61 protein-coding genes and 1 pseudogene are annotated in these 53,449 nt (G+C 26.4%); 9 read left to right on the plus strand and 53 right to left on the minus strand.

Annotated elements, in window-relative coordinates; genetic code table 11:
* Nucleotides 1-81: 81 nt before the first annotated feature.
* The 24 genes from LPC13_RS10180 to LPC13_RS10290 form a co-directional block, all read right to left on the minus strand.
* Entirely contained in the window at nt 82-354 is a 273-nt protein-coding gene (locus tag LPC13_RS10180) for a nucleotide modification associated domain-containing protein (protein ID WP_005215029.1), read from the minus strand.
* A 16-nt stretch (nt 355-370) separates the two neighbouring features.
* Complete coding sequence (locus LPC13_RS10185) at nt 371-715, minus strand: hypothetical protein (protein ID WP_005215016.1); 345 nt, start codon at nt 713-715, stop codon at nt 371-373.
* Nucleotide 716: 1 nt separating this feature from the next.
* The gene (locus LPC13_RS10190) at nt 717-1,772 is read right to left on the minus strand and encodes a hypothetical protein (protein ID WP_234088779.1); all 1,056 of its coding nucleotides are present in this window, start codon (nt 1,770-1,772) and stop codon (nt 717-719) included.
* Nucleotides 1,772-1,960, minus strand: a complete 189-nt coding sequence (locus LPC13_RS10195; RefSeq protein WP_005215005.1) for a hypothetical protein — start codon at nt 1,958-1,960, stop codon at nt 1,772-1,774. The genes LPC13_RS10190 and LPC13_RS10195 overlap by 1 nt, the downstream gene beginning before the upstream one ends.
* A 1-nt stretch (nt 1,961) precedes the next feature.
* On the minus strand, nt 1,962-2,210 hold the full coding sequence (locus LPC13_RS10200; RefSeq protein ID WP_005215002.1) for a hypothetical protein: 249 nt from the start codon (nt 2,208-2,210) through the stop codon (nt 1,962-1,964).
* On the minus strand, nt 2,197-2,628 hold the full coding sequence (locus LPC13_RS10205) for a RusA family crossover junction endodeoxyribonuclease (protein ID WP_005215000.1): 432 nt from the start codon (nt 2,626-2,628) through the stop codon (nt 2,197-2,199). The genes LPC13_RS10200 and LPC13_RS10205 overlap by 14 nt, the downstream gene beginning before the upstream one ends.
* Before the next feature lie 9 nt (nt 2,629-2,637).
* Nucleotides 2,638-3,411, minus strand: coding sequence for an ORF6C domain-containing protein (locus LPC13_RS10210; protein WP_234088780.1), 774 nt, complete (start codon nt 3,409-3,411; stop codon nt 2,638-2,640).
* 87 nt (nt 3,412-3,498) lie between these two features.
* On the minus strand, nt 3,499-3,759 hold the full coding sequence (locus tag LPC13_RS10215; RefSeq protein WP_234088781.1) for an AbrB/MazE/SpoVT family DNA-binding domain-containing protein: 261 nt from the start codon (nt 3,757-3,759) through the stop codon (nt 3,499-3,501).
* Nucleotides 3,760-3,762: 3 nt separating this feature from the next.
* The gene (locus LPC13_RS17010; RefSeq protein ID WP_267955967.1) at nt 3,763-3,894 is read right to left on the minus strand and encodes a hypothetical protein; all 132 of its coding nucleotides are present in this window, start codon (nt 3,892-3,894) and stop codon (nt 3,763-3,765) included.
* Nucleotides 3,895-3,913: 19 nt separating this feature from the next.
* The gene (locus LPC13_RS10220; RefSeq protein WP_005214996.1) at nt 3,914-4,099 is read right to left on the minus strand and encodes a hypothetical protein; all 186 of its coding nucleotides are present in this window, start codon (nt 4,097-4,099) and stop codon (nt 3,914-3,916) included.
* Nucleotides 4,100-4,104: 5 nt separating this feature from the next.
* Nucleotides 4,105-4,413 carry a MazG nucleotide pyrophosphohydrolase domain-containing protein gene (locus tag LPC13_RS10225; RefSeq protein WP_234088782.1) on the minus strand — a complete coding sequence of 103 codons (309 nt, stop codon included), beginning with the start codon at nt 4,411-4,413 and terminating at the stop codon, nt 4,105-4,107.
* A gap of 2 nt (nt 4,414-4,415) precedes the next feature.
* Nucleotides 4,416-4,736 carry a Spo0E family sporulation regulatory protein-aspartic acid phosphatase gene (locus LPC13_RS10230; RefSeq protein WP_195244996.1) on the minus strand — a complete coding sequence of 107 codons (321 nt, stop codon included), beginning with the start codon at nt 4,734-4,736 and terminating at the stop codon, nt 4,416-4,418.
* Between the two features lie 36 nt (nt 4,737-4,772).
* Nucleotides 4,773-4,934 (minus strand): hypothetical protein, encoded by a 162-nt coding sequence (locus LPC13_RS10235; RefSeq protein ID WP_234088783.1) that lies wholly within the window; start codon nt 4,932-4,934, stop codon nt 4,773-4,775.
* A gap of 37 nt (nt 4,935-4,971) precedes the next feature.
* Nucleotides 4,972-5,808, minus strand: a complete 837-nt coding sequence (locus LPC13_RS10240; RefSeq protein WP_234088784.1) for an ATP-binding protein — start codon at nt 5,806-5,808, stop codon at nt 4,972-4,974.
* A complete protein-coding gene (locus LPC13_RS10245; RefSeq protein WP_234088785.1) occupies nt 5,741-6,580 on the minus strand; it encodes a DnaD domain-containing protein in 840 nt (279 codons plus the stop codon). Before LPC13_RS10245 ends, LPC13_RS10240 begins: the two co-directional genes overlap by 68 nt.
* Nucleotides 6,581-6,621: 41 nt before the next feature.
* Nucleotides 6,622-7,509: a recombinase RecT gene (locus tag LPC13_RS10250; RefSeq protein WP_234088786.1), complete on the minus strand. Its 888-nt coding sequence runs from the start codon at nt 7,507-7,509 to the stop codon at nt 6,622-6,624.
* Nucleotides 7,510-7,524: 15 nt separating this feature from the next.
* A complete protein-coding gene (locus LPC13_RS10255; RefSeq protein ID WP_234088787.1) occupies nt 7,525-8,574 on the minus strand; it encodes a YqaJ viral recombinase family nuclease in 1,050 nt (349 codons plus the stop codon).
* On the minus strand, nt 8,575-10,224 hold the full coding sequence (locus LPC13_RS10260; RefSeq protein ID WP_234088788.1) for an AAA family ATPase: 1,650 nt from the start codon (nt 10,222-10,224) through the stop codon (nt 8,575-8,577).
* A gap of 12 nt (nt 10,225-10,236) precedes the next feature.
* On the minus strand, nt 10,237-10,401 hold the full coding sequence (locus tag LPC13_RS10265) for a hypothetical protein (protein WP_005214975.1): 165 nt from the start codon (nt 10,399-10,401) through the stop codon (nt 10,237-10,239).
* A gap of 2 nt (nt 10,402-10,403) precedes the next feature.
* Nucleotides 10,404-10,550, minus strand: coding sequence for a hypothetical protein (locus LPC13_RS10270; protein ID WP_005214973.1), 147 nt, complete (start codon nt 10,548-10,550; stop codon nt 10,404-10,406).
* Between the two features lie 38 nt (nt 10,551-10,588).
* Nucleotides 10,589-10,882 (minus strand): hypothetical protein, encoded by a 294-nt coding sequence (locus LPC13_RS10275; protein ID WP_005214971.1) that lies wholly within the window; start codon nt 10,880-10,882, stop codon nt 10,589-10,591.
* Nucleotides 10,883-11,121: 239 nt separating this feature from the next.
* Nucleotides 11,122-11,265, minus strand: coding sequence for a hypothetical protein (locus LPC13_RS10280; RefSeq protein WP_234088789.1), 144 nt, complete (start codon nt 11,263-11,265; stop codon nt 11,122-11,124).
* Between the two features lie 10 nt (nt 11,266-11,275).
* A complete protein-coding gene (locus tag LPC13_RS10285) occupies nt 11,276-11,980 on the minus strand; it encodes a BRO-N domain-containing protein (protein ID WP_234088790.1) in 705 nt (234 codons plus the stop codon).
* A 51-nt stretch (nt 11,981-12,031) separates the two neighbouring features.
* Entirely contained in the window at nt 12,032-12,271 is a 240-nt protein-coding gene (locus LPC13_RS10290; RefSeq protein ID WP_234088791.1) for a helix-turn-helix transcriptional regulator, read from the minus strand.
* Nucleotides 12,272-12,435: 164 nt separating this feature from the next.
* Between LPC13_RS10290 and LPC13_RS10295 the strand changes: the two genes are divergently transcribed.
* The 4 genes from LPC13_RS10295 to LPC13_RS10310 all read left to right on the plus strand — a co-directional run bounded on the left by LPC13_RS10295 (nt 12,436) and on the right by LPC13_RS10310 (nt 16,014).
* The gene (locus LPC13_RS10295) at nt 12,436-12,870 is read left to right on the plus strand and encodes a helix-turn-helix domain-containing protein (RefSeq protein ID WP_234088792.1); all 435 of its coding nucleotides are present in this window, start codon (nt 12,436-12,438) and stop codon (nt 12,868-12,870) included.
* A 90-nt stretch (nt 12,871-12,960) separates the two neighbouring features.
* Nucleotides 12,961-14,088, plus strand: coding sequence for a hypothetical protein (locus LPC13_RS10300; RefSeq protein WP_234088793.1), 1,128 nt, complete (start codon nt 12,961-12,963; stop codon nt 14,086-14,088).
* A 136-nt stretch (nt 14,089-14,224) separates the two neighbouring features.
* Nucleotides 14,225-14,647 (plus strand): ImmA/IrrE family metallo-endopeptidase, encoded by a 423-nt coding sequence (locus LPC13_RS10305; RefSeq protein WP_234088794.1) that lies wholly within the window; start codon nt 14,225-14,227, stop codon nt 14,645-14,647.
* Nucleotides 14,648-14,907: 260 nt separating this feature from the next.
* On the plus strand, nt 14,908-16,014 hold the full coding sequence (locus LPC13_RS10310; RefSeq protein WP_234088795.1) for a site-specific integrase: 1,107 nt from the start codon (nt 14,908-14,910) through the stop codon (nt 16,012-16,014).
* Between the two features lie 262 nt (nt 16,015-16,276).
* Here LPC13_RS10310 and miaB read toward each other — a convergent pair whose 3' ends face one another.
* The 9 genes from miaB to LPC13_RS10355 form a co-directional block, all read right to left on the minus strand.
* Nucleotides 16,277-17,650, minus strand: a complete 1,374-nt coding sequence (gene miaB / locus LPC13_RS10315; protein ID WP_195244984.1) for a tRNA (N6-isopentenyl adenosine(37)-C2)-methylthiotransferase MiaB — start codon at nt 17,648-17,650, stop codon at nt 16,277-16,279.
* A gap of 102 nt (nt 17,651-17,752) precedes the next feature.
* Complete coding sequence (locus LPC13_RS10320) at nt 17,753-18,691, minus strand: GNAT family N-acetyltransferase (RefSeq protein ID WP_005214957.1); 939 nt, start codon at nt 18,689-18,691, stop codon at nt 17,753-17,755.
* Nucleotides 18,692-18,778: 87 nt separating this feature from the next.
* The gene (rpsA, locus tag LPC13_RS10325; RefSeq protein ID WP_005214955.1) at nt 18,779-19,837 is read right to left on the minus strand and encodes a 30S ribosomal protein S1; all 1,059 of its coding nucleotides are present in this window, start codon (nt 19,835-19,837) and stop codon (nt 18,779-18,781) included.
* A gap of 1 nt (nt 19,838) precedes the next feature.
* Entirely contained in the window at nt 19,839-20,684 is an 846-nt protein-coding gene (locus LPC13_RS10330; protein ID WP_005214953.1) for a 4-hydroxy-3-methylbut-2-enyl diphosphate reductase, read from the minus strand.
* A 31-nt stretch (nt 20,685-20,715) separates the two neighbouring features.
* The gene (cmk, locus tag LPC13_RS10335) at nt 20,716-21,372 is read right to left on the minus strand and encodes a (d)CMP kinase (protein ID WP_005214951.1); all 657 of its coding nucleotides are present in this window, start codon (nt 21,370-21,372) and stop codon (nt 20,716-20,718) included.
* A gap of 60 nt (nt 21,373-21,432) precedes the next feature.
* Nucleotides 21,433-22,647 (minus strand): BaiN/RdsA family NAD(P)/FAD-dependent oxidoreductase, encoded by a 1,215-nt coding sequence (locus LPC13_RS10340; RefSeq protein WP_005214948.1) that lies wholly within the window; start codon nt 22,645-22,647, stop codon nt 21,433-21,435.
* 83 nt (nt 22,648-22,730) lie between these two features.
* Nucleotides 22,731-23,627, minus strand: coding sequence for a MurR/RpiR family transcriptional regulator (locus LPC13_RS10345; RefSeq protein ID WP_005214946.1), 897 nt, complete (start codon nt 23,625-23,627; stop codon nt 22,731-22,733).
* Between the two features lie 121 nt (nt 23,628-23,748).
* The gene (locus LPC13_RS10350; RefSeq protein ID WP_005214944.1) at nt 23,749-24,288 is read right to left on the minus strand and encodes a tRNA (mnm(5)s(2)U34)-methyltransferase; all 540 of its coding nucleotides are present in this window, start codon (nt 24,286-24,288) and stop codon (nt 23,749-23,751) included.
* Between the two features lies 1 nt (nt 24,289).
* Nucleotides 24,290-25,030, minus strand: a complete 741-nt coding sequence (locus tag LPC13_RS10355) for a pseudouridine synthase (RefSeq protein ID WP_195244981.1) — start codon at nt 25,028-25,030, stop codon at nt 24,290-24,292.
* A 179-nt stretch (nt 25,031-25,209) separates the two neighbouring features.
* Between LPC13_RS10355 and ilvA the strand changes: the two genes are divergently transcribed.
* Nucleotides 25,210-26,409, plus strand: a complete 1,200-nt coding sequence (ilvA, locus tag LPC13_RS10360) for a threonine ammonia-lyase (protein WP_051040720.1) — start codon at nt 25,210-25,212, stop codon at nt 26,407-26,409.
* Nucleotides 26,410-26,525: 116 nt separating this feature from the next.
* Here ilvA and pyrE read toward each other — a convergent pair whose 3' ends face one another.
* The gene (gene pyrE / locus LPC13_RS10365; protein ID WP_005214938.1) at nt 26,526-27,197 is read right to left on the minus strand and encodes an orotate phosphoribosyltransferase; all 672 of its coding nucleotides are present in this window, start codon (nt 27,195-27,197) and stop codon (nt 26,526-26,528) included.
* Between the two features lie 160 nt (nt 27,198-27,357).
* Here pyrE and LPC13_RS10370 point away from each other — a divergent pair, with 160 nt between their 5' ends.
* Nucleotides 27,358-28,314: an alpha/beta hydrolase gene (locus LPC13_RS10370; RefSeq protein WP_005214937.1), complete on the plus strand. Its 957-nt coding sequence runs from the start codon at nt 27,358-27,360 to the stop codon at nt 28,312-28,314.
* A gap of 173 nt (nt 28,315-28,487) precedes the next feature.
* On the opposite strand, the gene LPC13_RS10375 is transcribed toward LPC13_RS10370, so the two are convergent.
* The 18 genes and pseudogenes from LPC13_RS10375 to zapA form a co-directional block, all read right to left on the minus strand.
* Nucleotides 28,488-29,438: a DUF6414 family protein gene (locus tag LPC13_RS10375; protein ID WP_040419910.1), complete on the minus strand. Its 951-nt coding sequence runs from the start codon at nt 29,436-29,438 to the stop codon at nt 28,488-28,490.
* A 125-nt stretch (nt 29,439-29,563) separates the two neighbouring features.
* Nucleotides 29,564-30,376 carry a TerC/Alx family metal homeostasis membrane protein gene (locus tag LPC13_RS10380; protein ID WP_051040719.1) on the minus strand — a complete coding sequence of 271 codons (813 nt, stop codon included), beginning with the start codon at nt 30,374-30,376 and terminating at the stop codon, nt 29,564-29,566.
* 142 nt (nt 30,377-30,518) lie between these two features.
* Nucleotides 30,519-31,481 carry a YbgA family protein gene (locus tag LPC13_RS10385; RefSeq protein ID WP_040419909.1) on the minus strand — a complete coding sequence of 321 codons (963 nt, stop codon included), beginning with the start codon at nt 31,479-31,481 and terminating at the stop codon, nt 30,519-30,521.
* A gap of 156 nt (nt 31,482-31,637) precedes the next feature.
* Nucleotides 31,638-34,832, minus strand: a complete 3,195-nt coding sequence (gene pulA / locus LPC13_RS10390; protein ID WP_005214925.1) for a type I pullulanase — start codon at nt 34,830-34,832, stop codon at nt 31,638-31,640.
* 210 nt (nt 34,833-35,042) lie between these two features.
* Nucleotides 35,043-35,456, minus strand: a complete 414-nt coding sequence (locus LPC13_RS10395; RefSeq protein ID WP_005214924.1) for a hypothetical protein — start codon at nt 35,454-35,456, stop codon at nt 35,043-35,045.
* A 19-nt stretch (nt 35,457-35,475) separates the two neighbouring features.
* Nucleotides 35,476-35,805: a hypothetical protein gene (locus LPC13_RS10400; RefSeq protein WP_005214923.1), complete on the minus strand. Its 330-nt coding sequence runs from the start codon at nt 35,803-35,805 to the stop codon at nt 35,476-35,478.
* A gap of 81 nt (nt 35,806-35,886) precedes the next feature.
* Entirely contained in the window at nt 35,887-36,405 is a 519-nt protein-coding gene (idi, locus tag LPC13_RS10405; RefSeq protein ID WP_005214922.1) for an isopentenyl-diphosphate Delta-isomerase, read from the minus strand.
* A gap of 97 nt (nt 36,406-36,502) precedes the next feature.
* The gene (locus tag LPC13_RS10410; protein ID WP_005214920.1) at nt 36,503-36,850 is read right to left on the minus strand and encodes a hypothetical protein; all 348 of its coding nucleotides are present in this window, start codon (nt 36,848-36,850) and stop codon (nt 36,503-36,505) included.
* Between the two features lie 59 nt (nt 36,851-36,909).
* Nucleotides 36,910-37,698 carry a tetratricopeptide repeat protein gene (locus LPC13_RS10415; protein WP_005214917.1) on the minus strand — a complete coding sequence of 263 codons (789 nt, stop codon included), beginning with the start codon at nt 37,696-37,698 and terminating at the stop codon, nt 36,910-36,912.
* A 22-nt stretch (nt 37,699-37,720) separates the two neighbouring features.
* Nucleotides 37,721-40,597: a DEAD/DEAH box helicase gene (locus LPC13_RS10420; RefSeq protein ID WP_234088796.1), complete on the minus strand. Its 2,877-nt coding sequence runs from the start codon at nt 40,595-40,597 to the stop codon at nt 37,721-37,723.
* Between the two features lie 221 nt (nt 40,598-40,818).
* The gene (locus LPC13_RS10425; protein WP_005214912.1) at nt 40,819-41,694 is read right to left on the minus strand and encodes a DMT family transporter; all 876 of its coding nucleotides are present in this window, start codon (nt 41,692-41,694) and stop codon (nt 40,819-40,821) included.
* Nucleotides 41,695-41,817: 123 nt separating this feature from the next.
* Nucleotides 41,818-42,054 carry a DUF1292 domain-containing protein gene (locus LPC13_RS10430; RefSeq protein WP_005214910.1) on the minus strand — a complete coding sequence of 79 codons (237 nt, stop codon included), beginning with the start codon at nt 42,052-42,054 and terminating at the stop codon, nt 41,818-41,820.
* A gap of 124 nt (nt 42,055-42,178) precedes the next feature.
* Nucleotides 42,179-43,180, minus strand: a complete 1,002-nt coding sequence (locus LPC13_RS10435; protein WP_005214908.1) for a hypothetical protein — start codon at nt 43,178-43,180, stop codon at nt 42,179-42,181.
* 15 nt (nt 43,181-43,195) lie between these two features.
* Nucleotides 43,196-43,636, minus strand: a pseudogene (locus LPC13_RS10440) (DUF523 domain-containing protein); the annotation flags it as partial.
* 64 nt (nt 43,637-43,700) lie between these two features.
* Nucleotides 43,701-46,058 (minus strand): endonuclease MutS2, encoded by a 2,358-nt coding sequence (locus LPC13_RS10445; protein ID WP_005214905.1) that lies wholly within the window; start codon nt 46,056-46,058, stop codon nt 43,701-43,703.
* A 9-nt stretch (nt 46,059-46,067) separates the two neighbouring features.
* The gene (locus LPC13_RS10450; RefSeq protein ID WP_195245428.1) at nt 46,068-46,418 is read right to left on the minus strand and encodes a DUF2207 domain-containing protein; all 351 of its coding nucleotides are present in this window, start codon (nt 46,416-46,418) and stop codon (nt 46,068-46,070) included.
* Between the two features lie 11 nt (nt 46,419-46,429).
* Nucleotides 46,430-48,790, minus strand: coding sequence for a DUF3656 domain-containing U32 family peptidase (locus LPC13_RS10455; protein ID WP_005214901.1), 2,361 nt, complete (start codon nt 48,788-48,790; stop codon nt 46,430-46,432).
* 185 nt (nt 48,791-48,975) lie between these two features.
* Nucleotides 48,976-49,986 carry a cell division protein ZapA gene (zapA, locus tag LPC13_RS10460; protein WP_005214899.1) on the minus strand — a complete coding sequence of 337 codons (1,011 nt, stop codon included), beginning with the start codon at nt 49,984-49,986 and terminating at the stop codon, nt 48,976-48,978.
* 219 nt (nt 49,987-50,205) lie between these two features.
* Between zapA and LPC13_RS10465 the strand changes: the two genes are divergently transcribed.
* Complete coding sequence (locus tag LPC13_RS10465) at nt 50,206-51,108, plus strand: radical SAM protein (RefSeq protein WP_005214898.1); 903 nt, start codon at nt 50,206-50,208, stop codon at nt 51,106-51,108.
* A 92-nt stretch (nt 51,109-51,200) separates the two neighbouring features.
* Here the strand turns inward: LPC13_RS10465 and LPC13_RS10470 are convergent, their stop codons facing one another.
* The gene (locus LPC13_RS10470; protein ID WP_040419906.1) at nt 51,201-51,734 is read right to left on the minus strand and encodes a hypothetical protein; all 534 of its coding nucleotides are present in this window, start codon (nt 51,732-51,734) and stop codon (nt 51,201-51,203) included.
* Nucleotides 51,735-51,929: 195 nt separating this feature from the next.
* Here LPC13_RS10470 and LPC13_RS10475 point away from each other — a divergent pair, with 195 nt between their 5' ends.
* Both LPC13_RS10475 and LPC13_RS10480 read left to right on the plus strand, forming a co-directional pair.
* Complete coding sequence (locus tag LPC13_RS10475; protein ID WP_083875430.1) at nt 51,930-52,235, plus strand: hypothetical protein; 306 nt, start codon at nt 51,930-51,932, stop codon at nt 52,233-52,235.
* Nucleotides 52,236-52,402: 167 nt separating this feature from the next.
* Nucleotides 52,403-53,290 carry a DUF2156 domain-containing protein gene (locus tag LPC13_RS10480; protein ID WP_195245432.1) on the plus strand — a complete coding sequence of 296 codons (888 nt, stop codon included), beginning with the start codon at nt 52,403-52,405 and terminating at the stop codon, nt 53,288-53,290.
* Nucleotides 53,291-53,449 lie beyond the last annotated feature (159 nt).

The raw sequence follows: 53,449 nt of genomic DNA on the forward strand, positions 1-53,449 counted from the left end.
CTTTCTACTGCATATGCTCTAAATTTAATTTCTCTCATTTTTCTCCTCCTTATTTAATGAACAATAATTTCAAATTGTTATTTAAAAAATTACAACTTTGCCTTTACTTCTTTTATTATTAATCATTAATAATGTATACCCTATAATGTCCTTAAGCGTGTCCTCAACGCTTTCATCAATTTCTGGAGCATCTTTCTTGCTTAAACTCTTTAATCTACTTAACTTGTCCTCTATTCTTAAGAAATAAGCCGTATCTCCATATTCCTCTAATGTTTTATCAAAACTGTTTCCATAATCTCTATTCTTCTTTTCTACTAATTCTGCTACTTCTATAGCTATTTCCTTAATGCTCATTATTTTCTTTTTCCTCCTAACTATTTAAATAATTTGCTCGGTCGAAAGCTAGCATTGACCTAAGTGCTTCAATTCCTGCTCTTTCATTTCTTAATCTGTCTCTGCAAATATCTACTTCTATTTCTGCTATGTCTCTCTTATAACGTAAATCTGATAACTGTCCACGTGCTATGTCGTACACTAGGTTAGCTGGATAACTATTCCCTTTACCTCTTAACTCAACTTCTTTTATTGCTAATGCTTTTCTATAATCTCTTTCAGCTACTGCTAATGCATATCCACGCTTCCTTAACTCTATAGTTAGAGAGTCTAAAGTTTTCTTAGACTTCTCCAACAATTCTAACTTCTCTGCTATATCCATATTAATTTTCCCTGAAAGTAAAGACTGCTTCTAATTCAGCTATTTCTCTTTCAAATCTTTCAATTTCTCGTTTTTTATATTCCTCTACTGCTGCTAAATCCTTAAAATTCAAACCTTCTCTTGTAACTCCATTTTCATCTGCAATATATTTTCCAAATTCTCCTTCTAATTCTCTACTAACTACTTTTACAATTTCTTTAACAACCTTTAAATTACCCATATCTTTCTTTTCCTCTTTAACCTCTTCTTTTATATCGTTGTATTCAACGTTTATAGCCTCATTATCGGCTTTTTCCTCACTCTTATTACTAACTATTTCACTTGTATCTTTCTTTGCTTTACGCCCCTGTTTTTTAACATTATCATTGCCAACATAAGGAACGTTTGAATAATCCTCATACTTAGGTTTCATAAATTCTTCTTTAGCAATTATATACATACCCCTTATATCATTTTCAGATATTTTGGGATATTCAATTTTGATTAAATTTATAATTCCTTCTGATTTTTGATTGTTTTCTAAATGCCCTATAATGCTTTTTATAACCTCTGTTTCAATCTCCTTAATATATAACTTGTATTTTTCATAAGTTCTCTTATAAACATTGTTAGCTTCTGGTGTTGTTAACCCTACTTTTTCTTTGTAATCAGACATCAAATTTTTAACTATCTGTCCTCTACTCTTTCCTTCAATAATTAAACTTTCCACCTTTGATATAACTTCTTTTTCTAATTCTTGTAACATTTTTAATCTTTTCTCCTTCCCAATTTTACTTGTAACAAATCTATATTCTGCATAATACTTTCCAAAAGCTGTATTGAAATCAAATGTTTCCTTCCAACTCATATCAGTTCTTTCAATTAGAACACCTGTTAATATCTTGTCCACTGCTTCAATACACTCTATTTCTGCATCTACTTTTACTTCTCTTAGCATTGTATCTATAACTGCTTTTTGCCAAGGAAGCAAATTATCTAGCCATTTAGATTGAGAATTGAATTGAGCTGCTTCTTTACTCTGTTCTCTTTCTAGTTGCCTTCTTTGTTTCCTATTCATTAATTCAAACTCCTGCATCCTCTATTTTTAACACTTCTTCTTTTAGCTGAACTCTTTATTACGCTCTCAATCTTTAATGCTTTAACATCATATGCAGCTTTCTTTCTAATAGCTTGTCTCCTTTTGATATCTCTTATAGTTTGTTCGGCCCTTTCCTTATTGCTCATATCTTCCCAAGCTTTTCCCAACTTATATCACCCCTTTTAATTTAATCCAATCACTTCCATATCTTATTTCAACTCTTTTATTAGATTCTTCTAAAATAGCTCCTCTATTAAAACTTTCTTTATAACATGTCTCATCATACTTAACACCAATTAAATGATCTGTTGCATATTCTATTATTCCTCTTCTATAACTCACTACTTGTCCTAATGAATTAAGTTTTCCTATTCTAACTCTTACGCCTACTATATCTTTTAACTTAATCTTCTCCATGTTCTACCTCATATAACTCAACCTTCACCAAAGGTCTCTCTGCATAATATTTTTCTATTTGTAACTTAACTATCTGACTATCATCTTTATAAGCTAATCCATTTAAACTATCTAAAACAATCTTAGCAATGTTATCTAGGTCAGGTTTTTTAGTTGGTCTTAACTTTCCATGATAAACCTTTTCTCTATTAGATTTACTCATGCTTTTAGGTATTCCGTAGTAGCATGTAATTCTTGCTTCAACTTCTTTTTCTGTATACTTGTCACCAACTAATGCTTGATATTGCATCTTAACTAAATTTTCATAATTAATAGTATCTCCTGGTGTATAAGTTCTACCTGTTTTTGTATTAAATCTCGGTCTACCTTTACCTTTTGGTTCACCTGGAACTATAAATGCTACTCTAAATCTCTCCATTATTTCCTCCTAATTATTAAATTGAATCTGACTATTAGCACCAGTAATCATGTATCCTAGTTCTTTACTAGGCTCCCACTTCTCAATGTACTTAATTGCATCTTCATAATCTTTCTTAGCTGTATCTTTATAACTTGATACATGGAATACTTGCTTGTACCTCTTCCAAAGGTTAGAGAACACTTTCTTACTAAGTTCTCTATATGCTGGAGTATCTTTTCCGCCTAAAACTTGTACCATTCTTTCCTTAGCAATTCTATTAATTACTTCCTGTTGACCGTAATCAATTGTCATACTATTACTTAGAACCTCAATCTTTTCATCTACCTCTTCGAATCTTTTATCATGTTCTTTTAATACATCATATTGAAGTTGTAGCAATTCCATCGGTGACATTGGTTTATTTTGATATGCTCCTGTTTTTCTTATAGATGGTAATACCTCTGATGTTACCCATCTTTTAAACTTTTTAGCATTTGGCATATCACTTCTAAGTATTAATGAATAAAATCCACTTTCGTTTATTAACCATCCACCTTTAGTTCCAAAATCATTTAAGCCTAATGTTTGCAAATCGTGATACGCTATTTGCTTTTTATCCTCTTCATCTACATGAGTTTTTAATGCATCACTTGGATTTGAATATCTTAAAACTTCTGCTACATCCTTACCAACTAACCAACCTTCTCCATTAATCTCTACTGCTCTTACTTCAAGTTCTAATTCTTTATTAACAAATAATTGAACATCTTTTCTTCTATGCTTTTCAATTTTACTTTCCATTTCTACCTCTCCTTTTATGAAATTGAGTTTCATATGAGAATGAACACTTAAAACCATGCTGCATTAACTGTCCATTCTCCCCCTATTCTATTTACTTATATTACTTGCACATTTGCTGCAAATTTTATTTCCCATATATTCCTTTAAGTCGTTAATTTCTCTACAAAAGATACATCCTTGTTTATACTTGCTAAGTATTATATTTTCACCTTCAATAAATATTTCTAACGTGTCCCCTTTACCGGTTTTAGGATCTAATTCTTTAAGATTTAAATTCCTTCTTAATTCTATTGGAATAACTATTCTTCCTAACTGATCTATTGGTCTTACAACTCCTGTTGATTTCATTTATTATCCCTCCATATATTCACTTACTATATAATTTTCAAATACTGAAATTCTTCCTTTTCTTAATTTAAGTTCTTTTACTAACTTAATTTTCTCTTTGAAGTTTTTAAAAGGTATTACTTCTACTACTCTCATTTCAAATTCCTCCAAAGATTTATTCTTCACTTTGAATAACATCTAAAACTTTAACTGTATCATAGCTATCTGCATACCATTTACCGAAGTTCTCAAAAGTGTAAAATATTAATCCTTGCTTTTTACCATTGTCCTTATCAATAAAATCTACCTGAATTTCAACTAATCCTTCTGCTAAATTTCTAACCTCTTCTAATCTTGACATACTAATCACTCCTTAATGAAAATATTAATAATCTTTTTTTCTTTCCATCCTCTGTTTACTAGTTTTTTATTATGTCTCATATTAAGTTGCTCTATATTAAACTTCTCTTTAGTTAATAAAACCAATGCTCTAATAGATACTTGAAGCAAATCAAAAATCTCTTCCGCTATATGCGCTCTATCTGCCTCTCTAATCGCTTCCTGTACCTCCAGGTATTCTTCTTCAAGTTTGTTAGAAATCTTCTCCCATGAGTCGTTATCGTTACTCTCCGATGTCTTTATATTCCTATCAAGTATCATTAACCTTAACTTCATAACTAAATTCCCTTGACTTGCCCTATATAAACTGACAATTTAACACTTTCTTTCGCAGGCATTCCTGTTTCATTTAACATTGCTGCTAATTCTGCTAAATCATTAACTCTTCTATTTCTTCTTAAGTTCCTTATTATCTCTTCCAACTTTGCTATTCTATACTCTTTAGCTTTAACTACTTGCTTAAGATATATATTTTCAACTACTGGATCCTTAAGTATTTCTTTTAAAACCTCTTTATCTAGTTCTTCACTTGCTTCAATTGTTTCTTTTGCATTTAATCCTAAATTATCAATGCAATAATACATCTTATCTTTATCCACTTTTCCATCCCCCTTTTTTTGAATTGCGAATTAATGCTAATCCACATAACCTAAAGCGTCTAACTTCTCTTTTATTTCTTTTTTATATTTTTCTCTAATCTCAATTATCTGTTCATCTGTGTAATCTTCTCTGTTACCACAAACATACTTTTTAAACCTAAGATTATATACAAATACATTTATTGAAAAACAATTCATACAATACACCCCTCCTTTAATTCACAATAATTTCAAACTATCCTATCAACTTCTTAAGTAATTCAGTTTTTTCTTTACTCTTTTGAACTCTAATGCTCTTACCATCATTCATTACAGGAGTGCACATCTCCATTAATCTGTCATAAGTCCTCTTTTGATACATATCCTTTAAATCCTTAAGGTTAATATTCGTTGTAATAATTGTTGGTAATCCATTCCTATATCTGCTATCCATAATGTTATATATCTTAGCTGAACTCCACTCATTTTTTTGTTCTGTTCCCAAATCATCTATTATTAATAAATCCGCATTAGATAAGCTCTTTAGTACAGTTTCTTCTCCCTCTTTACCATAAGAAGAATATGTCTCCTTTATTCTTTCAAGCATTTTATTAATACTTACACAAATCGTTGGTATCCCTCTTAGCATTAAATAATTAGCTATACATGATACTGCATGAGTTTTTCCATTACCTGGCTCTCCATAAAGCATTAATCCTAAATTATCTTCTTTAGCACTCTTAAAATTCTTAGCATATCCAATGCAAATATTAAAAACTTTTTCCGAACCTCTGCTATGATCCCAAGTTTCAAATGTACATCTTTTAAATTTTTCATCCATTAATGAGTTTTTAAATATAGTATCGAGTCTTATTTGCTTTTCCTTATTTTCATCTTCAATAGCCTTTTTCTCTAATTCAGCTTTTCTACAACTGCATACTATAGGAACTCGTCTTATCTTATTAAGTATTTCAATATCCTTCTGTAGTGCCTCTCCACAGTTAGGACAAGTTTCTAAAGGTTGTCTACAATCCAATTCCTTGCTCTCTAAGTTCTGCTCCAAGGTCTTGCTTATTGTTACTGGTATTCCCATTTATATCCTTCCTTCCATTTGAGGTCCAGTTTTGTAATATTCCTAGAACATATTTGTAATTATTAATCTTCCCTCTATTCATCGCTTCAGTTGCTGCATCCATTAACCATTGTTTATTATAAATTTCTATATCACTTGCTATTTGCTCCATTAACATTGCAGTTACCATAAATCCACATTTTTCAAAATGTTTGAATACATCTAAATTTCCTTTAAGACTACTACTATTATCTATAGTAGTTGTTGTTTTGGATTTAGGATTATGGTTTATGGTTTTTGGATTATGGTTTATGGTTTTGTCCGCCTCTCGTTCACTAGTCGTTGACGTATCGTCCGACGTATCGTTATTTAATTTGGACAAGTAATCTTCTATAAAGCTCTTAATAGCTGGATGTTTAATATGGACAACTATTTCTTCAATTAAACTAATATCATTAATTTTGGACAAGTCTTTCTTTATACAGTCAAGCATTGGCTTGCCTCCTCGATTTAAATTGTACTTGCCATAATGGACAATACATAATTCCTTTGTGTTCTCATTATATTTAATTAATTTATGATAATTTATAAATCTATCCATTAAACTATTTATAGATTCAATGCTATATCCTAAATCAAAAGCCATTTGTTTTTTTACTATCCTATAAACTCCTATCATATTGGTACATGGATTAGTTAATAAGTATAAATAAAAATATTTATCTTCTGGTGTCATTTCCTCCATTACCTTAGGATCTTGCCAAAACTCTGTGTATACTAATCTGAATGGCATTTATCTTCCTCCTATCTAGCAAGGAGCCTAAGCTCCAAGCTTTAATTAAATGGTGTGTCTGCAAACATATCTTCTTGATTAACTTTAGATTCATCTACTATATAATTTGCATCTACTACTGGTTCATCATTATGAATAGGTGCTGCATCAACATCTACATAATTAAAGTTGCTTACCTTTTCTTCTTTTGCCTCTGCTTTATAATCAAGATCTAATGCTTTAGCCATCTCTACACTCTTTGGTGCAAACTTAAGAACATCAATTAATACTGTTTTCTTAGCCATGCTATCAAAATTCTTTGCCCAAACTGAATTCTTATTTACTTTTCCTTGATACATATAGTTTTTACTAAACTCTTTAGCATGTTGTTCAACTCTTTCTTTGGACCATACAACAAAATCAAATCCACCATTTTTAAGTTTATATACTGCATAATAATGAGTTATTTCTTCACTAGGTACATCAGCAGGCTTATGAATTAAATTCTTATGAAGTCCATATTCATAACTAAACTCATCACCTTTTCTTACTTCATGAGCATATATAGCTTCATATTCTCCAGTATTAAAGGCCATTTTTAAGATACCTTTATATCCAACTTGAAAATTAACTTCTGTAATTCCTTGCTTATTATTTTTATATGGTATAACATATGCTTCACCAAGTACTGTATTTGGTTCTAATCCACATTGAGCACTTTGCATTAATGCACTTAAGAAACTTGTAGGTGACGCTTCCCAAAATTGTGGATTTCCATTAAATAAACTTAATGCTATTCTTGAAAATCTTTCAGGTGTCATTGTATTTCCAACCGCCTTTTTAATTTCAGGTAGCATTTGTTTTAACATTCCAGCCATTTGTTTTTGAGGTGTTATTTCCTTAGTTTCATTTTTTTTGTTTGCAACTAATCCTCCATTTACATTTGCCATTTACATCAATCCTTTCTATTTACATTTAGTAATTCTCATGTTTACATATTCTGTTGTTCCGTTAAGTATTGCCTTATAAGTCTCTGGATACTTTTCCTTAAACAACTTATTATCTAGCTTATCTTTAGTAACAACATATCTAGTAACCTTATATGAACCATCAGTAGCTTTTTTGTTATTACCCATTTCAAGGAATATTTCTTGCTTTAATCTTTCCTTTTCTTTCTCTAGTTCTTTAATCTTTTCAGACACTTCGTTGTATTCAGTTAACTTGTTATCAGTTATGTCAACTTCTGCTCCATCTTCAAGTATTTGATTTTCAAGTATTTGATCAGTTTCTTTTTTCACTCCTACTGGACAAGGTGGAACTTTAGGTATTATATGATTCTCCCAAAAATCTTTTCCTATCTCTCTTAAAGCTTCTATATCATCATCACATCTAGGAATAACCTTCCATTTAACCTCTTTACCTAAAAGGTAAATAATTAAAAAATATTTTAATCCTGTGATTCCCATATACCATTGACACTGACAATAATATGATGATGGAACTTCTTCACCTGCCCACATCTTTTTCATAAACTCTGATCCAGTTTTTATTTCTAATCCAAACATTTCACCCTTAGGAATAAATTTAATTTCTGCAGTATCTCTATTCTCCCAGTAAATATAATCCTCTTCTAATATTCCAATTCCATCAATATTAGCTGAAAAATATTCAAATTCCTTATCTACCATTGTGAATGGATATTCATATGTCTTAAGGACTATATCAGTAGCTTTCTTAAAATCATCTTGAATCCAATCTCTAATAAGTGGCTCCATACGAGTTCCAAACTCTGTATGAATATTCCCTTTAAACTTTTTAACTAATCCTAACTTTTCATTGAATATAGTTAATGCTGTACCATAAGCACTAAATCCCGCTATAGCTCCAATCTCACTTCCACCAATAGAATTACATCTAAGAGATAACCATTTAGTTCTTTCTTCACTATCCTCTCTAGTATCAAAAACTACTTTTGCATTTTTAAATAATTCTTTATCTTCTATGAAATCAACCATTTAAACCACTTCTCCTATCTTTTCGATTTCAACTTCATTGCTTTCAGTATCTGTTACTTGAGTTACAAAGTATTGATATTCATCTGTTGTCATTTCTTCAAGTAATTCATTTTGAGACTTTTCATTAATCTTTTCCCAACCATCTAGACAAATTAATTTAAGTAATCCTGCTTGAGCTTTAGCTACTTTCATTGCTAATCTAAGCTTTTCACCTGAACTTAGTCCATCTATTAAAACACCATTAATTCTTACTCTTCCATCTACATCAACTGAAATTCCATCTATAGGCATTTTAGCAGTCTTAAGTAATTCTCCTGGTAAATTTCTAGCCTTTTCTATTTTTGATGTTAATTCGCTAGAATAAGCTTGTTTAGAAGCTAATATTCCATCTCTAATTTCAATGATTCTATCCCAATCTCTTAGATAACCAACCATTTCTGCTACATAATCTGCTTCAGCTTGTAATGGCTCAATATCTACTTGAGTATTTTCTTTTAAGTAAGATGATGCCTTACCTATTCTGATTTCCTCTTTTTCAATCTCATTAGCTACCTTTTCATCTACTGCTACCTTTTCAGCTTCTTCCTTTTCATCTAAACTTCTAAGTTCTTGTTCTTTGGTTGCTATTTTATTATTGTTTATAGCTATAATATCTTTTTGTTCTTCTACTGCTGCTAATAATTCTCTTTTCTTTTCATCTTTTAAAACAGAATACTTTTGTAATAATGCTTGATATTCTGATTCAAGTTGATTATCTAGCTTATTTAATTCATTTTCTAAAGTATTATTAGAATTATCTATAAAGTTATTTGCTCTCTCAATTTTGCTATTAGATAAAGCTATAATGTCATTTATATCTTCTCTATGCTCTTTATAAGTTAAAGTAATATTAGCTTTTTGTTTTTCTCCTCTAGCCTTAATAGCTTCAACCTTATCATTAAAACTTTCTTGAAGTCCCTTAGCCATATCAATTAATCTATTTATTTCTTGAGCTTCACTTACTTTTGCATAATATTCTTGAACTTTTACTTCTCTCCAAGCTTCTCCATCATATTCTGCTGGTAATTCTTCATATAGCGCATTGATACGTGCATTTAGCTCCTTAACTTCTCTATTGACTTCTTCACGTATTTTATAGTATTTTTGTTCTATACTCTTAAGAATAAGTAGTATATGTTGTGAGTAGTCGATATCGTCCACTAGGTCGCCAAACCAATTTACGATATCCTGCTCGCTCCAATTTATCTCTAACATACTAAGCAAAGATTTTGTTTGCTCTTTAACTGAAAGATTTACCCAGTCTAAAGGTCTGAATATATTTCCATTAACTAATGTTCTTAAAAACTTTTCTGTACTTGGTACACCTTCATCTGATTTTCTAACCTTAAGATAATCACCCTTTTCAGTTCTTAATCTTCTATCAATTTCTAATCCATCATTAAGTTCAACAAATAATGTTGCTTCCTCTTCTCCGTGCTTAATAACTTCAGTTCTTCTGCTTTTATTTGTAAAAGTTTTTTCTATAGCTTCAATTACTGAGGTTTTCCCACTTCCCATGGGTCCTTTGAAAATATTAACTTTTCCTGGTGATAACTCTAATTCATCTACACCTAAAAATGAATTTACTTTTAAAAATGAAATTTTAGACATTCAGATTCTCCTTTACTCCATAAATTTTTTAAATATTTTTGTAAATATAGCCTTATCATCTGTTAATGCAGTAATAATAGCCATAATTGCAATAACTGTAACTAAACACGCTCCATTGATATATGCGAACTTTAATGTTCCAATCCATATAACATACAACTTATACATTAAACTCATAATTATCCCCCTATACTTTGCATTAATGATCCAAGTGAGTTTTGAGTTTCTACTACACTCCAGTATTGACTCGAACTCTCTGCATTCTCTTTAAACTTTGATAATAAATCATAAAGTTCATTAGATTTTTCTAATATCTCTTCTTCCATAATTAATCACCTCCTTTACAGTAGTTAATTATGTTAAGTTACATTCCTACGATTTTTGCACTTTCTGAAAGTATCTTAGATAATACTGCCTTTAATTTTTCATTCTCTGCTTTAAGCTTTTCTAGTTCTCCCTCTAATCTTCTTCTTTCTATAGGCGAAAACTGATGTAAATCCTTTATACCCTCTAAAGATTGAATATGCTCTATAGAATATCTAGGTAATGGTAATCCATCTACTCTTTGAATTATTCTTTCATTTTCCCAGTTAGCTATAGTTCTTACATCTACATTCCATCTTTCTGCTAATTCTGCTCTAGTTAATACTGCTTTCATAACCTAATCTCCTTTCATTTAATTAAAGCTACTTAATTAAGATTTATATCTCTTATAGCTTTTAATTTCATATTCTTTATTAGTTAATATCGATGTGATTTTAAGTTTACACCTAGGGCACACAATATCGTATTTTAAATAACCCTTTAAGTTTAGTTTAAAAAGTAATTTATTACATTTGGGACATCTTATAATCACTGATAATTCCTCCAAACTTTTGATATTCACTCCCCCTTTTGTTATAACTTTTTACTTAAAGCCTCTGACTCTATTTCCCTTTTTACTTCATCTAAAATTTTAATAGCAGCAAAAATAGTTACATCTCCTTCTTTTAGAACAGTTATTATTTCTCCCTTTAAACTTTCCCATTTTTTACAATTCATTAAATCTCTCCTAATAAAACATTGATAATTGTTGAGTAGGTCTATCTAATTTAATAACTCTTATACTTTCATCAATTATGTGCAACGAATCCCTTAAATCCTCAACAGAGATATCCTCCCATTTAGTTGCTCCTAATTTTAAAAGAACTCTTTGCTTCACTAGTTCATACTCATCATTAACCTTAGTAATTCCTAAGCGTTTCTTTATATAGCTACTTATATTATTCTTTTCAAGTGATGATGGTCTATAATAATCAGAACACTTATCTTCAATTTCCTTTATCTTTATAGATACTATTTCATTTATTTCACTTCTCATAAGTTGGAACATTTTTTCTTGAGCTTTAAGCTCCCTCATATAACTTCCCGTTTTTCTTATAGATGGTAATACCTCTGATGTTACCCACCTTTTAAACTCTTTTGCTTTTGGCATATCGCTTCTTAATATTAATGAATAAAATCCACTTTCGTTAATTACTACTTTATTGGGATTTCCTTTTCCGTCGGAAATCACGACGGTATTCTTATCTTCCTTATCAACATGACGACTTATTGCATCTCTTGTATTTGAATAACCTAAAACCTCTGCTATATCCTTACCAACTAACCACCCTTCTCCATTAATCTCTACTACTCTTACTTCAAGTTCTAATTCTTTATTAACAAATAATTGAACACCGTCTTTTCTTCTATGCTTTTCAATTTTGTTTTCCATTTCTTCTCCTCCTTCTCTATTAATATATTTTTAAATTTAGGACAAACTATACTAAATAGCCTCAATATTTGTTGAGTTAAACTCAACACTAGAGTTAAAAAAAATTTCGTCTATCTCTATTGGTGTTAAATTAAGAGTTTTCTTTAATATTAAGATTTCACTCGCTTTAAATTCAATTACTCCATTTTCTTTTTTTGAATATGTAGTAACATCAATTTGTAAAAGTTTAGCAAGAACCTTTTGGGTTATTCCTACCCTAACTCTGTATGATTTTAAAAGTTGTGTTTTCAAATTCTCACCTCCTGTCATATTGAGTTAAACTCACCTTATATTTATATAATAATGAGTTATTCTCAACTTGTCAATACTTTTTCGAAAAAAAATTGAGCATATCTCAATTTTTATGTTTTTTCACTCAACATTTTATATAATAAATATAGTTGGAGGTAAAAGTAATGAGTACATTTGGATCTAGATTTAAAAGATTGAGACAACAACATAATTTAACACAAGATGCTGCTGCTAAAATATTTCATGTTGATAAATCCTCAATATCAAAATGGGAAAATAATAAAAACGGAGCTGATAATGAGGTTATTCAACAAATTGCAGACTACTTTAATGTATCTATTGATTATCTTCTTTGTAGAGATGAAAATCCTAATACTACATCATCTCCAGAAATGTTAACTAAAAAAGAAAAACTCGATATAGAAAAAGAGGCTTTACAAATGATGGAAAATATAGATAAAGCTAAAGTAGTTGAATTCTGTGGTAATCCTGCTGATGATGAAGATAAAGAATTTTTAAGATTAGCATATGAAAAATTTTTAAGTGATGTAAGGGTATATAACAAAATGAAGTATACCCCTCGAAAGTATAAAAAATAAAATATTTTATAGACTTTATTTTTTTATATTTAAATTGACAACAAGGTATATAAGCAAAACTAATACTATAAAAATAAAGGGTGAGAATTTATGAATATAGATGAAATCTTAGAAGAACATAAACGTATGGAATACAAAGAAAAGATTTGGAAAGAACATTCCAAACTAATAGATAAAGGATATGCTTTAGAAAAAAATGGTCAATTTAAAGAAGCATTAGAAATATACTTTGACCTTATATACAATCATAAGCCAATCGGCAGAACATTTTATAAACGCCCAGCAATACTACTTGAAAAACTAAAAGAATATGAAAAAGCTATAGAGGTTTGTGACTTAGTTTTAAACAACTTAAATAACTTCGAAAAAGTAGATCAAGAAATGGCTATTGAGGAATTTACAAAAAGAAAAGAAAGATTATTAAAAAAGTTATCTAAATCTGCTACAGAAAGCTCTAATAATATTATTAAAAAAAATGTATCTTATACTCCCAATATAATTAACGTAGAGGATACATTATCAAAAGAAATCGTTTATCCTGATTGGTATATAAGTATATCTTTTGGCGAATCTAAATCCCAAAGTTTTGCCCAAGCTGTTGCCTTAGCTCAAATGGCACCACAGTTTATAATTAATAATGTTGAAGGTAAAAAATTATATCAAGCTATTTATTCAGATAAACCTAGTGAATATCTTCAATTTATAAAATTATATGAATTGGTTAGTAATTGGAAGTCTTGCTTTGTTGTATTAAATGGTAAGATTATGGATAGAAAAATTATTGGTAAATTAAATTATTGCTATGGTGATAAATGCCGCTCTGGTAAATCAGATTTTTGTTATGGCGCTAGTGAAATGACTGAGAATCCATTTGGATGTCATAGACTGCAAATAAGTTCCTGTAACAATCCATGGACATCATTTGGTCAATATGATACCTCAGGCTTATTTCATATAGATAAAATAGCTATTAAAAATAGAATAATTGATTACTCTACCCCTTATTTAGACTGTCCATGTTTTTCTATGGATAAAATTTTAGAAGTTTTAGATAAATTACCAAGTAAAATAGATAAAACTAATAATCACTCTTATTCATCAAAAATGGGTTTAGATGATTTACTAAATGAATATTCGAAGAAAAGTCCTACTAAAAAAGAATTTGAAGTAAAACCAAAATCACTGATTGATATATTTAAATCTTTATTCAAAAAATAGGTTAATAGTATTACTTTTAGTAATAATTATATATAATACTAAAGATAAACTAATAAAATGAACAAAAGAGCTTAGCTGTAAGATGGCAAGGGTTAGTAGGCATTCAAAAAAAGTTATATGTGGGGGAATACTAAAGATGGGAATAAAAGAAGTAGTAAAAAAAATTAAAATAAAACATGGGACTAATGATCCATTTGAATTGTGTGAAAGATTAGGAATTTGGGTATATATAGTACCTTTAGGAAAGGCACAAGGTCATTATACATATGCTAAACGTAAAAAAGTATTTTTTATAAATCAAGAGCTTTCAGATGTAGAAAAGTATTTTTGCTGTGCTCATGAATTAGGGCATGCTTTGTTGCATACAAAGAACAATGTATATTTTAATAGCTCTAATACATTTTTTATTCAGAATAAATTTGAAAATCAAGCTAATGAATTTGCTGCAGAACTTCTTATAGATAACGATATTTTAAAAAAGTTTGAAGGTTATTCACTAGAAAAAATTTCAGAATGTACTTCTATTGATGTAAAATACTTAAAATTAAAATTTAAATAACTAAAAACAAGTTAAAATTTGCCTATATTAGAGAGCCACCGAGCACCAACCCTTAAAAAATTAAAATAGTAATTCCCTAAATATAAAAATATAAAGTGTTCTTATTTGAACACTATTATTTTTAACAACTTAGAGAACATACATTCTTTTAATATTCAATTTAAATCCATTATTACCATATAAAAAAGTATTTCAATGTAGATATAAATATAAAATGATGATATATTTTAAAATTAAGGAACTTAAGGAGGAATTAACAAATGGAATTACAACACAATATTACCTACAGAAAAAAAGATAAAGGATGGCAATTCATAATATCTTATAAAGATTACGATATTGGTAAATGGAAACAAAAAGCTAAGCAAGGATTTAAGAGTAAGCAAGAAGCAAAAAGAGCAGCTGATAAAGCTCTCGAAGCTATAAAAGAAGCTATTAAATCTACAAAGAATTTAAATCTGGATTACTCTGAAGTAACATTCAGCGAGTTTTATGAAATATATAAACAAGATAATGACTTGTATCAAACTGCTGCTACAATTTCAAATATGAAGTATTCTGTCAATAGCTTTAAAGCATTATTGGATTTTCCTCTTAAATCTATTAAAACTAAAGATGTGCAAAATATTATAGATGACTTATACCGAAAAGGCAGAACACAAAAAACTATTGAATCTAAAGTAGGATATATTAAGATTTTATTCAATTCGGCAGTTAAGAAATATAAAATACTTAATGTATCTCCTTGTGATGATATTAAACTAAAGAAGAATAAAACAATAATAAAAAGAAGAGCTTTAGATGATGAGGAAGTTAAAGCTCTTCTCTCAAAATTAAAACATGACAAAGAAAAATATTACATAGTTTCATTAATAGCTGTTACAGCAGGGCTTATAATAGGAGAAATTTTAGGATTAACAAAAGATGATATATTAAATAATGGTATAGATATTAATAAGCAATTTAAAGATATAGGAAATGGTATTTGTGGGCTTGGTCCTCTTAAAAGCAGGAACTCTAATAGAATAATCCCAGTACCTGAAATTACAATTAAGGAAATTAGAAATTATATGGTTAATAATAAACCAGCTGAAGATGGTAGAATATTTAATTTTGGAGAAAAAAGAAGTTTTCAGACTGTACTGAATAAAAGAATGAAAAGTTTAGGATTCAATGTGTGTTTACATGAACTTAGGCATACATATGCAACTAAATTAATTGCATCGGGTGTAGATTTTAAAACAGCAGCCTATATACTTGGTCATGATGTTAAAGAAACTATGAATACTTATACTCATGTTACAGATAGCATGTTAATGAATGCAAAGAATATAATTAATAGCAATTTTGAAAATTTAGATATATAATTTCATTTTTGCCGTTTTTTTGCCGTTTATAGTTTTTGAGTTGTTATATTGCAATAAAACAAGTGTTTATAAGGGGTTATTAAAGCAGTATCTCATCATCGGTGTCAATGCCATAATTTAAATTCCTCCATACATTTTATATTTTTGTTTATTTATATATTATCATATTTTATTTTTTTTTGTTATATTATAGCTACTATTTAAATAATATAAATTAAAAGCAACCCAGATTTTTTCTGAGTTGCTTACCTATACACATATATTACTTACAAACTTCACCTATTAGTGAAAAGTTTTGAGCTTTGGTAATTGTAACATTTACTATATCTCCTACTTTTACACCTTCAGCTGCAAAATTAACTAATCTACCATTTCTAGTTCTACCACTTAACTTAGATTCATCATTCTTACTAGTACCTTCAACTAGAACTTCAACTATTTTCCCTTCATAAGCTTTATTTTGAGCTATTACATTAGAATTTACAGCTTCAACTAATCTGTTAAATCTATTATGCTTATCTTCATCATTAACTTGATCTAACATCATATCTGCTGGCGTATTATTTCTTCTTGAATAAATGAAAGTAAATGCCGCATCATATTTAACTTCTTTAACTAATTCTAATGTATCTATAAAATCTTCTTCTGTTTCACCAGGGAACCCAACTATGATATCTGTAGTTAATGCTACATCTGGAATTTCTCTTTTTATTTTATTTACTAGTTCTAAATAATACTCTCTTGTATAATGTCTATTCATTTTCTTTAGTATTCTATTTGAACCACTTTGAACAGGTAAATGTATTTGCTCACATAGTTTTCCACATTCTTTTATAGCTTTAATTACATCATCATTTAAATCCTTTGGATGAGAAGTCATAAATCTAACTCTTTCTAATCCATCTATTTCATTTATCATTCTTAAAAGTTCAGCAAAAGAAACTTCATTTTCTAATCCTTTTCCATAAGAATTAACATTTTGACCTAAAAGTGTTATTTCTTTATATCCATTTGCAACTAACTCTTTTATTTCCTTTAAAATATCTTCTGGCTTTCTTGATCTTTCTCTTCCTCTAACATATGGAACTATGCAGTATGTACAGAAGTTATTACATCCATACATTATAGTAACAAAAGCCTTAACATCACTTTTTCTATCAACTGGAAGACCTTCAACAATTTCTTCTTCCTTATTAAATATCTCTTTTATTTGAACACCTTCTGTTTTAACTCTATTTAAATACTCTGGGAATTTATATGCATTATGTGTTCCAAATATAATATTAACATACGGGAATTGTTTTAATATCTTATCTGCCATTCCTTCTTGTTGCATCATACATCCACATATTCCAACTATTAAATCAGGATTTTTAGCTTTTAATGCTTTTAATTGTCCTAAATTACCAAAAACCTTATTTTCTGCATTTTCTCTTACACAACAAGTATTAAATAATATTATTTCAGCCTCTGTTTTTTCTTCTGTTCTTGTATATCCTAATCTCTTTAACATACCTGAAAGTTTTTCAGAATCTTCTTCGTTCATCTGACACCCATAAGTATGAATATAAAAGTATTTCCCTTCACCTTGGTTCTTTAATTCGTCTAATGACTTATAATCAAATACTTTTGTCATAACTCTCTCCTCCATTGTAAACATAAAATAGAATTCTTAATGTATTATAACATAACATTTTGCAAAAAATAAAGTGTTAGCCCATTTTATCTCTAAAAAACATTACTTTCTTTCCCATTTATTTATAATAAGTTTAGGTGAAAAACCTATCCAACTATATAATTTTAATGCAGATATATTATTTTCCTCTACTCTAATATATAAATCTAAAATATCCATTTCTTTGCAAGCCTTTATTAATGAACATAATAATATTTTACCAAAACCATACCCTCTAAATTCATTAATGATTCCAAAGTTAACAACAGTATACATTCCTCTATTATAAATTACTTGCCCATATCCTATTGCAATATTATTAATCTTAACAAACATTGATAAATCATCGATATAATAATCTTGTTTTATATCATTTTCTATATCTTCTAATTGAAGAGGTGATCTATCTTCATTAAAAAAAACACTATTTTGTATATCACACCGTAATTGCTCTTCTTCATTTTTCTTCATTATTTCTGTAGTAATTACTAAATTATCATATTTTTCATTTGTGAAATATATAAACTTTTCTAGTATTGAAATATCATTTTCAATACTAGAAAATAATTTATCTATATAATACTGTTTTGAAAAAGAGTTAACTTTAATATTCATTAATACAGATGGATTTACTTTCTTAAAACCCAAATTTTTAAGCATAATGTTATTAGTTTTATCATCTTGTGTTTCATAAGTAAGAATTGTATTATTAAAAGATTTAAGAATAGATTCATCTAAACATTCTAAGTATTCCTCTTTAACATATAAAGACCATATTCTTATAGGAATTTCAACAGGAACTTCATACCATATATATCCTATAATTTCACCATTATACACAAATAATTTAACAAACTTTTTGAAAAAAATTTTAAAAAAGAATTTTTCCTTTTCATAATATTCAAAAAAGTCTTTATCATAATTTTCAACACTAATTCTCTCTAAACTCAACTCTCTAAACTTCTCAAAATTACTATTAGATAATTTTTCTAATAAAACCATATATACCTCATTAATAATTAATACTATATAATATAAAAAGATTACACTAATATTTATATGTGTAATCTTTTTAATATACGCTAAATTTTATTGAGCATCTTTTATACTAAGTGCAATTTTTCTATTTTCTTTATCAATACTTAATATAATACATTTAACCTCTTCACCTATAGTTAATACTTCTGATGGGTGCTTTATATGATCATGGCTAATCTTTGAAATATGAACTAACCCATCTATTCCTGGTTCTAATTCAACAAATGCACCAAAATCATTTATTCTTACTACCTTACCTAAAACTGCAGAACCTTCAGTATACTTTTCATCTATTACGCTCCATGGTTCTGGAGTAAGAGCTTTAATACTTAATGATAATTTCTTTTGTTCTTTATCTAATCCAATTATTTTTACATCAATAATTTCACCAATTTTTAATATTTCATCACATGAATTTATATGCTTCCAAGATATTTGAGATAAATGAATTAATCCATCTACACCATTTATTTCAGCAAAAGCTCCGAATTTAGTAAATCTTTTTACTTCTGCTTTAACTACATCCCCTTCATTTAACGAATCCCATGTAGCTTGTTCTTTTTGTAGCTTAGCTTCTTCTAAAATAACTCTTCTAGATGCTACAATTTTAGATAAATTTTCTCTTGAAAAATCTATTAATCTTACAGTTAAAGTAGTATTAACTAAAGCATTTTTATCTTCAACATATCTTACATCAATTTGTGAAGATGGTATAAATATTCTAACACCATTAAAATATGCAACTAATCCCTTTTCTTTAGCTTCTTTAACTATAACATCAAAGTTTTCTCCACTTTTAAATAATTCTTCTAATTTAAATAAAGTTTCTTCTTTTTCATATTCTAGACGTGATAATACAACATAATTATCTTCATTCTTTAATTTAATTACCTTAGCTGTAATTTTATCACCTATATTTAAGTTGCTTAATACTTCATTAACTCTATCTTGAGCTGCTAATTCCTTTATTGGAATAATACCATCTATTTTATATCCTACTAAAGAAATAACAATTTCATCACTCTTAATAGAGAATATTTCTCCTTCTATTTCATCTCCTATACGAAACTTTCTATCCATTTCATTCATTAAAGTTAATTGTTCTTCCATTTTATTTTCCCTCCATCACTTCAATTACTTCCTTTATTATCCAATCTGGAGTTGATGCTCCAGCTGTTACACCTATTGTATTTATTGATGAATCATCTATTAAACTTTGTGGTAGCTCCTTTGCATTTTCTATATGTATAGTGTTTTTACAATTTTCTTTTGCTATTTCATATAGTTTAGTTGTGTTTGAACTATTTTTTCCACCTACAATAATCATAAAATCTACAGTTTTTGATAATTCTAAAACACTGCTTTGTCTTTCTTCAGTAGCTGCACAAATAGTATTAAATTGCTTCAATTCGCTAACCTTATTATTTAAATTATTAATTGTAATGTTCCAATTTTCTTCTTTTTCTGTAGTTTGAGAAACAACACACACCTTATTAGGTAAATCTTCAATAATTTTACCATCTTTTGTTACTATTGCTTCATTATTACACCATCCGTTTATCCCAATAACTTCTGGATGATTTTTATCACCTAAGATAACTATCTTATAGCCTTCATTTGAAAATTTATTAACTTTCTTTTGTATATTTGTTACAAATGGACAAGTTGCATTAATAACAATTAAGCCTTTATCAGTTAATAGATCAAATACCTCTTTAGAAACTCCATGAGATCTAATTAGTATTACATCTCCAGAATTTAAATTTTCTATATCATTAATATCTATAGCATAAATATCATTATCTTCAAGGTAATTTACCACATCGTTATTATGAATTAATGGTCCTAATGTATATATTTTTTTATTATACTCTCTTTGAGTTTTTATAGCTTCATCTACTGCTCTTTTAACACCAAAACAAAAACCAGCATTTTTAGCTAATGTAACTTTTCTCATTACTTTTCTCCTATGATATTCAGTATATTATCTATTTTAAATCATTTTGTATTAAATTACAAATTATTTCAGTTACTTCCGTAATATTATAATTTGAACTGTCTATTTCTTTAGCATCTTCTGCCTTTCTTAATGGATCTGTTTCTCTATTGCTATCTATATAATCCCTCTTTATTATATCATCTAAAAGCTTATTATAATCCACATCTATTCCTCTATTTTTCAATTCAGAATATCTTCTTCTAGCTCTTTCTTCTGGAGTTGCCGTTAAAAAGAATTTGAATTTAGAATCTTTTAAAACAACTGTTCCAATATCTCTTCCATCCATTATTACATCATACTTCTCTGACATCTTCCTTTGAAGTGCAACTAATTTTTTTCTTACTTCTGGTATAGATGCATACTCAGATACTATCTCACTTATTTCTGGCATTGTTATTTCGTCTTGGATATTAACACCATTTAAAATTAAATCATCATTTTCAAAATGCATTTCCATTTCATCTATAATATCCATTAAGCTATTAATATCACTTGAAGATATATTATTTCTTTTAGCAACTAAAGCAACTGCTCTATACATTGCTCCTGTGTTTATATACATTAAATTAAACTTTTTTCCCACTAATTTTGCAATTGTACTTTTCCCAGCACCTGCTGGCCCATCTATAGCTACAGCTATTCTCATTTAAATTATCCACCTTTCAAGCATATGTATTTTTATTATATATAAATTAAATTTAATTTTCTATATATTATCTCCAGCTAAATAACCAGTTGATAAAGCAATTTGTACATTATATCCGCCAGTAAAAGCATCAACATCAATTATCTCCCCAGCAAATGATAAATTATTAATTTTTTTTGATTTCATCGTAGAAGGATCAATCTCTAAAGTGCTTACTCCACCAGCTGTAACAATAGCTTCTTCTAGTGGTCTTAATCCTTTTACTTTCATTTTAATTCCTTTTAAAAGTAAAACTAAATTTTTTCTTTCTTCTTTAGTTATGACATTAACTTTTTTATTTTCAGGAATTTTAGATAATTCTATAATAATTGGAATCATTTTTTGAGGTAATAATTCATCTAACGAATTTTTAAAATCTTTATTTTGATATTTTTTAAAATCTTTTTGAATCCTTTTATCTAATTCTTGTTCACTTAATGCTGGTTTTAAATCTAGTACTGCTACATATTCTGATTTATCAATTATACATCTAGAGGCACTTAAAACTAGAGGACCTGAAATTCCATAACTAGTAAACAGCATTTCACCTTGATTTTTATATAAACTTTTATTATTTTTAGTTATACTAAGAGAAATGTTTTTAAGTGATAAGCCCATAACTTCCTTAATCCACGGTTCATTAATTTCTATAGGTATTAATGATGGCTTTAATTCAGTAACTGTATGCCCTAACTTTTTAGCAAATTTTTGACCTTCACCTCTTGAACCTGTCAACGGATAAGATGCTCCCCCAGTAGCTAAAATATAATAGTCCCCAACACATTTTTTATCGTTGTTAATTTCAACATATTCAATCTTATCTTCTTTCATAATTATATTAGTAACTTTTGAATTAAGCTTAAGTTCCACACCTGATTCTTTTAGTGCTGTTGATAGTCCCCTTATTATATCTGAAGATTTATCTGAATAAGGAAAAACTCTTCCTCCACGCTCACTTTTCAATTTTATTCCTTGGTTTTCAAAAAAATTTATAGTATCTTCATTTGTATAAGAATACAATGCACTATATAAAAAGTGAGGATTTCCAGGGATGAAATCAAAAAACTCACTAATATCTTTTGAATTTGTTACATTACAACGACCTTTTCCTGTAATAAATAACTTTTTTCCTACCCTATCATTTCCGTCTAATAAAATTACATCGTGTTTTTTAGCAGCTGTTATAGCAGCCATCATGCCGGCTGGTCCAGCACCTATAACTATGACTTTTGCCATTTAAAGTCCTCCAAGTATCTTTTATTTTATAATTAACAATAAGTAAAGGAATTAACATATGCTAATTCCTTTATATGATTAGTTTAATCATCAATTACATTTCTATTATTATAAGAATAAACATTATATTCTTGCCATATTTCTTCTAAGTTATTAAAAACATTAGATATATTTTCTTTTTCTCTCATTCCAACTGCAATAATTAATGCATTAATAACAGACAAAGGTGCAACTAACGAATCAACAAATGATGCCATATTACTTTGAGCAATTAATGAATAGTCAGCTCTAGTAGCTAAAGGAGATAAAAAGCTATCAGTAACTGCAACTACTGTAGCACCTCTATTTTGTGCAAAAGCTAAAGCATCAATAGTTCTGCTTGCATACCTAGGGAATCCTATTCCTATAACTAAATCATCTTCTCCAACATTTATCATTTGTTCAAATATATCTGAAATTCCATAACCTACTGTTTTTACATTTTGTAATATTATATTTAAATAGAATCCTAAAAACTCAGCTAATGCCATAGAACTTCTTAAACCTATTATATATATCCTTTTAGCCGTAAATATATTATTAACTACATCTTCAAAGGTATTATAATCAATTTTCTCCATAGTTGCTCTTATATTTTCCATATCAGCTTTAAGAACACCTTTTAACGCATACCCTTCACTAATATAATCACTAGATAATTCTAACCTTTGAACAGTTGTAAGCTTATTCTTAATTAATTCCTGTAATGAACGTTGTAATTTAGGATATCCAGAAAAACCTAATTCTATTGCAAACCTAACGACTGTAGATTCTGATACACCTACAGCTAATCCTAATTTTGCTGCTGTCATAAATGCAGCCTTATCATAATTTTTAAGTATATATTCTGCAATTAATTTTTGACCTTTACTAAGCCTAGGAAACCTAAGTTGAATTAATTTCATTAAATCTCTTGATTCATCATTCATAGTTCTTTCCATTGTCTATTTCTTCTCCTATTTTTTAATAACTTAAATTATTTTAGCATTATTTAATAATTTAATCAACGAAATAATTATAATGTACTCTTTGAATTTGCAAGTTTTAATTTAATATTTTTCTTTATTTCTTTTCTATAACAACTAATAAAGGTGCTGTACTAGCTCTGTTTAAATACTCGTGTATCATAACCCCATAATGTTTTTTATTAAGAGTTTTTAAATATCCAATAATGCAATTTTCTTCTATCTTACCTTCATCATGACCTCTATATATAGCAATAGTCATCATACCACCACTTGCTAATAACTCTAATCCCTTTTGAATGCTAATTAAAGATGTATTAGATTTTGTAGTAATAGTTTTTTCTCCACCTGGTAAGTATCCTAAATTATATATTATACAATCTACTTGTTCTTTAATATAGTCTTCAAACTTATGATGAGAGTCATTTATCACAATAACATTATCATTTTTTATACTATAATTTTCACAAGCTTCCTTTTGTATATCAAATGCATATACTTTTTTAAAATTACTTGATAAAAAATCACAATCATATCCATTTCCTAATGTGGCATCAATTGCAACATTTTTCTTATCTAAATACCTACTTATTATATCATGAGATAACTCGCTGATATCAGACACATATCTAAACATTTTATAACCCCTTTATATATTTTATTTCGTCATCAGTTAAATTTCTAAACTCACCTTTTTTTAAATATCCAATTTTTAATTCACCAATTGAAACTCTCTTTAGTGTTAATACTTCATGATTTAAAGAAGCACACATTCTTCTTATCTGTCTATTTTTACCTTCATGTATTGATATTTCTACTGTACTTATAATTTCTTCTTTTTTCTTAATTTTACTATATCTTTTTTCTTCGCTTATTATGTCTATATCAGCTTCAGCTGTAATATAATCACCTATATTTATACCACTTTTGAATTTCTTAATATCAGACTCTGTAAATTTCCCCCTACATGTTGCTATATATTTTTTCTTTAATATTACTCTAGGATGAATTATATTATTATAAACACTTCCATCATTAGTTAAAAGAAGCAAACCTGAACTATCGTAGTCTAATCTCCCTATTGGGAATATTCTCTCCTCAACCTTAACTATGTCTAAAACTGTTTTTCTACCACGTTCATCTTTTACAGAAGTTATATATCCTTCTGGTTTATTAAGCATAATATATACTTTTTTCTCTTCAACTTTAATTTCTTTATCTTTATAAAAAACTTTATCAGTACTAGGATTAATTTTAGTTCCTACTTCTGTAACTAAAATCCCATTTACTTTTATTTCTCCATTTAAAATAATCTCTTCACATTTACGCCTTGATGCAACTCCACATCTAGCCATGTATTTCTGTAATCTTTCTTCCATACATTTCACTCCGTTACTTAATATTCAAAGTAATTATATATTTTAAAAATAATTTATACAATAAAAACTTGAACTATTTAAAAACTTCCTTTTTATTCTTTTAAAAATTATCGATAATTGTATTTATTTGTGATATTATATATTTATTGCTATTTATAGATAAAAAGGGGGATATTTCTATGTATTTAGAAAAAATTAAAATAGCCCAAAAAAATATTGAAGATATAATAGTGAAAACTCCATTATTATATAGCAATGTTTTTAGTGAAAATTCAAATAATAATATTTATATGAAATGTGAAAATCTTCAGTTAACAGGAGCTTATAAAATTAGAGGAGCTTTAAATAAAATTTCTTTGTTGTCAGATGAAGAAAAATCTAGAGGTGTAGTGTGCTCTTCAGCAGGTAATCATGCTCAAGGAGTTGCGTATGCCTCTTCTTTAATAGGAGTTAACTCTACTATTGTAATGCCTAAAACCACTCCTTACTTAAAAGTTGAATCTACAAAAAATTATGGTGGCAATGTAGTTTTACATGGTAAATGTTATGATGATGCTTTTCTTGAAGCAAAAAGAATAGAAAATGAGCTTGGTAAAGTCTTTATACATCCATTTGATGATATTGACGTCATATGTGGACAAGGTACTATTGCTTTAGAAATCTTTAATGACTTTAAAAACTTCGACTATATAATTTGTCCAATCGGTGGAGGTGGACTTATAAGTGGTATAAGTCTTGCTGCAAAAGAAATAAATCCTAATATAAAAATTATTGGTGTACAAGCAGCTGGAGCTGCATCAATGAAAAAAAGTATTACTAATAAAGCTATTACAACACTAGATAGTGTTAATACCATTGCTGATGGTATAGCTGTTAAAACACCTGGAAACTTAACCTTTGAGATAATAAAAGACCTTGTTGATGAAATTATTACTGTATCTGAAAATGATATCGTAGAAACATTTCTTTTGCTAACAGAGAAACATAAATTATTGGCAGAAGCTTCTGGCGTTGTTTCTTTAGCTGCCCTTAGAAAATTAAATGTCAAAAACAAAAATATATGTTGTGTTATAAGTGGTGGAAATATTGATATGCTAACAATATCATCATTAATAAATAATGGTTTAGTTTCAAAAGGTAGATTATTCTGTTTCTGTTTAGAACTTAGAAATGTACCTGGTGAACTTTTAAAGATATCTGAAATATTAGCAAAAGAAAATGCCAATATAGTCAAATTAGATCATAATCAACTAAAAGCAATTAATAGGATTCATAATGTTCAATTAGAAGTTACAGTAGAAACTAATGGACATGAACATATTGAACAAATTATAAATGCCTTTGAAAATGAATCATATTCTATTAAAGTCTTATATTAAATAATAGGAGCTTTTAAAAAATTTATTTTTAAAAGCTCCTATATATTTAATATCGTATGATTATACTATAGTGTAAATTTAACTAACCAAATTGAAATTTAGAATTTCATTTAATTTTAAACACCATATTTTTTATAGTATTCTCCAATTGCTTCTTTAATCTTATCATCAATAACAATTTTCCCATCAATTTCTCTATTATATAAATATTCAACTACTTCAGCCATAGTAACTATTGGGTATGTTGTAATACCAAATGTATCTCTTATTTCTTCTTGAGCTGATTTTTCACCTTTTCCCTTTTCCATTCTATCAACAGAAATAACTAATCCTTTTATATTTACGTCACCTTGTGCTTTTAATATAGGTGCAGTTTCATATATAGAAGTTCCTGCAGTCATAACATCTTCAACAATTACAACATTGCTTCCATCATTCAACTTAGCTCCAAGTAAAATTCCACCTTCTCCATGATCCTTTACTTCTTTTCTATTTGAACAATATTCAACATTAACATTATAAAGTTTATTCATTGAAATTGCTGTAGTCACAGTTAAAGGAATACCTTTATATGCAGGTCCGAACAATACATCTACTTCATTCCCAATATGTTCATTTATAGTTTTAGCATAAAACTCACCTAGTTTTTCAAGTTGTTCTCCTGTTGTATAGTTACCTGTATTTATAAAGAATGGTGTTTGTCTACCACTTTTAGTAGTAAATTCACCAAATCTTAACACATTGCTCTTAACCATAAATTCTATAAATTCTTCTTTATATTTTTTCATATAAACATTCCTCCATATATGTATATTTTTCTTAAATATTGTAACATCATTCGTAAAAAAAATCTAATACTATATTTTATACAAATAAATTTTATAATTTATTATAATAATCACTAATATGGTTATAATTCTATAATATCAAATATTATAGGAGGTTATAATGAACAAAAAACTTTTATTTTCAATATCATTTTGCACAATACTTTTAACATTATTTATCTTAGTACATAATTCTATTTATTTTAAATTTTTATTTGAAATAATTAAAATAAATAAAAGTCTCCCTACAGTATCTAGTGATTTCTATAGTGATCCAATCGTAGATATAACCTATAAGGATATAGTCTATAAAACTAGAGATGATTTAAACTTAAAGTTAGATATATATAGTTCTGTTAATAACGATAGTCCATCTCCTGTTATTATTTATGTTTTTGGAAACGGTTGGACTGATGGTGATAAAGTTATTCCCTCTGGAATACATCCAATTATTAATTTGTTACAAGAAGAAGGCTATACAATAATAAGTACTTCCTACGAGCTTATTGAGGATGATATTATTTTAGATAAACAAATTTCAGATATAAAAGATACTATTCGTTGGGTATATAAGAATAGTGATGTCTATAACCTCGATACTAATAATATAGGTATTATATCTCCATCGGCTGGAGCTCAACTTTCAATGGTTGCAGCATTTTCAGATAATAGTGAATTTATTGATGATTTAAGCTTATCATCTTACCCCTCTAAAGTTAAATATATAATAGATTTATTTGGTCCTACATATTTATCTAAAATTAATTTATCAGAAGGCCCTGTTGAAATTACTAAAAATTTAACTGTTGAGAAGCTTGAAAATTTATCAAATTTATATAGTCCTGTTAATTATGTAGATTATAACCTTCCCAACACATTAATTATCCATAGTTTAAATGATAGTATAGTTCCATACTATACTTCCATAGATTTTTATAACAAAGCACTTGAATATAAAAATGATTTTAAATTTTACACACTTAATGATTGTACGCATTATTTAGAAAATTTATCAGAAGAGGAAGCTTTAAATCTATACATGACAATATTAGATTACATTATAGATCAAACTAAATAATATATTATTAAAATTACTATTTAACTGTTATTAAGTTAAGAGTTAAAAAATAAATTCAACTTATGCTGAATTTATAAAAAATTTTCATAAATAGTTTCTCCATTAACTCTTAACTCAATAATAAATTAATAATCATTCCTATTTCTTATATCAATATTTTATTAATATAAAATTTATATAAACAAACTTATAGGTATAACTAATAATGATTTCCCTTCAACTTTACACTTGGGTTCATTTGGTAAAAATATTCCTTTGTCATTTAAAATTTGTTTTAATGGAGTATATGAATTCAATAATGATTCATAAAATTGAGCTTGACCAGTTTTTCTTAACAAATGAATGCATTGATTTTCATCACATACTCTTATCACTTTCCCAATAACTTTACAAGTACACTCCATCTTATCATATATGCTACCATAGGAACTTAAAAAATTATCATTATTTACTGGTAAAACTACACTGCTATTTCCGCAATTTACAATCATATCTTGGCTATTATTGCTAGTTAATAAATCTTTTAAATAATTTACTTGTCCTAATAATGAATTATAATTCAAACCTAAATTTGAATTTAAACTTTGAGTGCTATTTATATATGAATTTAAATTATCACTTCCTATACTACTTAATATATTTGAAAAAGTATCTATATATGAAACCATTGAATCTGATGAAATTTCTCCGCTTATTTGCACATAATCTCCAACCTTAATATCTGTATTATCAGAAAAATCACCACTTATTTCCTTTATTAAATTTGCATTATTTAATCCACTTATTAGCTGTTGATGTATTTCAAATGTTGTATATATTCTCGTTAATTCTTCCTCTCTTCTTACAAATCTTCTTCCTTCAAGAGAATTATCATTTTCAAATGACTTTGTAATAGTATCAACCTCTGTATTGTTTTTACCTTTGTATCCATCACGTTCATCATAAATAGATCTATCTTCTCCGTAATTTTGCTCTCTCTCTTCCATATGATTTCTAGCTGTTAATGTCCTATCCTCAATCCATTTAGATGTACGTTTTTCTATGTAGCCGTTTATTATTAAAGAATTTAAATTTTTAGTTAATACTTCATCAAGATAAATTAATAAATCTAAAGAATCTAACAAAGACATTACCCCTTTCTTAGACTGTTAATATTAATAAAGTAATATTTCACTATTATATTATTCTATTAAGGTTCAAAATAATATTAGCTTTTTATATGCTTTATTAAATTTTCCACTATATCAAACTATTCTTTCATAAGAGAAATGAGCACACAAATTAATAAAATTATAAGTATAACTAGCAAAGAAACAGATGTTGATATAGTAATACTAAAGAATCCTAGAAATAACTTAATTCCAGTAAAAATTAAAATAAATCCTACTCCATATTTTATATAGTAAAACATAGTATTTAACTTTGCTAAAACAAAATATAAGCTTCTTAGCCCTAAAATTGCAAATATATTAGATGAATAAACTATATATGGATTAGTTGTAATTGAAAATATTGCAGGTATTGAATCTAATGCAAATAATATATCTGAACTCTCAATTAAAACTAAAATTAAAAATAAAGGTGTAGCTAAAATAATATTTCCTTCTTTTACAAAAAACTTTTCGTTGTGTAATTCTTCGCTAACAGGTATTATTTTGCTTAATATTTTTAATAAGCGACTTTCCTTAAAATCTGTTACCTCTTCTGAAGAAAAAAATATTTTTAAACCACTTGCAAATAAAAAGAAACTAAATATATATAATATCCAATGAAATTTATTTACAATTACAACCCCTACCCAAATAAATATAAATCTTAATATTATTGCACCTATTATTCCATAAGTTAATACACGCTTTTGATATTTTAATTTAATATTAAATGTAGTAAATATCATTAAAAAAAGAAATAAATTATCTACACTCAAACTTAATTCAACTATATATCCACTTAAAAATTCTAATGCATGTTGTTTTCCAAATACCATAATAATACCTAGGTTTACTATAATAGCCATGCTTACCCAAAAAATAAAAGTTTTTAATGCTTTTTTTGCTCTCAAATGATTTCTCCTTAAAATTACTTCACAGAATACTATATGATATATCATTTGAAATTATTTATTTATTTAAAAAAAGGTATCATACAGCTGATACCTTTAAATATGGATTACTTATTTTCATTAGAATATATTTTCTCTACTTTTAATTAATTATATTTTCTGAATCATTTAATAATATTAATTCTTCTGGATAAGGCATAAAAAATGTTTGATTTAATAAATTATCTAATTCAAATCTTATTATATATCCCTTAACTAAATACAATAGAACAGAAAAAGGAATATATCCATTTCTATATTTATCTATTGTATTCCAAATAAATTGCATTTCTTCATCTGTAATTTTATCTTTAAATTGTTCTACTGCCTTTAATATAACATTTATATTAGATGTATATCTCGGTGCCCTTTGTAGCAATCTATGTAAATTAAATTCATATTCTTTAAAAACAGTTTCTAAATTATCGGGTTCATTAAAAATTAAAGAATCTAATATCTTAGAATATTTATGATTATACGCTATAAATAACATTGTATTTTTTATATGGAATTTCCTTAGTTCATCAAAATTTAGTGTGAGCTTTGCTTTTCTAAAATCCGCTAATATAAAAATTCTTGATAAAAAATGTTCTCTTATTTTAAAATTATTTAATCTTCCCTCATCTTCTAAGGGTAAATATGGGAAATGTTCAATTACCTTTTCAGAAAAAAATCCTTTTCCTTTTTTTACTGCACTACCTTTTTCAATGCTAGAATAAATTTTAGCATCTTTTACTCCGCATGAAGGTGATTTACATTTTAATATAAATCCATCTATTTCTTTTAAATCACTTAAAAACTTTTCAGAGCTATTTATTATTTCATTAGTTAAATTTCTTTCAGTTTTAAGTTGTATTAATTCTTTTTTTTCATCTAATTCAACTATTCTGAGCGTATCTCTTGGAATGCTTAAACCACACTGAACCTCTGGACAAAACGGAATTATTTCAACATACTTTTTTAGTTTTTCTATAAATTCATTTTCTATCATACTTCCATCATATCTACACTTATCAAAGCCTAAACATTTGCTAACAACCAAAATCGGTTTCGTATTATTATCCATAGCATACACCCTTTCTAATCTATGTATTTATATTTTCTGTTTATTTAATACTATTTATTCAGCTTAAAAAACTACTATCAAAGTAAAAAATTCCAGTAAACTTAGCTCTACTAATTTTTTATAGAACTAAATATACTAGAATTTTTATACAAATTCTCATATTCTATTAATCCCGCTACATAAAATCATAAATGAAAATGACCTTAATTTAGGAATACAATTATTGGCAACGGTATATAAACCATTTTTATATGCATTTTTATCATCTGCTAAAACAGTCCAATATCCTAGCGTTGATTTAGGAGCATCATTATTTACATCATAACTATCTATACTTGTTCCATTATATATTACTAAACATTGTCCTAATTTACCTAAATCTATATGTGAAATTATCACTCCACTAGTTTCATCATTATTTGCAAATTTAAAATTGATATTTTTTTTAATTATTTCAGAATCACCTATTTTAAAGAATGGTAATTCCTTTCTTATTTCTATAAGCCCCTTATAATAATTAAACACCTGAATATATTTTATTTTATCACTCCATTTTATAGCATTAATAAAATCATCACTTTTATAGCTGTTATGATCTCCTTGTTTTGTTCTTAAAATTTCAGATCCTTCCTGAATAAAAGGTATACCTTGTGCTGTCATTAAAATACCTATACCTAATAAATTTTGTCTTACAAACATGCTATCAAAAGAATCTGCTGGTATATTTTTTCTATAATTACCATTTACCACATTGTAGTTTTGACTCTTCTCGATTTGATCCCAAATAGTATAATTATCATGAGCATCAATATAATTAATGCTTTCATTCGGTTTACTTGTTATTGTGTATACAGATCCCTTTAATCCTTCTATAATACTCCAATTTATTGTTGAATTATATTGATTTCCATTAATATATCCTTTAGAAGGATCATTATTTCCTCTTATTGCATCTCTAAAAGTATCATTAAATATAGAAAAATTTTGATTTTTTTGTGATCCTTTATACGTTCCATTTTTTATAGGTGAATTTCCACCCTTCCATGGTTCTCCATATACTAAAAAGTTTTTATCATATTTATTAGATTTGCTAACTATTTCTTTAACAGTATCAATATCTATCAATTCCATTAAATCAAACCTAATTCCATCTATATGATAATCTTTAATCCAATGCATACATGAATCTACTATAAACTTTCTAACCATTGGTCTTTCTGTACACATTTCATTTCCACATCCAGAACCGTTAGTATATCTTCCTAAATAATCAGTTCTAAAATAATATCCGGGCACTATATTATCCATATTTAAAGTACTCATCATATGATTGTAAACCATATCCATAACTACCCTAATTCCTTTATTATGAAATTTAAATATCATTTCTCTGAATTCTATAATTCTATTTACAGGATTATATGGATTTGTACTGTAACTTCCTTCTGGAACATTAAAATTTTTAGGATCATATCCCCAATTTCTATTATTAGAGTTAGGAAAACGTTCATCTACAGATCCAAAATCAAATACTGGTAACAAATGAACATGTGTTATTCCAAGCTCTACAAGATGATCAATACCCGTTTTTACAATTTTATTATTTTTTTTATCCTCATAATAAGTATTCTCCTGTACTGCGCCTAAAAATGTACCCTTCAATGCATTAGATACACCTGAAGTATTATCAATTGTAAAATCCCTTATATGCATTTCATATAATATAGCATCATCTTTGCTTTTAATTTTAGGACTAACATCATTTTTCCACCCATAAGGTTTTGCTATAGTATCATTTATATCTAACACAAACCCCTTGTCACCATTGACCCCTACAGAATACGCATATGGATCAACGACATAAGTTATTCTATCATCTATTTCTCCGTTACTATTAACTTCATTAAATGAAAGTTTATATAAATAATACATATTCTCTACATCTGATCTATTTAATACAATTTCATATACACCACTTTTACTTAAATAGCCCATAGTAAAAGTTTCATACTCTTCTCCTATTTTATCATTCCACTCCTTATATAAAAGTAACTCTACCTTTTTTGAGATAGGAGCCCATAACTTGAATGATACTTTATCTCCATTAAAAGTAACGCCTAAGTCATCTTTATAATAATAAAATTTATCCAAATATTTTCCCATTCTAACAATACAAGGATTATACATATTTGATGTTGTTACAACTACTAAATCATTAGCTTTTATATCATCTGGTAAATTTGTAATTACAACTTCTTTCCCATGAGTTATAAATGTTATATCTTCAACTTTTTTATTGTTAATATATAAATCAAATCCAATTCCTATGAAAGGCTCGGAAGTTAAATGTACTTTTATTTTTTCTTTATCATCCATTACAGCATACTTTATATTTGTTAAACTTATGATTATTGCATCTTTTAATGAGTCATAATATCTCCCATCTCCAGCAATTATATATATATTTTTATTGTTGCTACTTAAATCAAATGAATTAGTTTGCTCTTCCCAATAATTTACCCAGTCACTTCCCCATCGTTTTTTTCTAATAATTATATTTTCATTAGGAGCATATACAGCAACTCCAAAATCTGTATTTATGTCAAAGTTAAATTCTTTTCCATTATTATTTTTGCCATAACTCCATACATTCCATATAAAATCATTTCCTTGATAATTATTATCCTCTATATAAAAATGTACTAAGGTTCCTTGATAATCTTTCTTAGAAGCAATTATTTTCTTGCTTGTAAATAATCTTTTATCTTTTGTATGTGCATTTACAATTATTTCTTCCCCTTCATTTACAGTATTATCTACAAACAAATAACCATTTTTTATATAGATTCCTTTAACTTCATTCTGCAATGACCAAACTATCTCCGGAAAAGAAACCTTTCCATATAATCCTATAGCTATTGCAACTAGTTCTATAGGTGAAAATTTTGTAACTACATTATTCGATGTATATATCTTTAATACATCATTTACATTTTTCCATACAAAACTAAAACTATTTTTCTCTCCATTTTCTGAATCTATCCAATGTTCATTTCCATTACAATCTATTAATATATATTTATATCGATATTCTCCATTTTTAAGTCCATTATCAAATTTAATTTCCTTCATCATTTTTAATATTCCATCATTTACATCAACTTGCCATCCTAATTTATATTTATCTGATTTTTTCCAATTATTAAAATCACCTACAACATATGCATATATTATTCCATCACATTTTGCTGTAAATCTTATAGTATTAGATATAGGACATAAATCAACTCCATAAATACCATCTTCATTATTTGTAATATATTTTTTTTCATTAAATTCCATTGTCCTCATAAATTCACCTCAATTTAATTCTAGCCTATAAATTCTATTCTATACTAGATTGACACTTCATATTATGTGGTAGTTAAGCACTAGCATTATTATATCATTTTTGGTTAAATTTTCCTATTATTTCTTTAAAGTTAATCTTTTTTTATAGTAAAATTTTAATTTTATAAAATAAAAAGAGTAAACCTTATTCGGTTTACTCTTTTTATATTTCTATTCTACTTGTGTTAATAATCTTCTCATAACATCCTTTAACTTACCTAAGCCTAATTCTTCATTAGCAATAACAATAACTGCCTTGATATCATTATCCGAAGGCTCCCACTTATACGCTTTAAAATCAACGATTGAATCTTCTGGTAAATATTCTTCTAATTCAAATCCTAATTCTTCTGTAAAAGCCATATATTCTTCAAATAATGTATCTTCATCTGCTTCTGAAATATCCATATCATCTTTTATTTCTTCATTTAACACATCAATACTTAAACTTAAATTGAAAGCAACAATATCTTCTCTTTTGGATCCTTTACTCATATCCTTTATAACTTTAAATTCAGTATTTTCCTCTATTATTTTTTTTATATCATTACTATCAATAACTCTATTTCCAAATGCTATATACATAATTTATTACTCCTATTAATTATTTTATCTTTATGTTTTGTGGTGTTGTAAATAAACTCTTAAATAAGTTATCAAAGCCATCATCTTGAATAATAACTTCTTCCTTATTATCTACATAAAACTTGTCCATAGTACTCATTACTAAATCAAATTTTTTTAAATTATTTTCTTCTAAAAGCACAGTATATAAATATGCTAAATGATTTTGCATATATATTTGTATATTTTTAAGCTCTTCTTTTGTTATCTTTCCTTCATTTAATAATTCCTTTACTGGTCCATTGTTAAATGAAAAATATGCAGAAGATCTAGCAATATCTTCTATATACTTTTGTGGTTTTTTTGTCATAATATCGCACCTCAAATTATTTATCAAATTGTTTTATTTTGATAATAATTATATCATATTATATATATTTAAGCTATTATTCTATACTGCAAAAATGTTTTCAGCATACTTATTTATTATATCTTTAAACCAATACGTATACTTTTGAGGATTTAATTCAATATCTTTAATTACCTCTTCTATAGTAATCCATTTATATTCTTTAACTTCATCCTTATTTATAAATATTTTACCAGTATATGTCCCTATAAAAACATGATCTATCTCATTTTCTATAAGTCCATCATCAAATCTTACCTTATATGAAAATACAAAGCTTTCATTCAATTCACATTTAAATCCCATTTCTTCTTCAATTCTTCTTAATGCTGCCTCTTTTAAAGTTTCATTTTCACGTTGATGACTACAGCAGGTGTTTGTCCACAATCCAGGCGAATGATACTTTTCTAAAGCTCTTCTTTGCAATAATAGTTCTTTCTTATCATTAAATATAAAAATTGAAAACGCTCGATGTAATATGCCTTCTTTATGAACTTTTATTTTTTCTTCTACACCTATCTTTTTATCATTTTCATCTACACATATAATAAATTCTTTCACTAACAATATTCTCCCTTAATAGATTATTATAAATATACAATATTTAAATATAGACATCGTAAATTTACGATGTCTATATTTAAATTAATAATTATTCCTATTTTTTCTTAAATAAAATATACAATCCCATTATTCCAATTACGGCTCCCATACCAATTAAGGCCATAGTTTTCTTATCTAAATTATCACAACAACTACATGAGCATTCTTCATCATAATTATTTTCATCTAACTCTTCAGTATCAGCATATTCCTCTCCATCTAAATAACTATATTTATCATTATCTACACTATTATCAAAGCCGTCATCTTTGTAAAAAGCAATATAGTCATCTTCTTCACAGCACTCTTTATCATATTTTCGTTGGGTAATTGCAGGAACCTTTACTCTTTTATTTAAGTTATCTATGACTTTACTTAAGTTTACCCCTATACTTTCATTCATAAGTATCACCTCAACTTTAGTATAATCACTTTTTTATTTATTAATTCAGATTTATGTAATTATATATTATTTATTAATTTTTTAATTTCATTTTTTTCATATATATATTTACTATTATCACTTTCTGCATCACATACAATCTTTAAGTATTCATAAGCTTCTTCATACATCTTTAAATGCTTATAACACATTGCAATATTAAAATATACACTAATGGTTCCTTCATCTAAATCTATTGCCTTATCAAAATTTATTAATGCATTTTTATAATCACATTTTTTAAAATAATATTCGCCTAAGCCTATATAACCTCTTCCTGATTTATCATCTAACTTTAATGCATCATTAAAGTAAATAACAGCATTATCAGCATCATTCAAGTATTTTAATTTTATCCATCCAATAGTAATAGATATATATGCAGAATCATTATTATTTAAGTCCTTAGTAGATAGAGCTTTTTCACCTATTCTTATAGCTTTGTCATATTCTTTTAAGTTAATATATATATCCATTAAATATGCTATTACAAAAAAGCTTGTAGGATTATCCTTATATAACATTTCGAATACTTCTTTACTCTTTATATACTCATTCATATAAAATAAAGTTTCTCCTTTTAAACTTAAAGCAAAGCTCTTATTTCTACACTCATTCTTTAGTCCATTATCAATCATATCTATAGCTTTATCAAATTCACCTAAAGTCATATAGCAATCTGCAGCATATGCATAAAAGTCCGAATTATTTGTATTATTTAGTGCATTTAATACAAACTCTAATGCTTTCTCTGTATCTTCTGCCATTAAATTATCATATTTATTTAAAAATTCTCTGTTTAGTTCCATTTTTTCCTCCTAGTTAATCTATTTATTTAAACAAATCTAAAATATCTTCTTCATTTAAATTTAAAATAGTATTTTCTTTTAAGTTATCATTATTTAAAATGCTATTTATTAAACTTTTCTTCTTGTTTTGAATTAAATTAATTTTTTCTTCTATAGTATCATTTGCTATTAATTTAATAACTTCTACAACGTTTTTTTGCCCAATTCTATGACTTCTATCAGTTGCTTGATCTTCAATAGCAGGATTCCACCACGGATCAAAATGTATAACTATATCTGCATTTTGTAAATTTAATCCTATACCTCCAGCCTTTAGACTTATAAGAAATACAGATTTTTCTTCATTATTAAATTCATTTATAATTTCCTCTCTCTTTTTTGAAGAAATAGTTCCATCTAAATAACTATAAGATATGCTCTCATATTTTAGTCTTTCTTTTATGTTTTTAAGTACAGTGGTAAATTGTGAAAACACCAAAATTTTATGTCCTTCATTTATACTTTTATGCAATAATTCAACTAAAACTTCCAGCTTCCCATTTTCTCCTATATAATCATTAAGAATTACAGTTGGATCTAATACTAATTGTCTTAGTTTTGTTATATATGATAATATTTCAATTTTACCATTGTTAAACTCATCATCTTTAATTTTTTTCTCAACTATCTCTAATACCTTCTTAGAGTATATGTTATACACCCTTTTTTGTTCATTTGGTAATTCTACTTTTATTATCTTTTCGATTTTAGGTGGTAATTCTATAGCCACGTCTTTTTTATATCTTCTTAATATAAATGGATTAATCAATCTTTGTAATTCATCTAATACTTCTTTACTTTCATTTAATTTTCTATGATATTTTACTGTAAATGTGTCCTCATCATATAAATATCCTGGCATGATAAAATCAAAAATTGACCAAAGTTCTAAAGTTGAATTTTCAATTGGTGTTCCTGTTAGTGCAATTCTCATATCACTATTTATCATTTTTATATAACGTGAATTTTGGGAATTTGAATTCTTAATATATTGTGCTTCATCTAATATAACATAATTAAAACTAATTTTAAGATAATCTTCTATATCATTTTTTATTAATGTATATGTTGTAAGTAATATATCATAATTTTTATAATCCTTTAATATAAAATTTCTTTGCTCTTTACTTCCATTTATAATAGCTACTTTTAAACTTGGTGCAAATTTTTCAATTTCACTTTTCCAATTATATATTAAAGAAGAGGGGGCAACTATTAAACTATTACTATTTTTTTTAGCTGATAAAAATGCTATTGTTTGAATAGTTTTTCCAAGCCCCATTTCATCTGCTAATATAGCACCAAATCCAAGTTCCTCCATAGTTCTGAGAAAACAATATCCTTTATACTGATACTTCCTAAGATATCCATTAAAATTTTTAGGTAGTTCATATTGTAATTTATCTATATTATTGAATTTAGATTTAATATTTCTTAAATATCCTTTTCCCTTTAAAAATTTCATTTGATATTTATTTAAATATTCATTAACATATAGTGCTTTATTTTTATTAAATTCAATTTTATTATTTATAATTTTATTATTATCTAATGAATCTATTAATCTTAAGAAATTTTTTAATTGTAGGTCTTCAATATCTAAAAATTCACCATTTTTTAATTTATAGTATTTTAATTTATTTCTAAAAGCACTTAATACTTTATTTATTTCTTCTTCATCAATATCTTTTATATCAAATTTAAGTTCAAAATAATTAAATTTTCCTGGATATATATTTGCTATTATACTTTTTGAATTAAGTTGCTTTATTCCTTTAAAATTCTCAGAATAAAACACTTCTCCAACCTCTTGTAAGTTATGTATTTTATATTTAAAGAAATTATATATATAATCATCGCCAAAAGTCATATAAAATCTATTGTTAATATTATCAAAACCTAAACTTTTCATTAGTGATAATACACTTTTTTCTTTATCAGTATCTCTATAAATCACTTTTTCTGTAAAATTATCAAAGATATTAAACTCATACTTATCATATTTAACCTTTAAATCTAATACATAAAAATCATCTTTTTTATCAAAATAAAACTTAAACTCAGGGCTTGCTAATATTACTTTTTCTTTAATATTATTAGATAAGTTTAATGTTAAATCTAAATTAAGTATTGTTGGTATTAATTCTTTAAGAATTCTACCTTCCTCATTCTTATCTATTAAAATCTCTCTATTTCCTCTAAAGACTATATAATATGATTTTATTCTATTAATAAAATTTTTATCTGGTAAGTATATAGTGGTTCCTGAAATCATAATATCTAACCTATTATTTATCAATATTGGTAATTCTTCATCAAGTGAAATTTTGTAGGTATTTTCTAACAATAAAACGCTAATATTTAGTTTAGGATTTGTTTCTAGTATCTCTGCATCAACAGGCCTACTAAAAAATCCATCATTAAAATAAATTCTACTTCCCTTTACTATACTAAAAAACTCTCTCATTAAATATTTAGGTGGATATATATATTTCCCATTAATTAATTTATCATATGATTTTATCATTTTTATATTTCTTTTTTCTATGTCAAGCAAATCATATATATATCTAATTAAACTTAAATCTTCATTAGAAATTTTTTGTTTACTTATATCAAATGTAAAATCATTACTAAATTTTAAAGGTACTTTATTTTCATAATATATTAAAAATTGCTTAATATCTTTAATAACATTCAACTTATTAGAAGGCTTATTTTTTAAACCTATTTTAAATTCTACAGATATAGAATCTCTATAATCTAATTTATTAAAATAAACCTCTATTTTTATTTCTTCTTTTTTATTTATATCCTGAAGGAGAATATCTAAAGGATTATCTATACTACTATACTTCATGCTATACACTCTCCAAATTTATCAATTACATGTCTCTTCTTAGATTAATATCATCTAATTCTAATTTTATCTAAAAAACATAAAAAAACATATATTAAATAAGCTTTCTGTAAATCTAAGAATCACTTAATGTAAAAATTATATCATAATTATTCATATTTGATAATTTATACATACTACAAAAAAGAAGAGGTATTTAAACTTAACCTCTTCCTCTTTCACTATTTATTTTCTAATCTATCTAACTTTTTATTATACATATACATACTTGCTGAAACAGCAAATATTATGATATATCCAATAACACTATATTTATCTGGTAATACATTAAATATAGTTAAACTAATAATAGCAGAGAAAATAATATTTGTGTAATCAAAAATAGATATTTCTTTAGCTGGTGCATATTTATACGCTATAGTAATACCAAATTGTCCTATACTTGCAAATACACCTGCTAATATTAAATAAACTAATTGAAGTAATGTCATTTGCTTATATACAAGTATCATTAAAGGAAAAATAACTATTGTTGAGAAAAATGAAAAATAAAAAACTATTGTATAATATTTTTCACGTCCTCCTAACTTTCTTAGACAAGTATATGCAGCAGCAGCAGAAATAGCACCTAAAATCCCAATTATTGAAGGAATCATATCAAAATTAAAACTAGGCTTTATTATAAATAATGCTCCTATAAAAGCTATTAAAATAGAAATAGCTTGTCTTAAATTAATCTTTTCTTTTAAAAATAATGCTGAAAAAATAATTACAAAAAAAGGACTTAACTTATTTAACATATTTGCATCAGATAATATCAATTTGTCTATTGCATAAAAATTAAACACTATTCCAATAGTACCAAAAAGCGAACGCATTATTAAAATCTTTTGATTTTCTAACTTACCAAATAAACTCTCTCTTTTTATTACTATTAAAATAAATGCAATTATACATGATACTAAGTTTCTAAAAAATGTTTTCTGAAATGATGGTAAGTCACCTGATAGCTTAACAAAAGCTGACATCATAGCAAAACCAAATGCAGAAATTATTATAAATATTATTCCTTTACTTCTATTACTAATATTATTCATATATCCTCCTATTTTTTTATATTCTTTATATAGATTATCATATATATTTTACATATTCTATACTTAACTTTATTATAAAATATAAAAGAGGCATATATAATTCAATATAGCCTCTTTCATTGATTAAAATTTTACATTTGAAACTTGCCTAACCATATTAAGTTCAACTTCTGATTCTACTTGAATAAGTGTTTCATTCCAATCCTTATCAAACTTTATTTTAAATATTTCAACATCATTTTTATTATTTACTGGTGCCATAGCAACATATTCAGTATTATTGATAAGTTTTTGTTCTAAAATAGCATACTCAACTTTATTTCCTTCATCATCTGTAAATTTCATAGTCTTTTCTGGCATATAAATCTCTCCTTTTAACTTTATAATATTAGTATTATATAAATAAAGCTAAAATATGAATAAAAATATATAACCTATACTTTAAATTAGTAAATACTCAATTAAAGTATAGGTTATGAAAAAATTATTTCAATATATCATTTAAATATTTTCTAAGATCTAAATCTAAAGAATTATCTCTTAAATACATTAATTTAGCATTAATTTGTTCATCCTTATTATGTAAAGAATAGAATGTAAGGGCAGCTTTAAGTCTTAATTCTTCTGTAACACCAGATAAATCTACATTTCCATCTTCATTTCTTAATATTAATGTAGATTTTATTTTATTATCACTTAATGCTATAGCCTTTAAAAACACTAATTGTTCCTTAGTAAAAGTACCTGTTACATTTATTAAGTTTAAGGTAGTATCATAAGCACCTTCAATATTCTTATCATAAATATATTTTTTATTATATACTTGTAATACCTTTATAATCTTATCATTACCCTTTACTTGTGATAAAAAGTTTAACGTCTTAACAACAAACTCTTCTTTATAATTCTTCATAATATAAATTATTGAATCAACTATTTTTTCTGTTTCAATATTATTTTCTGCTAATTTACATAATAAATTAACACATTTAATACTATTATTATTACATTCATTAGCAATTTTAAGTAGTTCATCAACTCCATATTGTTTAAATGCATAAAGAATAGTTAAAACAGCATTTTCAATAGCCATTCTCCACTCTCCAAGCCCATCATATCTTCCATTCATAAAATGTGGCTTAGCAATTCGTTCATGCAAATATACTGTTAAATCATCTATATTTTCAATTCCTATAGTTTTAGCTGCTTCTAATGCTGCTATCTCCATGCTATTAAATGCAGTAGATTTATCAACAACCTTTAATATTTCACTTACTATCAATCGATTTATTTCTTCTTTAGTTAAATTTTCTTTATTATGATACTCTTCTTCATTACTTACTATAAAATTATAATTAAATTCTTCATTATTATTTTCATTTTCTACAACATCAAATTCATCAATTTCTTTAACTTCTAAAATATCATTAATTTCTTCTTCAACTCTATTTTCTTTCTTCTTTCTAAAAAAATCAAAAACACCCATATTATATTACCTCCTGTCTAAAGCTTCTTCACTTATAACTTCAATATCTAATGCTTTTAATAATTCAGTTGTTATTCCATTCCCTTTTATCTTATTTCCTGTAAAAGTACCATCATATATATAGTTTACTCCACAAGATGGACTTCCTTCTTTTAATATTGCTTTCTTTATATTTAATTTTTTTGCAATAGTGGCTACCTCTCTAGCACCTTTTAAAAAATTTTCTGTTACATCTTCTCCATCTTTATTTAGTATTTTCCCATTTTTCTTTATTATATTTAAAGTATTATCCTGAAGTTCACTAGGCACTCTTGGAGTAGATAACCCCCCTAGTTGTTCAGGACAAACTAATATAGCTTTTCCAGAAATAAATAACTCATTACATTTTTCATTATAGTTATTTAAACCGTTATATTTACAATTAACTCCACATAAGCATGCGCTAATAATATACATAAAAACCCTCCTTAATATGCTAATTATAGCATATTAATAGAGGGTTTAAAATGACTTTTAAACTTTATTTTAATTCTACAATTGTAACTCCATCTCCACCTTCTCCATATACTCCTAACCTATAGGATTTTACATGAGGATGCCTTTTTAGCATATCGTTTATAGCTTTTCTTAAAATTCCTGTACCTTTTCCATGAACTATTGTTACTTCACCTAAATTACTCATATATGCTTCATCTAAATACTTATCTGTTCTGTAACAAGCTTCTTCTGAATCCATGCCTCTTAAATCTATTCTACTATCAACAGATTTTAAATTTAATTTAACTTCACGTTTTTTCTTTTCTTTCTTTTTAGGTTCTTCATTTACTTTCCTTAAATCCTTAAGTTTAACATTTATTTTCATAATACCAGCTTCTACTTGAACTTCGCCTTTATTATCTGGATTTGAAACAATAATTACTCTTTGATTTAATGAAGGTAAAAATGCTTCCATACCTAATTGTACTTTTTTTATAATTTCCCCTTGATTTTCTCTTGTTTTAATCATTGCAGCTTCTTTTTCTTCTAAGCTAGCCTTTAATTTTTGTCTTTCTTGCTCTAGTCTATTTCTTCCACCTTCTGCTATGCCCATTTTTTCAAGCTCTCTCATAGCTTTAACTATTTCATCAGCTTCATCTTTTGCTTTGCTTATAATATTTTTAGCTTCTAACCTTGCTTCTTCATATGCTTTATCTCTTATCTTATCTAATTTGTTAATTTTTTCATTATATTTATTTTTTAGATTTTCAGCTTCATCTCTAAGTTTTTTAGCTTCTCTTGCATCTCTATTAGCAAGTATACTTTTCTCTTGAAGATCTCTAATTAAATCTTCAAATTGTAAATTTTCCTTAGACATTGAATTTTTAGCTTTTTCTATTACATCATTACTTAATCCTAATCTTCGTGATATTTCAAAAGCATTAGATTTACCAGGAATTCCTATTAATAACCTATATGTAGGTCTTAATGTTTCTACATCAAACTCTACAGATGCATTTTCAACACCTATTGTTCTTAATGCATAACCTTTTAACTCACTATAGTGCGTAGTAGCTATAATTCTAGCACCTCTGTCTCTTAAAGTTTCAATTATTGCTATAGCAAGGGCTGATCCTTCTGCTGGATCCGTTCCTGAACCTAACTCATCAAATAATACTAAAGAATCTCCATCTGCATCATCCAATATTGTTACTATATTAGTCATGTGACCTGAAAAAGTAGATAAACTTTGTTCTATACTTTGTTCATCACCTATATCTGCAAATATTTCTTTATAGAATCCTACACTAGAACCATCTTTAGCAGGTATTAGTAATCCACTTAATGCCATTAAATGAAGTAGTCCTACTGTCTTTAGTGTAACTGTTTTACCCCCAGTATTAGGACCTGTAATCATTAGTGTAGTAAATTCATCTCCTAAATACACATCTGAAGGAACTACTATTTTTTGATCTATTAAAGGATGCTTTCCTCCAATAATATCGAAACTTTTATCATTTCTTATTTTAGGTAAAATTGCATTTAATGAAGAAGCATATTTTCCCTTAGCAAATATAAAATCTAATTCCTTTAATATATTGCTATTACTTGTAACTACATCGATATTATTATAAACCTTTGAAGAAAGCTCACTTAATATTCTTTCTATTTCTGCCTTTTCTTTTAACATAAGCTCTTTAATTTCATTATTTAAATTTACTAAACTCATAGGTTCAATAAAAAGAGTAGCTCCTGTTGAACTTTGATCATGAACAAGCCCTGGCACAGCTCCTTTATACTCTGCTTTAACAGGAATTACATACCTGTCTCCTCTCATTGTATATAAGGAATCTTGAAGATATTTTGAATTAGCTCTTACTATTGAATTTATTTTTTCTCTAACAGAGGAATTTTTTTCTTTTAAACTTCTTCTTATATTATATAAAGTTCCACTTGCCTTATCGCTAATTTCTTCCTCAGAAATAATTGCATTATCAATTTCAGATTCAAGCCCTTTTAATGGTACTAAAATATAAGCCAAATCTTCTAAATGCTTATATCCAATTTCCTCTTCTTTTCTTACTACATACTCTTTAAAGCGACGTGAACATCTAAGCATTGAACCAATCTTTATAAGTTGCCCTGGTGTTAAAACTCCACCTTTAGCAGCTCTAGCTATTTCAGCACGAGTATCATGTAATCCTTCAAACGGAGGTGTACCTTTTCTGATTAATATATCTAAAGCTTCATTTGTTTCCTCTAATTTCTTTTCAACTTCATATATAGATTTATATGGCTCTAAGTTATCTATAAGCTCTTTTCCACCACTAGTTATTGCATATTTTCTTAGCTTTTCTTTAACTTTATTAAATTCTAATATTTTTAAAGTTCTTTCTTTCATAAACTTCTCCTAAATTTGATTTTTAAAATTATTTAACTCTTTTTTAAATTTTTTATTGTAATAAATAATAAAAAATAAAACTATAATTGAAACTATTAACATAACAATACTAACTAAATTGTCATTATTATGAGTTTTCCCTATAAATAACGATATAATTATTAGCATAGCCGCTATTGTTATAGCCAACAATATTATTGTTTTCTTCCAATTTTCTTTTACTTTACTTGTTACTTTTAATTTGTTGCTATTAGATAACTCCCTAAACCATATACTTTTTATTTCAGATGATGCTTCTCTCATCTTTATTATTCCAAAAATAAATACTGCAATTAAAGAAATACTTGCAATAAACTTCATATACTCACCTCTTACTCTATTCCTCTTCTAAATTGACCCTTTGTAAATTCTTTTTTCTCGTAAGTCATATTATTTTTATAAATTGATAGTATTCTTTTAACTTCATCGTAATTTTCATCTCTAAAATCAAATCTTAATATATTTATTCCCATAGCCTTTATATCATCTATTTCATCAAATAAATTAAGTGGTACTGGATTTAAAATATAACTTCTACAGAATAAATCTGTCATAACTCTATTTTTCTCATTTACTCTATCAATTAAAGTGAATTTATCTTTTGAGCAAATTCCATTACAATTAACATTAGTTTTTCTTCCACCAAAAGTACTACCAATAGGACAATATTCACTTATCATAAGTTCAGGCTTTCCATAAACAACTAAAGAAATATTTCCTTTATTATTCTTTGTTATGGACTTCATTTCAGTCTTATTTAATTCCATACTTAAAGTAGGTGCATAAATTTCTTCTTGGTAAAAACTAAGACTTTGAGAATTCATTATATTTAATTTATAATCACCTATTATTTCTAATTTATCTTTAAATACACTTATTAATCCTATATTTGCAGTTATTAGCCCTTTTATATACGGCATAACTTTTTCTATAGTATTACAAATTTGTTTAAATTCACCCTTAATTATTGATGATGTCTTAATATATATATTTACATTTTTACCTTCTTTATTGTATAAATCAACTATATCATTATATCTTAATGCATTAAGTTCTCTACTAAATAAATCAATAGCAACATCTGTAGCTCCACATTCTATTAAAGCTTTTAATTGTTCTTTTGTTATACAGCTATAAATTTCCTTTAATTTTTTATTTTCTATATATGTAGAATTTCTAGACTCTGTATTTTTTATAGGTCTTACACGTCTATATTCTTTACAAATAGATTTAGTAAGTGATAATATTGCATCTCTTCTTAAAGAATTTAAATCTGCTATTCTTAAAAAACCATCTTCAAAACTCTCAAACTCTATATTATCAATTTTAAATTGTGTATCTCCACATTTCTTTATTGCTTCTGCTACTCTTTCTTTATCTAAAGGTCTCTTTTCTGCCTTTTGTACAACTTCACCTAAAAAAGCATACTCCTTATTTTTATATTTAATTATTAACTCTAAAGGTTTATCTACAATAAAATTAACTCTTGCATCTAATGATATTTTTTTGGTATATGGCTTTATATACTCTTCTAAATCATCAAATAACTTTTTATTTAAGCTTTTAAAAAGATTATCACCTTTTTTATAATCAATAGGAAATAGCTTTACCTTATCTCCCTTTTTACCTTCGTTAATCTCCTTACCATTTAACAGTATTTTACTAACAGTAAATCCTTTATCCTTATATCTTACACCATCACCTAGAGATATATTTTCTTGTAATATAATTTCACCTAATGAATCAACTTTTCCTAGAGGAACACCTGCATTTTTAGGTGAATTATAGCTCATCATATCTCTTCCTGTATTACTTTTTAAATAAGCATTAGTAAAACCACTTCTATTAAATAATTGTAATAATTGTCCTTTTCCTTCTTTTTCATTATATTTTTGTTTAAATAGATATTTATCTACTGCTTTTCTATAATTATCTACCACTCCAGCTACATATTCTGGTCTTTTCATTCTACCTTCAATTTTTAGTGAATATGTACCACTTTCAATAATCTCATTAACATTTTCAATAGTACACATATCTTTTGGACTTAATAAATATCCTCTTTGCTCTCCAGTTTTTTCACCTTTTAGCGTATATTCCATTCTGCAAGGTTGTGCACATCTACCTCTATTTCCACTTCTCCCACCTATAATGGAACTCATTAAGCATTGACCAGAATAACTAATACAAAGCGCCCCATGTACAAACATTTCTGTTTCTATTAACAAATCCTTCGATATATGTTTTATTTCTTCTAATGTCATTTCTCTAGATAAAACTATTCTATGGAAGCCTTTATTCTTAAAATAGACTGCTGCTTCCCCATTATGTACTGTCATTTGAGTTGATGCATGAAGTTCAAAATCTGGATACTCTTCTTTAATTCTTTTAAACAAACCTAAATCTTGTATTATTAATGCATCTACACCTATTTCATAGAGATATCCAACATATTTTAATGCTTCCTGTATTTCATTTTCTTTTAATATTGTATTTATAGTTACATAAATACTTACACCATAACTATGAGCATAATCTACTGCTTTAAGCATATTATCATTATCAAAGTTAGATGCATATGCTCTTGCAGAAAATTTATTTCCTCCTAAATACACTGCATCTGCACCTTTATTTATTGCTGCATATAGACTTTCCATGCTTCCTGCTGGTGCTAGCACTTCTATTTTATTCATAAAAATCTCTCCTAATTTTAATTTCTTTTATATTTAAAATCTAAATTTAATCATAGTATTTTTATTTTAAATATATATTATTAATCTTTTGTTTACTTAATTTATAACATAAATAACCTTAGTTTTCTATATTTCTTAATTACTTGTTTATTATTAAGATAAGTCTGTCCAATATTTGAACAGACTTATCTTAATAAAGGATTTTTTTCTTTTTTTTCAATGGCTAAATCAAACTGAGCATCCATTAATTTCTTTTCTAAATCCAAAACCTTGTATTTAAAATTTTGCACCTGAAAACCTAACTCTTTGTTACGCTCCTTTAACATTTGTCTTTTCTTTTTACTGTCTTGTAATTCACTTTCCATTTGACTTACTTTATTTGTTAATGAAGTAATCTTTTCTTCACTCTTTATTTTAATATCAGTTGTTATTTCTTTAAACTGGATTTCTTTTTCATCAAACTTTTCAATTAATTGTTCATGATTATCTTTCAAATTATCATTTTCTAATTTCAACTTATTTATTTCACTTTTATTATTAGCTTTTTCTTCTTTTAATTCATTGTTTTCAGAAATTAAAATAGTATTTATTCTTTGAACTTTTTGTAATTTACTTGTTACATCCTCATAATCCTCAATAGCAACCATGTTTTTAATTTCTTCTGTACAATTATCTAGACTATTTGTAAGCTTATCATTTTCAGTTTTTAATTTGTTAACTTCTTCATTTAGAATTTCTATGCTTCTATTTTTTTCTTCTAGATTAACCGACAATTCTTCTACTTTATTTTGTAAACTTTCCTTTTGAGCTTTTATACTTTCAAACTCTCTTAATTTTTCCTCCATAGAAAAAATTATATTTTTTAATGAATCAACCTCATTTGCTCTTGCCTTTGAACCTTCTTCTATCTCTACTTTAAGTTCCCTTAACCTTTCCTTTAAAGTAAGATGGCGTTCTTCAAGCGAGTTTTTTTTCTTTGTTATATCATTTATTTCTAAGTCACATTTAAAAAGCTCATCTGCTATATTTACAGCTGTTAATACTGCTGCAGAACCTATACTAAGCTTTTTATTATTTACAGAAATTTCTCTTATCTTACTATCAACGTAAGCTGCAACATCAAGTAAATACTTTTCATCTTCTTTTCCTCTTAAGTTATATTCGACACCATTTATATTAACCGTTACCGTATTCATTCTACACCTCTCACTATGCTAATTTATGAAACAATTATATCATAATTAACATAAAATAACTATAGAAAACATCATAATAAGATATACTAAATACTTGTATTTTACAATTATTTGTCACATAATTATATATTAAATTTAATTTTCAGTAAAATATTTCAATTACAATAAAACCTTTGATTATTAAATTTTATACTGTTATACTTTTTTTGAGGTGTTTATATGACAGATTTAAATATGTTAACTAAATGTAATCTTTGTATAAGAAATTGTAATATTAATAGATATGAAAAAACAGGTGCATGTAATAGTGGTAAAAATATCAAAATTGCTAGAGCTGCTCTTCACTTCTATGAAGAACCTTGTATATCAGGCAAAAACGGATCAGGTACTGTATTCTTTTCTAATTGCAATTTAAAATGTGTATTTTGTCAAAATAGTGATATTTCACAAGATGGAAATGGTATCGAGATATCTATAGAACGTTTATCAGAGATTTTTTTAGAACTTCAACACAAAGGAGCCAATAATATAAACTTAGTTACACCAACATCCTATGTTCCACAAATCATAGAATCTTTAAAAATTGCAAAATCTAATGGTTTAAAAATTCCTATTATATATAATACAAATTCAATTGATTCATTAGATACAATAAAATCTTTAAATGGTTTAATCGATGTATATTTACCTGATTTTAAATATTTTGATGATAAATATGCAAAAAAATATTCAAAGGTATCTAACTACTCTAAAAATGCATTAAATGTTATTAAAGAAATGGTTAAACAAACAGGTAAACCCATATTTAATAATGACGGACTAATAACTAAAGGTGTAATAATTCGCCACTTATTATTACCTGGATTATTATTTGATTCAAAAAAAGTAGTAGATTTGATTTATAGTACATTCAAAGATGATATATATATATCATTAATGAATCAATACGTTCCTTTATTTGAAGCTTATAAATATCCTGAGATAAATAAAACTTTAAATCCTAAATTATACGATTCACTAATAGACTATGCTTTATCTATAGGCATAAAAAATGGATTCATTCAAGGTGAAGGTTCTAACTCAATAGAGTTTATCCCAAAATTCAACAACGAAGGCTGTTAATAGCTGAGACTGTAGTAGATTATATCTTTCTACAGTCTTAGCTTCTTTTTATTTATATATTTCTTTATTATAAATAGATAAAGGATAGCTAATTAAACTATCCCCATTTTGCTAATTACTCCATCTATAATTTGCTTTTTCTTTTGATCTAGGTACTCACCATAGTATTTTGCTTCATCCTCAATAGTTAACGCAGAAACCACTTCTTCATCAATTTCTGATAAAACAATTTTATTAATATCTAATCTATATCTTTTAGATATAGTATTATATATTTCGTTATACTCTTCTAGTCCTCTACATTTTTTATATTTTCTAATTAATGAATCAAGTGATGTATCATATTTTTTTATTTTAAATACAATTGATTGTAATGCTTTTGATTTATTCTTTAAAAAATATATTTCATAGGCTTGTTTCTTTTTTAATAGTTCTTGAATACTGTAACTATTATTATTTACATCAAATTTAACAACTTCTCCATTAAAAGCTTTCTCTAGTATCAATTGAAGTAATGTATCATTATTTGTATTTTCCCCATTTAAATATGAAGTACCTCCAACAATTTCAAGTGATTTTTTTAATAAATTTATTTTTTCATCTAATACTCTAGTATTTAAGTCCATTTCCATCCTCCGTAAAATTAAATAATATACTTTTCTTTTTTATCTTAGAAAATATATTTGCTAGTATTAAGATTATACAAGATTCTATGATGTTTTGTAAAATGTATTTATTAATTTTTATAGGATATTACAATATTATTTTACTAAAATATAAGTTATAATCAATATGAATTTATCTGAAGAGAGGTTGTATATATAAAAGTTAAATGTATAAATAATACTTTATGTGATAGTCTTACTATAAATAAAGAATATTATGTTATTGAAGAGGGTACTGAATATTATGTAATAGTTGATGATTTACAAAATGAAACAACTTGTAAAAAATCAAGATTTACAGTTATTGAAGATGGAGATTTAGTCAAAAAATGTAAAGCTACAATTCACGAATTAAATCACCAATTAAATAACAATTTTGATTATATTAAATCCTTTGTAATTAGAAAAAATTCTAAGGGAGAAATCAAAGAAGTTATAATAAAATTTAAATACGATAAGTAAAAATAATAAAGGATATGTACAAGCTATATACATATCTTTTATTATTTTTCATTTAAACTCTAAAATTATATCTTAAAAAAGGTTAAAAAGAAATTTTATACACATGTTTTTTAAATTATTAATAATATATCATATACTTTTATTTTCTTAACTTAGGGGATGATAAATTGGAAAACTTTAAACTTTTGACTCTTGAAGATAAAGACTTATTTAAGAATTATGAAAATATTATTGATACAAAATCTTATGAATATTCATTTGTTTCATTATATTTATGGCGTAACTTAAGCAACACTAAATTTTCAATTATTGATAACTGTTTAGTAATAAATAAAAATGAACCATCTAAAGGAAATTTTTTTATGATGCCCTATGGTTATAAAAAAGAAAATCTTCAAGAACTAATAGAAAAACTAAAGATTATTTGTCCTACTAATAACATTTATTTACTTGGTGATATTGAAGACACATTTATAAACGATTTGAAAAAATATACTAATCTAAACTATAGAATTATAGAAGATAGAAATGATTATGAGTATATATACAATACTAAAGACTTAATTGATTTACAAGGAAAAAAATATCACTCTAAAAAGAATCAATATAACTATTTTGTTAAAAATTATGATTATACTATTTCAACAGTGGATTCTCTTAAGAAAATTGAAGATTGTATAGGACTATTAAAAAAATGGCATAATGACAACTATGTCTGCTGCGAAGAAATGAGTATAGAAATTTCTGCAATTGAAGATATTCTTCTTAAATTAAATGAATTAAATTTAAGCTCAATATGTATATATGTTAATAATAACTTAGTTGGATTTTCTATTGGTGAAACATTTAAAAACACTGCGATAATTCATGTTGAAAGATGTAATAAAGAGTATAAAGGCGTTTATTCATTTATTAATAGAGAATTTTTAATACGAAATTTTAGTTCTACCACTTTTGTTAATCGAGAAGAGGATTGTGGTTCTACGGGACTAAAAAAAGCAAAATTATCATATCACCCTGTAGAAGTATTAAGGAAATCTCTCATAGCTCTTTAGCCTTAAATACGTTTTTACTATTTAATGTTTAAATATAATTATTAACAAGAGCCTAATATGATATAAATATATCATATTAGGCTCAGACTGCTGACAAAGTGTCAGTAGTCTTTAATTTTATACAAATATGTAATATAATTTAAAATATATTAATTTATT

Origin of the sequence: Clostridium celatum (assembly GCF_021412605.1) — a bacterium.
GTDB classification, from domain to species: Bacteria; Bacillota; Clostridia; order Clostridiales; family Clostridiaceae; genus Clostridium; species Clostridium celatum.

What these genes read in the sequence shown, in the direction of transcription:
- LPC13_RS10300 (WP_234088793.1), top strand. Translation starts at nt 12,961, where the DNA reads ATGAATATAGATGAAATCTTAGAAGAACATAAACGTATGGAATACAAA.
- LPC13_RS10370 (WP_005214937.1), top strand. Translation starts at nt 27,358, where the DNA reads ATGAACAAAAAACTTTTATTTTCAATATCATTTTGCACAATACTTTTA.
- cmk (WP_005214951.1), bottom strand. Translation starts at nt 21,372, where the DNA reads ATGAGAATAGCTGTAGCTATAGATGGGCCAGCAGGTGCTGGGAAAAGT.
- LPC13_RS10355 (WP_195244981.1), bottom strand. Translation starts at nt 25,030, where the DNA reads ATGGAAGAAAGATTACAGAAATACATGGCTAGATGTGGAGTTGCATCA.
- LPC13_RS10430 (WP_005214910.1), bottom strand. Translation starts at nt 42,054, where the DNA reads ATGCCAGAAAAGACTATGAAATTTACAGATGATGAAGGAAATAAAGTT.
- ilvA (WP_051040720.1), top strand. Translation starts at nt 25,210, where the DNA reads ATGTATTTAGAAAAAATTAAAATAGCCCAAAAAAATATTGAAGATATA.
- LPC13_RS10450 (WP_195245428.1), bottom strand. Translation starts at nt 46,418, where the DNA reads ATGAAGTTTATTGCAAGTATTTCTTTAATTGCAGTATTTATTTTTGGA.
- LPC13_RS10255 (WP_234088787.1), bottom strand. Translation starts at nt 8,574, where the DNA reads ATGGTTGATTTCATAGAAGATAAAGAATTATTTAAAAATGCAAAAGTA.
- LPC13_RS10295 (WP_234088792.1), top strand. Translation starts at nt 12,436, where the DNA reads ATGAGTACATTTGGATCTAGATTTAAAAGATTGAGACAACAACATAAT.
- LPC13_RS10190 (WP_234088779.1), bottom strand. Translation starts at nt 1,772, where the DNA reads ATGAATAGGAAACAAAGAAGGCAACTAGAAAGAGAACAGAGTAAAGAA.
- pulA (WP_005214925.1), bottom strand. Translation starts at nt 34,832, where the DNA reads ATGAGGACAATGGAATTTAATGAAAAAAAATATATTACAAATAATGAA.
- LPC13_RS10305 (WP_234088794.1), top strand. Translation starts at nt 14,225, where the DNA reads ATGGGAATAAAAGAAGTAGTAAAAAAAATTAAAATAAAACATGGGACT.
- LPC13_RS10395 (WP_005214924.1), bottom strand. Translation starts at nt 35,456, where the DNA reads ATGTATATAGCATTTGGAAATAGAGTTATTGATAGTAATGATATAAAA.
- LPC13_RS10275 (WP_005214971.1), bottom strand. Translation starts at nt 10,882, where the DNA reads ATGAAAGCAGTATTAACTAGAGCAGAATTAGCAGAAAGATGGAATGTA.
- LPC13_RS10180 (WP_005215029.1), bottom strand. Translation starts at nt 354, where the DNA reads ATGAGCATTAAGGAAATAGCTATAGAAGTAGCAGAATTAGTAGAAAAG.
- LPC13_RS10385 (WP_040419909.1), bottom strand. Translation starts at nt 31,481, where the DNA reads ATGGATAATAATACGAAACCGATTTTGGTTGTTAGCAAATGTTTAGGC.
- miaB (WP_195244984.1), bottom strand. Translation starts at nt 17,650, where the DNA reads ATGACAAAAGTATTTGATTATAAGTCATTAGACGAATTAAAGAACCAA.
- LPC13_RS10240 (WP_234088784.1), bottom strand. Translation starts at nt 5,808, where the DNA reads ATGGGAATACCAGTAACAATAAGCAAGACCTTGGAGCAGAACTTAGAG.
- rpsA (WP_005214955.1), bottom strand. Translation starts at nt 19,837, where the DNA reads ATGGAAGAACAATTAACTTTAATGAATGAAATGGATAGAAAGTTTCGT.
- LPC13_RS10345 (WP_005214946.1), bottom strand. Translation starts at nt 23,627, where the DNA reads ATGGAAAGAACTATGAATGATGAATCAAGAGATTTAATGAAATTAATT.
- LPC13_RS10270 (WP_005214973.1), bottom strand. Translation starts at nt 10,550, where the DNA reads ATGGAAGAAGAGATATTAGAAAAATCTAATGAACTTTATGATTTATTA.
- LPC13_RS10415 (WP_005214917.1), bottom strand. Translation starts at nt 37,698, where the DNA reads ATGGAACTAAACAGAGAATTTTTAAATAAATATGATAATTTAATGGCA.
- LPC13_RS10220 (WP_005214996.1), bottom strand. Translation starts at nt 4,099, where the DNA reads ATGTCAAGATTAGAAGAGGTTAGAAATTTAGCAGAAGGATTAGTTGAA.
- LPC13_RS10210 (WP_234088780.1), bottom strand. Translation starts at nt 3,411, where the DNA reads ATGGAAAGTAAAATTGAAAAGCATAGAAGAAAAGATGTTCAATTATTT.
- LPC13_RS10250 (WP_234088786.1), bottom strand. Translation starts at nt 7,509, where the DNA reads ATGGCAAATGTAAATGGAGGATTAGTTGCAAACAAAAAAAATGAAACT.
- pyrE (WP_005214938.1), bottom strand. Translation starts at nt 27,197, where the DNA reads ATGAAAAAATATAAAGAAGAATTTATAGAATTTATGGTTAAGAGCAAT.
- LPC13_RS10215 (WP_234088781.1), bottom strand. Translation starts at nt 3,759, where the DNA reads ATGAAATCAACAGGAGTTGTAAGACCAATAGATCAGTTAGGAAGAATA.
- LPC13_RS10340 (WP_005214948.1), bottom strand. Translation starts at nt 22,647, where the DNA reads ATGGCAAAAGTCATAGTTATAGGTGCTGGACCAGCCGGCATGATGGCT.
- LPC13_RS10350 (WP_005214944.1), bottom strand. Translation starts at nt 24,288, where the DNA reads ATGTTTAGATATGTGTCTGATATCAGCGAGTTATCTCATGATATAATA.
- LPC13_RS10200 (WP_005215002.1), bottom strand. Translation starts at nt 2,210, where the DNA reads ATGGAGAAGATTAAGTTAAAAGATATAGTAGGCGTAAGAGTTAGAATA.
- LPC13_RS10245 (WP_234088785.1), bottom strand. Translation starts at nt 6,580, where the DNA reads ATGCCATTCAGATTAGTATACACAGAGTTTTGGCAAGATCCTAAGGTA.
- LPC13_RS10260 (WP_234088788.1), bottom strand. Translation starts at nt 10,224, where the DNA reads ATGTCTAAAATTTCATTTTTAAAAGTAAATTCATTTTTAGGTGTAGAT.
- LPC13_RS10445 (WP_005214905.1), bottom strand. Translation starts at nt 46,058, where the DNA reads ATGAAAGAAAGAACTTTAAAAATATTAGAATTTAATAAAGTTAAAGAA.
- LPC13_RS10420 (WP_234088796.1), bottom strand. Translation starts at nt 40,597, where the DNA reads ATGAAGTATAGTAGTATAGATAATCCTTTAGATATTCTCCTTCAGGAT.
- LPC13_RS10235 (WP_234088783.1), bottom strand. Translation starts at nt 4,934, where the DNA reads ATGAATTGTTTTTCAATAAATGTATTTGTATATAATCTTAGGTTTAAA.
- LPC13_RS17010 (WP_267955967.1), bottom strand. Translation starts at nt 3,894, where the DNA reads ATGAGAGTAGTAGAAGTAATACCTTTTAAAAACTTCAAAGAGAAAATT.
- zapA (WP_005214899.1), bottom strand. Translation starts at nt 49,986, where the DNA reads ATGAATACGGTAACGGTTAATATAAATGGTGTCGAATATAACTTAAGA.
- LPC13_RS10205 (WP_005215000.1), bottom strand. Translation starts at nt 2,628, where the DNA reads ATGGAGAGATTTAGAGTAGCATTTATAGTTCCAGGTGAACCAAAAGGT.
- LPC13_RS10285 (WP_234088790.1), bottom strand. Translation starts at nt 11,980, where the DNA reads ATGGAAAACAAAATTGAAAAGCATAGAAGAAAAGACGGTGTTCAATTA.
- LPC13_RS10425 (WP_005214912.1), bottom strand. Translation starts at nt 41,694, where the DNA reads ATGAATAATATTAGTAATAGAAGTAAAGGAATAATATTTATAATAATT.
- LPC13_RS10185 (WP_005215016.1), bottom strand. Translation starts at nt 715, where the DNA reads ATGGATATAGCAGAGAAGTTAGAATTGTTGGAGAAGTCTAAGAAAACT.
- LPC13_RS10470 (WP_040419906.1), bottom strand. Translation starts at nt 51,734, where the DNA reads ATGGACTTAAATACTAGAGTATTAGATGAAAAAATAAATTTATTAAAA.
- LPC13_RS10320 (WP_005214957.1), bottom strand. Translation starts at nt 18,691, where the DNA reads ATGGTTTTATTAGAAAAATTATCTAATAGTAATTTTGAGAAGTTTAGA.
- LPC13_RS10310 (WP_234088795.1), top strand. Translation starts at nt 14,908, where the DNA reads ATGGAATTACAACACAATATTACCTACAGAAAAAAAGATAAAGGATGG.
- LPC13_RS10435 (WP_005214908.1), bottom strand. Translation starts at nt 43,180, where the DNA reads ATGGGTGTTTTTGATTTTTTTAGAAAGAAGAAAGAAAATAGAGTTGAA.
- LPC13_RS10330 (WP_005214953.1), bottom strand. Translation starts at nt 20,684, where the DNA reads ATGAGAAAAGTTACATTAGCTAAAAATGCTGGTTTTTGTTTTGGTGTT.
- LPC13_RS10455 (WP_005214901.1), bottom strand. Translation starts at nt 48,790, where the DNA reads ATGAATAAAATAGAAGTGCTAGCACCAGCAGGAAGCATGGAAAGTCTA.
- LPC13_RS10280 (WP_234088789.1), bottom strand. Translation starts at nt 11,265, where the DNA reads ATGAATTGTAAAAAATGGGAAAGTTTAAAGGGAGAAATAATAACTGTT.
- LPC13_RS10465 (WP_005214898.1), top strand. Translation starts at nt 50,206, where the DNA reads ATGACAGATTTAAATATGTTAACTAAATGTAATCTTTGTATAAGAAAT.
- LPC13_RS10400 (WP_005214923.1), bottom strand. Translation starts at nt 35,805, where the DNA reads ATGACAAAAAAACCACAAAAGTATATAGAAGATATTGCTAGATCTTCT.
- LPC13_RS10410 (WP_005214920.1), bottom strand. Translation starts at nt 36,850, where the DNA reads ATGAATGAAAGTATAGGGGTAAACTTAAGTAAAGTCATAGATAACTTA.
- LPC13_RS10265 (WP_005214975.1), bottom strand. Translation starts at nt 10,401, where the DNA reads ATGAGTTTAATGTATAAGTTGTATGTTATATGGATTGGAACATTAAAG.
- LPC13_RS10225 (WP_234088782.1), bottom strand. Translation starts at nt 4,413, where the DNA reads ATGAAGTTAAGGTTAATGATACTTGATAGGAATATAAAGACATCGGAG.